General features: G+C 63.4%; 55 protein-coding genes (1 of these 55 cut by a window edge). 18 read left to right on the top strand and 37 right to left on the bottom strand.

Translation table 11 applies throughout. The annotated features are described in order from the left end of the window. The first annotated feature begins 208 nt into the window (after positions 1-208). Positions 209-955 carry an outer membrane beta-barrel protein gene (locus CKW22_RS00800; protein ID WP_033698940.1) on the top strand — a complete coding sequence of 249 codons (747 nt, stop codon included), beginning with the start codon at positions 209-211 and terminating at the stop codon, positions 953-955. Positions 956-1,024: 69 nt separating this feature from the next. On the opposite strand, the gene CKW22_RS00795 is transcribed toward CKW22_RS00800, so the two are convergent. The 3 genes from CKW22_RS00795 to lpxO form a co-directional block, all read right to left on the bottom strand. Further along, positions 1,025-1,594, bottom strand: coding sequence for a GNAT family N-acetyltransferase (locus CKW22_RS00795; RefSeq protein ID WP_033698938.1), 570 nt, complete (start codon positions 1,592-1,594; stop codon positions 1,025-1,027). A 76-nt stretch (positions 1,595-1,670) separates the two neighbouring features. Then, complete coding sequence (locus tag CKW22_RS00790) at positions 1,671-2,015, bottom strand: carboxymuconolactone decarboxylase family protein (protein WP_033698936.1); 345 nt, start codon at positions 2,013-2,015, stop codon at positions 1,671-1,673. Between the two features lie 213 nt (positions 2,016-2,228). Beyond that, the gene (lpxO, locus tag CKW22_RS00785; protein WP_033698934.1) at positions 2,229-3,128 is read right to left on the bottom strand and encodes a lipid A hydroxylase LpxO; all 900 of its coding nucleotides are present in this window, start codon (positions 3,126-3,128) and stop codon (positions 2,229-2,231) included. A gap of 157 nt (positions 3,129-3,285) precedes the next feature. Between lpxO and thpR the strand changes: the two genes are divergently transcribed. Then, complete coding sequence (gene thpR, locus CKW22_RS00780; RefSeq protein WP_033698932.1) at positions 3,286-3,831, top strand: RNA 2',3'-cyclic phosphodiesterase; 546 nt, start codon at positions 3,286-3,288, stop codon at positions 3,829-3,831. A gap of 24 nt (positions 3,832-3,855) precedes the next feature. Here thpR and CKW22_RS00775 read toward each other — a convergent pair whose 3' ends face one another. From CKW22_RS00775 to CKW22_RS00760, 4 genes are all read right to left on the bottom strand, one after another. Then, positions 3,856-6,285 (bottom strand): TonB-dependent receptor, encoded by a 2,430-nt coding sequence (locus CKW22_RS00775; protein ID WP_095063617.1) that lies wholly within the window; start codon positions 6,283-6,285, stop codon positions 3,856-3,858. Positions 6,286-6,376: 91 nt separating this feature from the next. Next, a complete protein-coding gene (locus tag CKW22_RS00770; RefSeq protein WP_047581037.1) occupies positions 6,377-7,354 on the bottom strand; it encodes a FecR domain-containing protein in 978 nt (325 codons plus the stop codon). Continuing rightward, the gene (locus CKW22_RS00765; protein ID WP_033698927.1) at positions 7,351-7,857 is read right to left on the bottom strand and encodes a sigma-70 family RNA polymerase sigma factor; all 507 of its coding nucleotides are present in this window, start codon (positions 7,855-7,857) and stop codon (positions 7,351-7,353) included. The genes CKW22_RS00770 and CKW22_RS00765 overlap by 4 nt, the downstream gene beginning before the upstream one ends. Positions 7,858-8,287: 430 nt before the next feature. Then, complete coding sequence (locus CKW22_RS00760) at positions 8,288-9,193, bottom strand: AraC family transcriptional regulator (protein WP_047581034.1); 906 nt, start codon at positions 9,191-9,193, stop codon at positions 8,288-8,290. A 180-nt stretch (positions 9,194-9,373) separates the two neighbouring features. On the opposite strand from CKW22_RS00760, the gene calA reads away from it, so the two are divergent. After that, positions 9,374-10,426, top strand: coding sequence for a vanillin reductase (calA, locus tag CKW22_RS00755; protein WP_033698923.1), 1,053 nt, complete (start codon positions 9,374-9,376; stop codon positions 10,424-10,426). A gap of 61 nt (positions 10,427-10,487) precedes the next feature. Here calA and CKW22_RS00750 read toward each other — a convergent pair whose 3' ends face one another. After that, positions 10,488-11,804, bottom strand: coding sequence for a hypothetical protein (locus CKW22_RS00750; RefSeq protein ID WP_047581032.1), 1,317 nt, complete (start codon positions 11,802-11,804; stop codon positions 10,488-10,490). Between the two features lie 201 nt (positions 11,805-12,005). Between CKW22_RS00750 and CKW22_RS00745 the strand changes: the two genes are divergently transcribed. After that, positions 12,006-13,205 (top strand): sugar transporter, encoded by a 1,200-nt coding sequence (locus CKW22_RS00745; protein ID WP_095063616.1) that lies wholly within the window; start codon positions 12,006-12,008, stop codon positions 13,203-13,205. Positions 13,206-13,267: 62 nt separating this feature from the next. Here the strand turns inward: CKW22_RS00745 and CKW22_RS00740 are convergent, their stop codons facing one another. The 3 genes from CKW22_RS00740 to CKW22_RS00730 are packed head-to-tail and all read right to left on the bottom strand — an operon-like array spanning position 13,268 to position 15,704. Further along, the gene (locus CKW22_RS00740; protein ID WP_095063615.1) at positions 13,268-13,852 is read right to left on the bottom strand and encodes a LysE family translocator; all 585 of its coding nucleotides are present in this window, start codon (positions 13,850-13,852) and stop codon (positions 13,268-13,270) included. A gap of 50 nt (positions 13,853-13,902) precedes the next feature. Then, positions 13,903-14,733 carry an AraC family transcriptional regulator gene (locus CKW22_RS00735; protein WP_095063614.1) on the bottom strand — a complete coding sequence of 277 codons (831 nt, stop codon included), beginning with the start codon at positions 14,731-14,733 and terminating at the stop codon, positions 13,903-13,905. Positions 14,734-14,780: 47 nt separating this feature from the next. Beyond that, entirely contained in the window at positions 14,781-15,704 is a 924-nt protein-coding gene (locus CKW22_RS00730) for a LysR family transcriptional regulator (protein WP_033698913.1), read from the bottom strand. Positions 15,705-15,808: 104 nt separating this feature from the next. Here CKW22_RS00730 and nfsB point away from each other — a divergent pair, with 104 nt between their 5' ends. Then, complete coding sequence (nfsB, locus tag CKW22_RS00725) at positions 15,809-16,462, top strand: oxygen-insensitive NAD(P)H nitroreductase (RefSeq protein ID WP_095063613.1); 654 nt, start codon at positions 15,809-15,811, stop codon at positions 16,460-16,462. 40 nt (positions 16,463-16,502) lie between these two features. Here the strand turns inward: nfsB and CKW22_RS00720 are convergent, their stop codons facing one another. Together CKW22_RS00720 and CKW22_RS00715 are read right to left on the bottom strand one after the other, a co-directional pair. Further along, positions 16,503-17,657, bottom strand: a complete 1,155-nt coding sequence (locus CKW22_RS00720; RefSeq protein WP_095063612.1) for a cysteine desulfurase family protein — start codon at positions 17,655-17,657, stop codon at positions 16,503-16,505. 187 nt (positions 17,658-17,844) lie between these two features. Next, a complete protein-coding gene (locus tag CKW22_RS00715) occupies positions 17,845-18,771 on the bottom strand; it encodes a LysR family transcriptional regulator (RefSeq protein WP_033698907.1) in 927 nt (308 codons plus the stop codon). Between the two features lie 140 nt (positions 18,772-18,911). On the opposite strand from CKW22_RS00715, the gene CKW22_RS00710 reads away from it, so the two are divergent. The 3 genes from CKW22_RS00710 (at position 18,912) to CKW22_RS27180 (ending at position 22,115) form a co-directional block, all read left to right on the top strand. Beyond that, entirely contained in the window at positions 18,912-20,141 is a 1,230-nt protein-coding gene (locus CKW22_RS00710) for an acyl-CoA dehydrogenase (RefSeq protein ID WP_033698905.1), read from the top strand. A 182-nt stretch (positions 20,142-20,323) separates the two neighbouring features. Beyond that, entirely contained in the window at positions 20,324-21,721 is a 1,398-nt protein-coding gene (locus tag CKW22_RS00705) for a PAAR domain-containing protein (RefSeq protein WP_095063611.1), read from the top strand. Next, positions 21,714-22,115 carry a hypothetical protein gene (locus tag CKW22_RS27180; protein ID WP_143500681.1) on the top strand — a complete coding sequence of 134 codons (402 nt, stop codon included), beginning with the start codon at positions 21,714-21,716 and terminating at the stop codon, positions 22,113-22,115. Before CKW22_RS00705 ends, CKW22_RS27180 begins: the two co-directional genes overlap by 8 nt. 72 nt (positions 22,116-22,187) lie before the next feature. Here CKW22_RS27180 and CKW22_RS00700 read toward each other — a convergent pair whose 3' ends face one another. The 7 genes from CKW22_RS00700 to ribBA form a co-directional block, all read right to left on the bottom strand. Beyond that, a complete protein-coding gene (locus CKW22_RS00700; protein WP_033698903.1) occupies positions 22,188-23,249 on the bottom strand; it encodes a TerC family protein in 1,062 nt (353 codons plus the stop codon). A gap of 163 nt (positions 23,250-23,412) precedes the next feature. After that, positions 23,413-24,720 (bottom strand): substrate-binding domain-containing protein, encoded by a 1,308-nt coding sequence (locus CKW22_RS00695; protein WP_095063610.1) that lies wholly within the window; start codon positions 24,718-24,720, stop codon positions 23,413-23,415. Positions 24,721-24,818: 98 nt separating this feature from the next. Further along, entirely contained in the window at positions 24,819-25,967 is a 1,149-nt protein-coding gene (locus CKW22_RS00690; protein WP_033698901.1) for an ABC transporter ATP-binding protein, read from the bottom strand. A gap of 18 nt (positions 25,968-25,985) precedes the next feature. Then, positions 25,986-26,795, bottom strand: a complete 810-nt coding sequence (locus tag CKW22_RS00685; RefSeq protein ID WP_033698900.1) for an ABC transporter permease — start codon at positions 26,793-26,795, stop codon at positions 25,986-25,988. Between the two features lie 6 nt (positions 26,796-26,801). Next, positions 26,802-27,719 carry an ABC transporter permease gene (locus tag CKW22_RS00680; protein WP_033698899.1) on the bottom strand — a complete coding sequence of 306 codons (918 nt, stop codon included), beginning with the start codon at positions 27,717-27,719 and terminating at the stop codon, positions 26,802-26,804. Continuing rightward, on the bottom strand, positions 27,716-28,741 hold the full coding sequence (locus CKW22_RS00675) for a polyamine ABC transporter substrate-binding protein (protein WP_033698898.1): 1,026 nt from the start codon (positions 28,739-28,741) through the stop codon (positions 27,716-27,718). The genes CKW22_RS00680 and CKW22_RS00675 overlap by 4 nt, the downstream gene beginning before the upstream one ends. Before the next feature lie 243 nt (positions 28,742-28,984). Then, a complete protein-coding gene (gene ribBA / locus CKW22_RS00670; RefSeq protein WP_033698897.1) occupies positions 28,985-30,106 on the bottom strand; it encodes a bifunctional 3,4-dihydroxy-2-butanone-4-phosphate synthase/GTP cyclohydrolase II in 1,122 nt (373 codons plus the stop codon). A gap of 78 nt (positions 30,107-30,184) precedes the next feature. Here ribBA and CKW22_RS00665 point away from each other — a divergent pair, with 78 nt between their 5' ends. From CKW22_RS00665 to CKW22_RS00650, 4 genes are all read left to right on the top strand, one after another. Further along, complete coding sequence (locus CKW22_RS00665) at positions 30,185-30,478, top strand: DUF1330 domain-containing protein (RefSeq protein WP_047581012.1); 294 nt, start codon at positions 30,185-30,187, stop codon at positions 30,476-30,478. Positions 30,479-30,586: 108 nt separating this feature from the next. Beyond that, the gene (locus tag CKW22_RS00660; RefSeq protein WP_256577274.1) at positions 30,587-31,621 is read left to right on the top strand and encodes a PAAR domain-containing protein; all 1,035 of its coding nucleotides are present in this window, start codon (positions 30,587-30,589) and stop codon (positions 31,619-31,621) included. Next, the gene (locus CKW22_RS27725; protein WP_256577273.1) at positions 31,618-31,983 is read left to right on the top strand and encodes a hypothetical protein; all 366 of its coding nucleotides are present in this window, start codon (positions 31,618-31,620) and stop codon (positions 31,981-31,983) included. Before CKW22_RS00660 ends, CKW22_RS27725 begins: the two co-directional genes overlap by 4 nt. 451 nt (positions 31,984-32,434) lie before the next feature. Further along, a complete protein-coding gene (locus CKW22_RS00650) occupies positions 32,435-33,340 on the top strand; it encodes a LysR family transcriptional regulator (RefSeq protein ID WP_047581006.1) in 906 nt (301 codons plus the stop codon). A gap of 22 nt (positions 33,341-33,362) precedes the next feature. On the opposite strand, the gene CKW22_RS00645 is transcribed toward CKW22_RS00650, so the two are convergent. The 6 genes from CKW22_RS00645 to purU are packed head-to-tail and all read right to left on the bottom strand — an operon-like array spanning position 33,363 to position 40,153. Continuing rightward, positions 33,363-33,935, bottom strand: coding sequence for a sarcosine oxidase (locus tag CKW22_RS00645; protein WP_047581004.1), 573 nt, complete (start codon positions 33,933-33,935; stop codon positions 33,363-33,365). A 3-nt stretch (positions 33,936-33,938) separates the two neighbouring features. Further along, positions 33,939-36,842: a 2Fe-2S iron-sulfur cluster-binding protein gene (locus tag CKW22_RS00640; protein ID WP_095063609.1), complete on the bottom strand. Its 2,904-nt coding sequence runs from the start codon at positions 36,840-36,842 to the stop codon at positions 33,939-33,941. Then, positions 36,839-37,144: a sarcosine oxidase subunit delta gene (locus CKW22_RS00635; RefSeq protein WP_033698890.1), complete on the bottom strand. Its 306-nt coding sequence runs from the start codon at positions 37,142-37,144 to the stop codon at positions 36,839-36,841. The genes CKW22_RS00640 and CKW22_RS00635 overlap by 4 nt, the downstream gene beginning before the upstream one ends. 11 nt (positions 37,145-37,155) lie before the next feature. Further along, the gene (locus tag CKW22_RS00630; protein WP_033698889.1) at positions 37,156-38,397 is read right to left on the bottom strand and encodes an FAD-dependent oxidoreductase; all 1,242 of its coding nucleotides are present in this window, start codon (positions 38,395-38,397) and stop codon (positions 37,156-37,158) included. Next, positions 38,379-39,290, bottom strand: coding sequence for a bifunctional methylenetetrahydrofolate dehydrogenase/methenyltetrahydrofolate cyclohydrolase FolD (gene folD, locus CKW22_RS00625; protein WP_033698888.1), 912 nt, complete (start codon positions 39,288-39,290; stop codon positions 38,379-38,381). The genes CKW22_RS00630 and folD overlap by 19 nt, the downstream gene beginning before the upstream one ends. Then, complete coding sequence (gene purU / locus CKW22_RS00620; protein ID WP_033698887.1) at positions 39,287-40,153, bottom strand: formyltetrahydrofolate deformylase; 867 nt, start codon at positions 40,151-40,153, stop codon at positions 39,287-39,289. The genes folD and purU overlap by 4 nt, the downstream gene beginning before the upstream one ends. A 240-nt stretch (positions 40,154-40,393) precedes the next feature. Between purU and CKW22_RS00615 the strand changes: the two genes are divergently transcribed. The 5 genes from CKW22_RS00615 to CKW22_RS00595 all read left to right on the top strand — a co-directional run bounded on the left by CKW22_RS00615 (position 40,394) and on the right by CKW22_RS00595 (position 43,570). Then, entirely contained in the window at positions 40,394-40,795 is a 402-nt protein-coding gene (locus CKW22_RS00615; RefSeq protein ID WP_033698885.1) for a hypothetical protein, read from the top strand. A gap of 149 nt (positions 40,796-40,944) precedes the next feature. Continuing rightward, the gene (locus tag CKW22_RS00610) at positions 40,945-41,166 is read left to right on the top strand and encodes an MbtH family protein (protein WP_033698884.1); all 222 of its coding nucleotides are present in this window, start codon (positions 40,945-40,947) and stop codon (positions 41,164-41,166) included. Then, positions 41,163-41,882, top strand: coding sequence for a thioesterase II family protein (locus CKW22_RS00605; protein ID WP_033698882.1), 720 nt, complete (start codon positions 41,163-41,165; stop codon positions 41,880-41,882). The genes CKW22_RS00610 and CKW22_RS00605 overlap by 4 nt, the downstream gene beginning before the upstream one ends. 57 nt (positions 41,883-41,939) lie before the next feature. After that, positions 41,940-42,491: a hydrolase gene (locus tag CKW22_RS00600; protein ID WP_033698881.1), complete on the top strand. Its 552-nt coding sequence runs from the start codon at positions 41,940-41,942 to the stop codon at positions 42,489-42,491. Between the two features lie 26 nt (positions 42,492-42,517). After that, a complete protein-coding gene (locus tag CKW22_RS00595) occupies positions 42,518-43,570 on the top strand; it encodes a DUF1615 domain-containing protein (RefSeq protein ID WP_095063608.1) in 1,053 nt (350 codons plus the stop codon). Between the two features lie 52 nt (positions 43,571-43,622). Here the strand turns inward: CKW22_RS00595 and CKW22_RS00590 are convergent, their stop codons facing one another. From CKW22_RS00590 to CKW22_RS00550, 9 genes are all read right to left on the bottom strand, one after another. After that, a complete protein-coding gene (locus CKW22_RS00590) occupies positions 43,623-44,492 on the bottom strand; it encodes a metal ABC transporter solute-binding protein, Zn/Mn family (protein ID WP_033698876.1) in 870 nt (289 codons plus the stop codon). Then, a complete protein-coding gene (locus tag CKW22_RS00585) occupies positions 44,489-45,388 on the bottom strand; it encodes a metal ABC transporter permease (RefSeq protein ID WP_033698874.1) in 900 nt (299 codons plus the stop codon). Before CKW22_RS00585 ends, CKW22_RS00590 begins: the two co-directional genes overlap by 4 nt. Beyond that, positions 45,388-46,134: a metal ABC transporter ATP-binding protein gene (locus tag CKW22_RS00580; RefSeq protein WP_047581000.1), complete on the bottom strand. Its 747-nt coding sequence runs from the start codon at positions 46,132-46,134 to the stop codon at positions 45,388-45,390. The genes CKW22_RS00585 and CKW22_RS00580 overlap by 1 nt, the downstream gene beginning before the upstream one ends. Beyond that, on the bottom strand, positions 46,131-47,033 hold the full coding sequence (locus CKW22_RS00575; protein ID WP_033698871.1) for a metal ABC transporter substrate-binding protein: 903 nt from the start codon (positions 47,031-47,033) through the stop codon (positions 46,131-46,133). The genes CKW22_RS00580 and CKW22_RS00575 overlap by 4 nt, the downstream gene beginning before the upstream one ends. A gap of 16 nt (positions 47,034-47,049) precedes the next feature. Continuing rightward, on the bottom strand, positions 47,050-47,619 hold the full coding sequence (locus CKW22_RS00570; protein ID WP_095063607.1) for a DUF6162 family protein: 570 nt from the start codon (positions 47,617-47,619) through the stop codon (positions 47,050-47,052). 11 nt (positions 47,620-47,630) lie between these two features. Then, positions 47,631-47,951 (bottom strand): hypothetical protein, encoded by a 321-nt coding sequence (locus tag CKW22_RS00565; protein ID WP_033698867.1) that lies wholly within the window; start codon positions 47,949-47,951, stop codon positions 47,631-47,633. Then, a complete protein-coding gene (locus tag CKW22_RS00560) occupies positions 47,948-48,487 on the bottom strand; it encodes a hypothetical protein (RefSeq protein ID WP_033698866.1) in 540 nt (179 codons plus the stop codon). Before CKW22_RS00560 ends, CKW22_RS00565 begins: the two co-directional genes overlap by 4 nt. After that, positions 48,484-49,677, bottom strand: a complete 1,194-nt coding sequence (locus CKW22_RS00555) for a PepSY domain-containing protein (RefSeq protein ID WP_047580997.1) — start codon at positions 49,675-49,677, stop codon at positions 48,484-48,486. Before CKW22_RS00555 ends, CKW22_RS00560 begins: the two co-directional genes overlap by 4 nt. A 168-nt stretch (positions 49,678-49,845) precedes the next feature. Beyond that, positions 49,846-51,180, bottom strand: coding sequence for a lysine N(6)-hydroxylase/L-ornithine N(5)-oxygenase family protein (locus tag CKW22_RS00550; RefSeq protein ID WP_033698863.1), 1,335 nt, complete (start codon positions 51,178-51,180; stop codon positions 49,846-49,848). Positions 51,181-51,354: 174 nt separating this feature from the next. Between CKW22_RS00550 and CKW22_RS00545 the strand changes: the two genes are divergently transcribed. Further along, positions 51,355-51,798, top strand: a complete 444-nt coding sequence (locus CKW22_RS00545) for a hypothetical protein (RefSeq protein ID WP_095063606.1) — start codon at positions 51,355-51,357, stop codon at positions 51,796-51,798. 29 nt (positions 51,799-51,827) lie between these two features. On the opposite strand, the gene pbpG is transcribed toward CKW22_RS00545, so the two are convergent. Both pbpG and mtlD read right to left on the bottom strand, forming a co-directional pair. Then, positions 51,828-52,754, bottom strand: coding sequence for a D-alanyl-D-alanine endopeptidase (gene pbpG / locus CKW22_RS00540; RefSeq protein ID WP_033698861.1), 927 nt, complete (start codon positions 52,752-52,754; stop codon positions 51,828-51,830). A gap of 191 nt (positions 52,755-52,945) precedes the next feature. Then, positions 52,946-55,067 carry the 3' portion of a bifunctional mannitol-1-phosphate dehydrogenase/phosphatase gene (gene mtlD / locus CKW22_RS00535; RefSeq protein WP_095063605.1) on the bottom strand. 68 nt of this gene lie beyond the right edge of the window, so only the last 2,122 of its 2,190 coding nucleotides appear in the window; its start codon lies off the right edge, out of view — the gene reads right to left on this strand; the stop codon is at positions 52,946-52,948.

The following is a 55,067-nucleotide window of genomic DNA, read 5'->3' as shown; positions in this document are numbered from 1 at the left end:
TTATTCGGGTTTCCGGCAATGACGGTTTAGGTTGAATTCAGGCATGCACCCCACCAACTACCTTGCGCGTCAATTTCTGGCGCCCCAGAAATACCTTTTAAAAACATCGCATTGCGCGTTCTAACTGATTTCTTTTCGAACTTTCTCGACAGCGTGTGTCTCGAACCGATCGTTCATCATTTATTCACAAGTCATGGAGACTCCACGCATGTCCGCTCGTCATCTGCTGCGTCACACCTGCCTGCTTGCCCTTATTGCATCGCCCCTGGCGGCCACCGCCGCGCCCAGCACCGACCCTCTGTTCACCTTCGGCCTGCTGGGTGCCTACGACAAATTCAAGTTCGAAGGGGGCAGCGAAACTGACAAGGAACACCTGGGCCAGGGCGGTGTGTTCGCTACCTTCGGCAACAAGATGACCGCCGAATCCGGCTTCATCTACCAGATCGGTGCCGAGGCCAAGTACGGCAAGAAGAACGACAACAAACTCAAGGAGGCCCAGGCCGACCTTGACCTCGGCTGGCGTGCGGCGCTGGATGCCCGCAACTTCGTCGACGTGACCGTGGGCGGTGGTTACAGCTGGTCGCGCTTCGAGCCCGAAATCAACGACCTGGACACCAAACTCACCGTCAAATCGCCCTTCGCCAAGGCAGCGCTGGGCTACAACCACCAGTTCGAAGCCTCGACCCTGCGTGTGGAAGTGGGCGCACGGCATACCCTCGATGGCCGAGCACGCCTGAAGGTGGATGATTTTGGCAGCGACAGCGTGGACCTCAAGGACCGCACCAACCCTTATGCCGAGGTAACGCTGCTGATGAACCAGCAGGGCGGCATGCCGGTGCAGGCCGGGGTCTACTACACCCGCACTGAATACAAGCTCGATGGCGACTCGCCCGTGGCGGACAACACCAAGCTCAAGCGTGACGAGTTTGGTTTCAAGGTCGGCTTGGCGTTCTAAGCTGCGATTGGCCAACGCCGTGGTACGTGTAGGAGCCGCGCAAGCGTGCTCCTATCCCGGGGTTGACGATTAACGCCCGCGCCGCCGCGACACCCGGGCCTCGATATTCTTGCGCCCGATCAGCAAGGCGGGTTTTTCCACCACGGGCTCATCCGCCAGCCACTTGTACATCACCAGGCAATCCACCAGGCCCAGGCGGGCGTGGCGGAATGCCTTGGGCAGGCGGCCGACGGTGTCGAAGCCAAGCTTGTGCCACAGCGCCACGGCCACTTCGTTGCTGGCCACGACCGAATTGAACTGCAACGCAAGAAACCCTTCCTGACGCGCCAGCTTCTGCGAATGCTCGCACATAGCACGGGCCACGCCACGGCCGCGTGCGGCCTCGCACACCATGTAGCCACAGTTGCCCACATGGGCACCGGGGCCGGTGGCATTGGCTTTGAGGTAGTACGAGCCCAGCAGCTCACCGGCGTCCTCCAGCACCCACGTATGCAGGGGTAGCTCCAGCCACAAGTGCCGGGCCTGTTCGAAGCTCAAGGCGGGGTCGAAGGCGTAGGTTTCGCGGGCCTGGACAATGGCCTGGAAGGTGGGCCAGAAGCGCTCGAAGTCCTCAAGCGTCATGGGGCGGATGTGGCTCATGGTGGATCCTGCAATGGCTGGCCGCCAAGTCTGGGTGGCGCGGCGCCATCGCGCAAGGGCGATGCGCCGCGTGGGCTCAGCCGGTGGCCTTGCCGACTGCATCCATGGCGCGTGCCGAGTAGACCAGTGCGGCCCCGGCATTCATCGCCACGGCCACACCGAGGGCCTCGGCGATCTCTTCGCGGCTGGCGCCGTGTTTCACCGCTTGCTGCGAGTGCACGGCGATACAGCCGTCGCAGCGGGTGGTCACGGCCACTGCCAGGGAGATCAGCTCACGGGTCTTGGCGTCCAGGTGGTTGGTCTTGGCGCCCGCACCGCTGGCGGTCATGTAGCCGGCCACGGTGTCGGGGGACAACTGCTTGAGGTCGCCGATGCCGGCCATCAACTGCTTACGGTAGGCGTCCCAGTCCATCATGCTCATCGTCTTCACCTTGGGAAGGGTTGCGAGTGGAGCTTTCAGGCTAGTCGATGTTAGGGATGCCTGTGTGCTGTCTGTGTAGGAGCGGCCTTGCGTCGCGAACGGGCTGCGTAGCGGCCCCTGTATTTCAACGTCACTGCAAGTACCCAGGGGCCGCTACGCAGCCCGTTCGCGACGCAAGGCCGCTCCTACAACGACAGCACCCACGCCGAAGCGTCAGATGTAGATAAACACCAGTACCAGCGCTGCCACCACCGCCCACTTCTCCAGGTAGTAGCGCATGCGGTTGCGCTTTTTCAGCGCCTTGCCGCGCTCTCGGATCTTGTAGATGCGGGTGAACAGCCGGTTGATGCCGCCGGTCTTGTCGTTGGCATCGTTGGGCGCGGCAGCGGCAGCCATGACGTTGCGGCTGAACCAACGGTTGAATGCGGTTGCCCAGCGGTACTTGAGCGGGCGCTCGACATCGCAGAACAGAATGATGCGGTTGTGCTCGGTGGTGTTGGCGGCGTAGTGGATGTAGGTTTCATCAAAGATCACCCCCTCACCGTCGCGCCACGAATACTTCTCGCCGTCCACATCGATGTAGCAGCCGTCGTCGTTCGGCGTGTCCAGGCCCAGATGGTAGCGGTAGGACCCGGCATACGGGTCGCGGTGGCGCACCAGCTTGGCGCCCGGTGGCAGGGTGGCGAACATCGCCGCCTTGACCGTGCCGATACCTTGCAGCAACTCGGTGGTACGCGGGCACAGGGCCATAGCAGACGGGTGGCTTTCGCCGTACCACTTCAGATAGAAGCGCTTCCAGCCGGTCTTGAAGAACGAGTTGAAGCCCACGTCGTCATAATTCTCGGACTTCTTGATTTCGCCCACGTGCAGCAACTGCTGAGCCTCGGCACGGATTTCCTGCCAGTGATCCTGCAGCGGTTGCAGTTCAGGGAAGGCCTCGACCGGCAGGTAAGGTTTGGCCGGGTGCTTGGAAAACAGGTAAAGGAAGCTGTTGACCGGCGCCAGGAAGCTGGAGTGGTCGCCCAGTTGGCGAGTCAGCTTGTGACGAACCCGACCGCGCAGGTGAACATAGGCGATCGAGAGAACGAAAAGGAGTACGAGTGCAATTTTCATGGACGTTTACTTGTCGAAAAATGGCCATGCGCCATGGCATAAGCTCGCCAGCATAAACAATCATGGGGGCAGTTTGTACTTATTGTTACGTGACTACCGCGCGACTTAGGTGTAATGGCCTAGCGCTTGCGCAAACGATTCACGCCAAGGAGATCACATGGTTCAGGACGCTCGCGCCAGTGGCGCCCCCTTCAAACGGCTGTTTTTCGCCTTGCCGGTCAGCGATGCCCAGCGCCGTGCCCTGGCCCAGTGGCGGCGCGGCTTGAACCTGCGCAGCGGCAAGCCGGTACCGGCCGACAACTTCCATGTGACGCTGCTGTTTTTGGGGGATGTGGACACTGCCCTGGTGCCGGCGATCTGCGCTGCGGTCGACGTGCTCAAGCGCCCGGCTGCGCCGCCGCGCCTGTTGCTTGACCGCTTGCAGGTGTGGCCGCGCGCCGGCGCCCTGGTGCTTGAGCCGCAACAAACGCCGCCGGCCTTGTTGCAGCTGGTCTATGGCTTGCAGCAGGCGCTGCTGCCCTTGGGCCTGGAGGCGGCGAGCCGCGAGTACCGCCCGCACCTGACCTTGTCCAGGGACTATCGCGGCCAGCCGCCAGAGGCCGCCAGCGCCCCGGAGTTCTTCCTGGCCGCGCGGCATTTCACCCTGTACGAGTCGCGCAAGGGCGTTTACTGGCCGCTTGCGCAATGGCCGATGGCCGACTGACGCCTGCTCGGAACGTTCTGCTGCTTAAAACTCAGGGGTGTACTTGACCGTCAGCATGAAGTTGCGCGGTTCGCCGTAGTTGTTGCTGCCATTGAGCTGGTTGAAGCCGGCGACCCAGTACTTCTTGTCGAACAGGTTGTTGGCGTTCACTGCCAAATTCACTTCCGGCGTCAGCTGGTAGGCCAGGCGCGCGCTCCATACGGTGTAGCCGGGCACGGTGTAGGTGCGCTCGTAGCCCAGGGTGTGGCTTTGGCTGGTGAAGCCCAGGCCGGTGCTCCAGCGCTGGCTGTCCAGCGGCAGGGTGTAGTCGGCCCAGGCGCGCAGCATGTGCTTGGGGGTCCACTGGCTGAATACGCGGCCTTCGTTATCTGGGTCGTCGAGGAACTTGGTGGTGTTGTAGGTATAACCTGCGAACAGTTGCAGGCCGCTGAGCACCTCGCCGCTGATCTCGGCCTCGATGCCCTGGCTGCGCACCTTGCCCGCCGCGGTGGAGCAGTACCCGCCATCACAGGCAAAGCCCGAGGCCACGTCGGTAACCGCGCGGTTTTCCTGGTCGTAGCGGAACAGCGCCAGCGAGGCGTTGACCCGGCCGTCCAGCAACTCGCCCTTCAGGCCCGTTTCGTAGTTGCTGCCGATCACCGGCTTGAGAGGGGCATTGCCGAGGGCGCGCTCGGTCTGCGGGACGAAGACATCGGTGTAGCTGGCGTACCAGGCCCATTCGCGGGTCAGGTCGTAGACAAATCCTGCATACGGTGTCACTTCCCCTGTTTCGGTCATGTGGCTGGTGGGGTTGACCTGGCCTGGGTTGAGGCCGCGGTAAGTGGTAGTGGCATAGCTGTAGTCGAACCAACTGACACGCGACCCCAGAATCAGCGTCAAACGGTCAGTCGGCTTGACCCGCCAGGCACCGTACAAGCCTTTTTGGCGGATATCATAGGCGCTGCGTTCGGAACGCCCGAAGGGGGTTGCAAGCAAGCTGTCGCGGCTGGGCTCGGGGCGATCATGGTCGATGTCGAAAATGTTGTCATTGCCACCAAAGGTGCGCCAGTAACCATCATCGGTGGTCAGCTTGGAGTAGTTGCCACCGAGGGTCACCTCGTGGGCCAGGGGGCCGGTGTCGAAGTGCCCCACCAGGTTCATGTCCAGGCCCAGTTTGGTTGAGTGGAAGTCTGTGATCCAGTCGGCATATTCGAGGCCACTGCCGTCAGGCTCCAGGCCTTCCAGCACCGTTTGCGTCCGTTGATGGGTGGACGTGTTGGTTTCGCCCATACGCAGGGCTGCAGCCTTGAAGGTCCAATCGTCGTCGAAGCGGTGCTCAAGGTCCAGGTAGTAGGTGGTGACGTCAGTCTGCGCCCGGTTCCAGCGGGCGCCGGTGAAGGTCGAGCGTGGCAGGTCAACCGGTTCACCGGTGGCATAGCGAGGGATGCCACGCAGCATCGGCCGCGACTGCTGGCGGTTGTAGCTGATGCCGGCACCCACGGTGGTGGCGTCGTTCAGGTCGATGTCCAGTGCGCCATACAGCGAGTGCGATTTGCTCCACTGGTAGTCGATGAAACTGTCGCTCTGGTCCTCGTCGGCGACAAACCGACCGCGCACACGCCCATCGGCGGTCAATGGGCCGCCTGCGTCCAGTTGCAGGCCATAGTGGTCCCAGGAGCCGGCCTTGCCGGTGACAGTGACCGTCGGGGTGGCCTGGCCACGCTTGCGCACGAGGTTGATCGCGCCGCCGGGGCTGCCGGTACCTTGCAACAGGCCCGAGGCGCCGCGCAGCACCTCCACGCGGTCGAAGAACACCAAGTCCTGGGTTGCCCAGTTGCCCAGCGAGTAGGTGTTGCGTGGAATCGGCACGCCGTCGTACTGCCAGTCGTCGATCTGGAAGCCGCGCGAAGTCACCACCACGCCAGGGCCGATGCCCTGTGCGCCGACGATCCCGGTGGTGTGGTTGAGTGCATCCTGCAGGTCGGTGATGCCTTGGTCGTCCAGCTGTTTACGGGTGATCACCGTCACCGACTGGGGAATTTCCTTGAGGCTGTGGGTGCCTTTGCCAAGGGTCACCGCACGGGCTGCGTACGAGCCACTGCCTTCGCTGGTGGCATCCAGGTAGTTGTCGGTGATGCTGGTACTGCCAAGCTCCAGCACGTCGGTCTCAGGGGTGGCCGGGGCGACGCTGAAGTGCCCGCTGCTGGTGAGCCGCAATTGCAGGCCGCTACCGGCAAGGGCGGCTTGCATGGCTTGCTCGGCGCTCATCTGGCCGACCACCGCGGGCGCTTGCTTGCCACGCACCCGTTGCGGTTCGAGGGCGATGATGTAGCCGCTCTGGCTCGCGATCCGGTTAAGGGTGGTAGCCAGGCTGGCGGGCGGCAGGTCGAACGCCAGGGTCTGCACCTGGGCATGGGCGTTGAGGCTGGTCAGGGCGACGACGAAGGGCAGGGCGCGGGGCCAGAGGTTGAGCACAGAATTCTCCCGAATGAAGTGGCTTGTCAGGAGATAGGTGGGACGAGAAACGAAAACCGGACACGTCTGCGAATGATTTTCACAAATATTTTCATTTATTGCGCTTGGGGGCGATCAACATCAGCCACGGGCCATAGCGCTCGACGCTGATCGGCAGGGCCTCGGCCAGGGCCGCCAGCGCCTGCTGTGGCTGGTCCAGCGGGAATACACCTTGCACGCGTATGTCTCGTACCGCTGGCGCTACCCGGATATAGCCCCGTTGGTACGGCCGCAGCGCATCGACCACGGCATGCAGCGGTTCGTCGAGCACTTCCAGGCGGCCCTGCAGCCAGGCTGCACGTTGTTGTTGCTCGCCATCCAGACGCTGGATGCCATCGCTGCGCAGCAGTGCTGCCTGCCCCTGTTGCAGGTCTTGCCAGCGGCCATCGGGCAGGCTGGCGCGCACGCTGTGCTCGAACACCACAACGCGGGTGGCGTTGGCTTCCTGGCTCACCAGGAAACGGGTGCCCAGCGCCTGCACCTGCCCTTGCGCCGTGCGCACCCGCAGCGGCCGTCGCGGGTCTGCCGCGACCTGGATCAACAGGTCTCCGCGGCGCAGTATCAGCAGCCGTTGGTTGGCATCGAAGTCCAGGTCGACGGCACTGCCACTGTTGAGGCTCAGGCGGCTGCCATCGGCCAAGGTGAAGCTGCGCCGTTCGCCACTGGCGGTGTGCAGGTCGGCCAACCAGTTTTGCGCCCCGTCGCTGCGCCAGCCGCCCCAGGCTGCGGCAGCAGCGACGCTCAGGCCAGCCAGGGCCCCCAGCACTTCGCGCCGGGAGTGGGTGGGGGCGAGCAAGACCTGGCGCGCATCGGCGGCATGCCCGGGGGCGCGCCGGTCCAGCGCGCGCAACGCAGCAAACGGGCTGCCGACGCGCTGTTGCAAGCGGTCCCAGGCCCGTTGGTGCGCGGGGTCCTGGCGCAACCAGTGGGCCAGGCGTTGCAGCAATGCCTCGTCTGGCGTGCCGGCTTTCAGCGCGACCATCCAGTCGATGGCCTGCTCGCTTATCGGGTCCAGGCCGGCTGCGCTCATGCTTGCACCTCGCACAGGTAGCACTGGCGCAGGGCCTGCTTCATGTAGCGGCTGACGGTGCGTTCACTGATCTGCAGCCGGGCGGCGATGTCGACATAGCTCATGCCGTCGAGCTGGCTGAACAGGAAGGTGGCCTTGACCACGGCGGGCAAACCGTCCAGCACCTTATCGATGGCCACCAGTGCCTCGATCAGCAGCAGTTGCTCTTCGGCCGAAGGGGCGACTGGCTCGGGCAGCAGTGCCAAGCGTTCGAGGTAGGCCTCTTCGAGTTGGCGGCGGCGATGCCGGTCGAAGATCAGCCGCCGGGCGATGGTCGAGAGGTAGGCGCGCGGCTGCTGGATGCTGTCCGGGTCGACACGCGCGCCGAGCATCTGGCAGAACGCTTCGGCCGCAGTGTCTTCGGCGTCGGCGCGATTGCGCAGGCGTTTGAAGATGTGTTGGAGCAGCCAGCGGTGATGGTCGCTGAAGAAGAAGCCCAGCTTGCGGGTCGAGGTGCTGTCCAACGCCTGGCATCCAGTTGTGAGTGTGAATCGTTCTCAATGGTAACTGGGGAGTCTGGTGGGTAGCAATGGGGGCGTGGGTCTTCGGGGTGTACGGCTGGGTTTGGCGGTGGGGCGGATATCGAGCGCCGCCCGCGCGGCGCTTCGCGGGGCAAGCCCGCTCCCACTGTCTACCTCCGGCCAGTGCTGTCAGTTACATTTCCACTGCCAGCCTTGGTGCATGGCATGAGGTTGAGGTGAAGCAAACAGCACCCGCCTCAATATCGAGTCGGGCACACAAGGCGGACAGTGAAGATGCCACAGGCATAATTGGCCGAAGGTAGACAGTGGGAGCGGGCTTGCCCCGCGAAGCGCCGCGCGGGCGGCGCTCGATATCCGCTCCCCCACACATCCCCAGCCAGGCACCTGAACACCCCACACATTCCCCCCGCAACTAAACCGGCAAGCTCTGATAAGCCGTCTCATCCCCAGGGCTGCGGTCAAACTGGCGCTTGTACTCGCGGCTGAACTGCGAGGTGCTCTGGTACCCCACCCGGTGCGCCGCCTGCGCCACGCCAAGGCCCTCACCAATCAGGATCTGCTGCGCCTTGAGCAGCCGCAGGCGCTTGAGGTACTGCATCGGCGCCATGTCGGTGCAGCGCTTGAAGTGTTCGTGGAAGGTCGACACGCTCATGTTGGCACGCGCAGCCAGTGCCTCGACACTCAGTGGCTCGGTGTAGTGTTCGCGCAGGTGGGCGAGGGCGGCGCCGATGCGGGCGAAATGCCCCTGCTGCTCGACCAGTGCCCGCAGCACCCCGGCCTGCGGGCCGCGCAGCGCGGTATACAGCACTTCGCGCACCCGTGCCGGGCCGAGCACCTTGGCATCCAGCGGGTCCTGCAGGCACTGCAGCAGCCGCTCGACACTGTCGCGCATGGGCGCATCCAGGGCCGCCGACGTCATCGACTGCGGGGTCTGCGCCTGTACGGCGGCATCCGGGGCCAGGTCCATGCTTTGCACCAGTTCACCGAGCACGCCACGGTCAATGTCCACCGCCACGCCCAGCAGAGGCGCATCACCGGTGGCAAAGGTTTCACACATGAACGGCACCGACAGCGCCTGGACCAGGTAGTGGCCGGCGCCGTACTCCAGGGTGCGTGGCCCCAGGCGCGCGAGTTTGCTGCCCTGGGCCAGGATCATCAGGCTCGGCTCGTAGATCTGCGGGCTGCTGGCCACATAGTGGTCCCAGCTCAGCACCTGAACCTGGGGCAGGTGGGTGGGGACGAAGCCCGGACGCGTGGCGAGGCGGCGGATCAGCGCGCAAAGGGGGGCATTGGCGTCGACGTGACGAGTGAGCTGCATGGTTAACCTGGGCAGAGAATCAGACAGTTGCATCATCGCAGATTGACGGTCTAGCGTCAGATGCTGGCAGGCAACTCCGGAGAATCGGGCATGGATGCCGGAGAATCTGCGGTGGGCGAGGCGGGGCATGACGCGCAGAATGCGCCGCCTGAATCGTTTCACTTTTTTGCGAGGTCCCGCATGTACACCGCCATCGGTTATGCCGCCCAAACTTCGACCAGCCCACTGGCCCCCATGACCTTCGAACGCCGCAGCCCGCGCCCGGACGACGTCGCTATCGACATCCTGTATTGCGGCGTGTGCCACTCCGACATCCACCAGGCACGCAACGAGTGGGGCATCGCCGTGTACCCGCTGATGCCGGGCCACGAGATCATCGGCCGCGTCACCGCCGTGGGCGACAAGGTGTCTGCACACAAGGTCGGCGACCTGGTAGGCGTCGGCTGCATGGTCGACTCGTGCCGCCACTGCGAGGCATGCGCCAAGGACCTGGAGCAATACTGCCTGGAAGGCCCGACCATGACCTATGCCACCCCGGACCGGGTCGATGGCAGCAACACCATGGGCGGCTACTCCAGCAGCATCGTGGTCAGCGAGCACTTTGTGGTGCGTATCCCCGCCGGCATGGACCTGCCCAGCGCCGCGCCTATCCTGTGCGCCGGCATCACCACTTATTCGCCGCTCAAGCACCACGGTGTAGGGCCGGGCCACAAGGTCGGCATCCTGGGCATGGGCGGCCTCGGCCACATGGGCATCAAGCTGGCCAAGGCCCTGGGCGCGGAAGTGACCTTGTTCACCCGCTCCCAGGCCAAGGCCGAAGAAGCCCGCCGCCAGGGTGCCGACCATGTGATCGTGTCCACCGATGACGAGCAGATGCGTGCTGCGGCCGGCCATTTTGACTTCCTGCTCGACACCATCCCGGTGCAGCACGACCTCAACCCGTACCTGGAAACCCTCAAGTTCGATGGCGTGCACATCCTGGTCGGTCTGATCGAACCGATCGACCCGGCGGTGCACGCGGCCAACCTGGTGCTCAAGCGCCGGGTACTGGCTGGGTCGTTGATCGGCGGTATCGCCGAGACCCAGGAAGTGCTGGATTTCTGTGCCGAGCACGACATCCGTTGCGACATCGAAATGCTCGATATCCGCAATATCAACCAGGCTTACGAGCGGATGATTGCCGGCGATGTGAAGTATCGCTTCGTGATCGACATGGCCACGCTTCAGGGCTGATCCACGGGTTGGCCTGCACTGGCCCTTTCGCGGCGTTGCACGCGAAAGGGCCAGTGCAGATTTACCAGACCAGCGCCTTGTCCCACCCCTTCCAGAACAACCACCGCCGTACTTCGCCATGCTCCCCGGTGCCGATCTGCCATTCAGGCCGCCCGCTGCCCAGGGCAATCACCGAAATGAAGCCGGCATGGCTCGCCGCAACCAGCGTGCGCCCGTCAGCGCTGATGTCCATGGCACTGATGGTCGAACCCAGGTAGTGCTGCCAGTGTTCCGCGCCATCCTCGCCAAAGGCCCGCAAGTAGCCGTAGGCGTCACCGACGATATACTCGCCATCGCCTGCGACCCCAGCGTAAACCCGCGCCCCATCCTGCAGCAGCGGTGTGCGTGGGTCTTCACTGTAGTAGTCGGTATCCAGCCCCGGCAGGTCGGCCACGCGTACGCCGAGCGTGCCGCCGTTGTAGAAGTGGCAGGCATTGACGATCAACTGGTCGCCGCGGCGGTTGAACAGGGCGAAATGTGGGTACTCACCACCTGGGCCTACCTGCGCCACCAGCGCCAACTGATCGTCCAACACCAGATGGCGGCTGCTCTGCTCGCCGACCACGATCAGGCGCCCATCCGGCGACACCGCACCATGCTCCATGGCCAGGCCCAAGGCGATATCGTCCGGGTCGGTGCCTTCGGCTAGCTCTTCGAGTATTTGCGATTGGCGCGGCAGCAACCGGGTGGCGCCTTCGGCCGCCAGCAGGAAGATGCCCTCGGCGCTCACCAGCAGTACCCGTTGGCCTTGCGCGAAGGGCACCAGCGTGGTGGGGGTCGGTGGCAGGTCGAAGGGGTCGAAGGGGTAACCGGCTGGCAGCCCCTCCAACCCGCTAGGCCAAGGGAGCCGGGCGACCTGCGGGCCGCCCCAGCCATCGGTCACGCGCACGCCCTCGGCGTTGGCCAGGGCAAAGTAGCGGCGTTGCGGGCAACGGCCGAAATGCTCGATACCGATGACCGGCGTCACGCCCTGCTGATCGATGCGTACTACCTGGCCCTTCTCATAGGGCATGCCAATGCGTGCGAGCAGGCTGCCGTCGTCCAGCAGCAAGACATTGCTGATACCTTGCCCATGCGTGTCGAGCAATGGCACCAGCGGCAGGTGTGCAGGCGGCCAGGCCGTGCGGAAGGCCTGGCGTTGCTGTTCGTCTACCCCCGGCTGGTTGATCGCTTGCAGGGCGGCCTGCCAGGCGTCGAGCAAGTGCTCGGTGGCAGCGTGCTGGGGTTCTTCGAGGTCATCCCAGCCCTGCTCGCAGCCTTGCGCGACGTAGCGGTTGATGGCCTGGGCGTAGGCGGTGACCGCCTGCTGCCACTGCTGCTGGGGTTGTTGCTTGTCCATGGGCGGATCGGGCTCCTTGTTCCGCTTGCAGTTCACACAAAGCGCGCATGTTACGCGCAATGTGCGCGGGTTGTGAGGCCTGGTATTGACGCGTACCATGCCGGCATTCCTTCCAATAACAAACCCGTGCCTCAGCGCGGCCGATACTTGGCCCCTGACGCGCGTCTTTTCGCCATGCCTGCGGAGCATAGAATTCCACCCATGAACGGACCCATACCCACCAACCTGCCGCCGACCACCGGTGGCGGCAGCTGGCTGAGCGTCATTGCCCTGGCCTTGGCGGCCTTCATCTTCAACACCACCGAATTCGTCCCGGTGGCGCTGCTCAGCGACATTGGCCGCAGCTTCGACATGAGCACCGCCCAGGTCGGCCTGATGCTGACCATCTATGCCTGGGTGGTCGCCCTGGCGTCGCTGCCGATGATGCTGCTGACCCGCAACATCGAGCGACGGCGCCTGCTGTTGTTCGTGTTTCTGGTGTTCATCGTCAGCCACCTGTTGTCGTGGCTGTCGCAGAGCTTTGCCATGCTGCTGGTAAGCCGCATCGGCATCGCCCTGGCCCATGCCGTGTTCTGGGCCATCACTGCGTCGCTGGCGGTGCGCGTGGCGCCGCCTGGCCAGCAGGCCAAGGCACTCGGCCTGCTGGCCACCGGCACCACCCTGGCGATGGTGTTGGGTATTCCACTGGGCCGCGTGGTAGGGGAAGCCTTGGGCTGGCGGGTAACGTTCCTCAGCATTGCCGGGGTGGCATTGGCCACCATGCTTTGCCTGATGAAGTCGTTGCCGCTGCTGCCAAGCCAGAACTCCGGTTCGCTACGCAGCCTGCCGATTCTGTTCAAGCGCCCGGCCCTGGTCGTCACCTACCTGCTGGTGACGCTGGTGATCACCGCACAGTTCACTGCCTACAGCTACATCGAACCCTTCGCCCTGAACGTGGCGCAGATCAGTGGCGAGCGCACTACGTTGTTGCTGCTGTTGTTCGGTGGCGCCGGGGTGTTCGGTTCGGTGCTGTTCAGCCGCTACAGTGAGCGTTTCCCCCAAGGCTTTCTGGTGGGTTCGATCGGCCTGCTGGCGGCCTGCCTGTTGTTGCTGTTGCCGCTGTCGGGCAACTTCTACGTGTTTTGTGCGTTGAGCATGTTCTGGGGTGTGGCGATCCTGAGTTTCAGCCTGTCGTTGCAGTCCAAGACCTTGAAGCTGGCGTCCGATGCCACCGACGTGGCCATGGCCTTGTTCTCGGGTATCTACAACATCGGGATTGGCGGTGGGGCACTGCTGGGCAGTATCGTCAGCAGCCAGATGGATGTGGCCTATATTGGCCTGGTCGGAGGCTGTGTGGCGGTGGTGGGGTTGGCCCTGGCCTTCGCCAGCACTCGGCGCTTTCGCGAAGCCTTGGGCACCTGATTGACCGTGCCGGCCGCTTCGTGGGTTTGCCCGAGAAGCGGCCGGTGCAGCCACCATCAAATTCAACCAAGCAGCGTCGCCCAGGCCGACACCAGCAACATCCCCGCCAACCCTCGGTTGAACCACCGCAACCGCTCGGGTGCCTGCAACCAGCGCGCACTGCCCACCCCCAGCAGCGCCCAGGCCGTCATGCACGGCAGGGCAATCAGCAGAAACACCAGCGCCAACTGCCACACCGGCAGCGCCGGCGCGGCAAACACCCCGATCACCGCCACTGCCATCATCCACACTTTCGGGTTGACCACTTGCAGCGCAGCTGCGCTGAACGCATCGAAAGGTTTGTGTGCGCTGAGGTCCAAGGGCTGCCCGGCGCTGCGCAGCATGCGCCAGGCCAGCCAGCTCAACCACAGCACGCCCGCCCAGCTCATCAGTTGCTGGGCCAGGGGGTGACGCAGTAACAGCTCGCCCAGCCCCAGCCCGACCAGCAGCACCACCGCCGCCGCTGCGCCACAGCCGGCCAGGATGGGGGCCACGCTTGCGCGCAGGCCCTGCCGTGCACCGTGCGCCAGAATCAACAAGTTGGTCGGCCCCGGGCTGATACTGGCAACCAGGGCGAAGAGGATGAAGGGCAACAACGACTGCGACATGACACAAAGCTCCGAGGGGTCGAAGCACCATGTTCGCCGTCAGGCCGCCGTCAGTCTGGAAGGTTTGAGCAGCGCCTGCGGTAGTCGGCCGGGGTCAACCGATAGGCCCGGCGGAACCAGCGACCCAGGTGGCTCTGGTCGGCAAAGCCCAGCGCCATGGCCACTTCAGCGGGCGTCTGGCCTTGGGCGAGCAGGCGCCGGGCGCGGGCCAGGCGCAACTGTATCAGGTAGGCGTGCGGTGCCAGGCCGAACGCGGCCTTGAAGGCGCGGGTCAGGCGAAAACGGTCGAAGCCACAGGCCTGGGCCAGGTCTTGCAGGCCGATGTCACGGTCCAGGTGAGCATGCAGGTAGTCACGTGCGCGCTGAGCGGTCAGCGGCAGGCGAGGGTCTGGGTTGAGGCGTTTGCGCCAGTGCAGGTGGCGGGTCAGGCAGGCAAGCAGGTCGTCCATGGCCGTCTGGCGAACGATGCGAAAATCCTGGTTGTGCACGGTGTGAAAGGCCAGCGCGGTGGCCCGTGCCAGGCGCGCGTCGTGGCACAGGGTATCGGCAAAGCTGGGCAGGCTGGCACTGGGTGCATGCTCGAACAGCGTTCGTAGCTGGTCTTCGAGCCATGCAGGCTCCAAGTACAACGTCGAGTAGGTAAAGCCTTCGGCGGTCGGCGCGAGGCCGTCGTGGAGGTCGCCGGGCTCCAGCAGAAACACCTGCCCCGGCGTGCTGCGATGGCGCACCCGCCGGCAGTTGAACTGCTGCACGCCTTGCTCGGTGATACCGACCAGAAAACTGTCATGCCAGTGGGGGTCGTAGGCATGCCCGGTGAAATGCGCGCGGACCGACTCGATGCCGGTGTCGGCGTCTTGCTTGAGGACGATCCAGTTGCTCATGGGGGCAGCCCGTGGGGGAAATGGCTACCTTAACGCACGTACCCGTATCAGTCTGGAACGATTGTGCAGCCCTTGTTCAGCAGCCGGGGCCGCAGGGCTTCGAAGCGCTCGCGCAGCCACAGGTGCAACTGCGTCACTGCCGGGGTCAGTTGCTTGCGGTGTGGGCAGACCAAGGTGACCGGCGTCGGCTCGCCCAGGTACTCGGGCAAGAGGATCTCCAGCTCGCCCGCCTCGATGTCGGCGCTCACATCCAGCCACGATTTATAGACGATACCTTCACCTAGCAGGGCCAGTCGGCGAATCACGTCGGCGTCGTCGCTGACCAGCGGCCCCCGTACCTGCACGGTGCGGTTGCCCACCCGCCATTTGTCATAGACGCGGTTCTGTTGCAGGTACAACAGGCAGGCATGTTGCTGCAGTGCCTCCGGTGTCTGCGGGCGGCCGTGGCGCGCCAGGTAGTCCGGGGAGGCAACCAGCACCCGACGGTTCCAGTTGGCCAGGGGCAGGGCGATGTAGTTGGCGTCCTGGTTGAGGCCATAGCGGATGGCGATGTCCACCGGGTCGCGATTGAGGTCGGCCATCTGGTCGGACAGAAAGAAGCGCAGGTGCAGCGCCGGGTGCTCGCGACGGAACGCGCTCAGCCAAGGCAGCAGCATGTTGCGGCCCATGTCCGAAGGTGCCGAAACCTGCAGGGTCCCGCGCAAGGTACTGGCGTTGCCGTGCAGGTCCTCGCGGCCTTGGCGCAGGCTTTCCAGCACGTTCTGCGCCGTTGGCAGGTACAGCTCGCCCTCGGCGGTCAGGCGCAGGCTGCGGGTAGTGCGCGCGAACAGGCGCACGTCCAGCTCACGCTCCAGGCGCTTGATGGCGGCGGCCACCTGGCCCGGCAGCAGTTCGGCCTCGTGGGCGGCGGCTGTGAAGCTGCCCAGCACGCTGCTGCGCACGAACAGTTCGAGGTCGGCGATGCGTAGCATTTTCACTCCTGGGATGAAAGTGTTGCTGCATTGTGCCGGTTTTTCTTTTCTACAGGAAAGATAACATGCGCGACACATCCCATTTTCACCGCAGGAGTTGTTGCATGGATACCGTTTCCCTGGCCAAGCGCCGCTACACCACCAAGGCTTACGACGCCTCGCGCCGCATTCCTCAGGCCACGATCGACGCGTTGCTCGAGCAACTGCGCCACAGCCCGTCCTCGGTCAACTCCCAGCCTTGGCACTTCGTCGTCGCTGACAGCGCCGAAGGCAAGGCACGGTTGGCCAAGAGCACCCAGGACCGTTTCGCCTACAACTCGCCGAAGATCCTCGATGCGTCCCATGTAATCGTGTTCTGCGCCCGTACCGAAATGCCCGAGGCTCATCTGCAGGCGCTGCTAGACCAGGAAGCCGCCGATGGTCGTTTTCGTGACGAGCAGGCCCGCGCCGCGCAGAACCAGAGCCGTCGCCATTACGTCGACCTGCACCGTTTCGACCAGAAAGACGTGCAGCACTGGATGGAAAAGCAGACCTACCTGGCCCTTGGCACCGCGCTGCTCGGTGCGGCGGCGCATGGCCTGGATGCCACGCCCATCGAAGGCTTCGACAGCAAGGTACTGGATGCCGAACTGGGCTTGCGTGAGCAGGGCTTTACCAGTGTGGTGATCTTGAGCCTGGGCTACCGTAGCGAGGGTGATTTCAATGCGGGGCTGAACAAGTCGCGGTTGCCGGCTGCGAAGGTGTTCACCTTCCTCTGATAGCGCCAGGGGCCGCCCGCCGGCCCCTGCTGTTTGCGCCTTACCAGAGCGCCAGCGAAGCCGCCGCTGTGACCCTGGCGAACACCTCGAGTGCTTTATCTACTTCGGCCTCGGTGCTGAAGCGTCCGATACTCAAGCGCACGCTGTTGCGCGCCCGGCTTTCATCCAGCCCCAGGGCCAGCAGCACATGCGAGGGTGCATTGCTCGCCGAGTTGCAGGCCGACGTGGTCGACAACGCCAACTCACTGGCCAACGCGGCACTGTTGAAGCCTTGGCTATCGATACACAGGTTCAAGGTATGCGGGATGCGCTGCGTGGCACAGCCATTGAGGCTTACCGCCGGCAAGGCCAGCAACCCGTCGCGCAGGCGCTGGGCCAGTTGTTCGATGCGCTGGTGTTCACTGTCGCCCGGCTGGCCAGCCAGGGCGAAGGCGCTACCCATACCGACGATCTGGTGGGTTGCCAGGGTGCCGGAACGCAGCCCCTGCTCATGCCCACCGCCGTGCATCTGCGCGCGCATCAGTTCGCGGGCACGCGGGCCGACGTAGAGCGCGCCGATGCCTTTGGGGCCATAGGCTTTGTGGGCCGAGAACGACATCAAGTCCACCGCCATTGCCGCAAGGTCGATGGCCAGCTTGCCCACTGCCTGGGCCGCGTCCACATGCAACAGCGCCCCATGGGCACGCACACGCTCACCAATGGCGGCGAAATCGGTCACGGTACCCAATTCGTTGTTGACCGCCATCAGCGAGACCAGGCGGGTATCGGCGCGCAATGCCGCCTGCACGGCATCGGGCTGAATCAGCCCGGCCGCATCCGCAGCCAGGCGCGTGATGGACCAGCCTTGGCGCTCCAGTTCAGCGACCGTGTCGAGCACGGCCTTGTGTTCCAGCTGGCTAGTGATCAGGTGGCCCGGTTGGCTGATGCCTTGGGCGATGCCTTTGAGTGCGAGGTTGTTGGATTCGGTCGCGCCTGACGTCCACACCAGCTGATCAGCACGGGCGCCAACGCGTTCGGCCACCTGCAGGCGTGCCTGTTCCACCGCGTTGCGGGCAGCCTGACCATAGGCATGGCCACTGGAGGCGGGGTTGCCGAAGTTGGCGTGGCGGCCAAGGCAGGCGAGCATCGTTTCGATGACGCGGTCGTCAACGGGGGTGGTGGCGGCGTAGTCGAAGTAGAGCGGGGCGCTGGGCATGGGGGCGGGTCCGTGTCTGTCACGTTGGATTCGATGATCGTTGGTGCAAGCGTACCCGCCCGTGGGCTGATGGTTTTTGTCTTATGCCTGGCTGATTGTGCCCAGGCTTGGAAAATAATTCTCGCTTTGCCCGTTTCTGGAGAAATTAATTTTCAATACTCGGCGTAAACGACCTTTGGCAATCGCCTCAGGCCGGCGCCAGCGCGCGTTCTTCCTCGGCCACCACCTGTTCGCACAACTCGATGATCTGCTCGCGCATCCAGCGGTTGGCAGGGTCTTGGTCAGTGCTCTCGTGCCAGTACAAGTGCGTTTCCAGCGCCGGTACGTCTACCGGCAATGGCTGGTAGCGCAATTGATGACGGCGGGCGAAACGCTCGGGCACGGTCATGGCCATGTCGGTCTGCTGCAACACCTGCGAAGCCATCAGGTAATGCTGTGAGCGCAAGGCAACCTTGCGCTGTACGCCCATCTTGCCCAAGGCCAGGTCAACATAGCCCAGGCCATTGCGGCGGCTGGAAATATGGATATGGGTCATGCCCAGGTAGCTGTCCAGGGTCAGTTTGCTGTCGGCCAGCGGGTGGCCTTGGCGCAGGGCGCAGACGTAGCGGTCTTGCATCAGTTTGACGTGGCGCACCTGCGGGTCGGTGTTCAGCGGGGCATCGACCGCGAAATCCAGGCGCCCGGCTGCCAGTTCCTTGGTGGTTTCGCGCCGTTTGCACAGAAAGCTTTCAATCAGCACTGCAGGTGCCAGGCGGCGCAGCCGCTGGAACAACGGCGGCAGGATCACCGCTTCGGTCAGGTCGGTCATGCTGATGCGAAAGGTCTTGTTGGCCTGCTGCGGGTTGAAGATACGGCTTTCCTGCACCGACGTGCGCAGCAGGGCCAGGGCGTTGCGCACCGGGCCAATGATGTTCTGGGCCATGGGCGTGGGCACCATGCCTTGCGCGGTACGCACGAACAGCGGGTCGTTGAAGGTTTCGCGCAGTCGCGACAGGGCATTGGACACCGCCGGCTGAGTGATGCCGACAATCTGCCCGGCGCGGGTCAGGTTGGCTTCGGTGTAGATGGCATCGAAGACGATGAACAGGTTGAGGTCGACCTTGCTGAGGTTCATGTGCGCCGCTCATTGTTGGAATTATTGCCCGATCATATATCGGTTATGAATGTTTATACACGCGGAAAATAGACTAGGTGGATGGGCGCTTGCTGCTCTAGGCTCTGGCCCATGTACTCCGAACCGTGAAGGTAGCCCCGATGGATTTCGCCTATTCGCCCAAGGTCCAGGCACTGCGCGAGCGCGTCACTGCGTTCATGGATGCCTACGTCTATCCCGCAGAAGCGGTGTTCGAGCGCCAGGTCGCCGAGGGTGATCGCTGGCAGCCCACCGCGATCATGGAAGAGCTCAAGGCCAAGGCCCGCGCCGAGGGGTTGTGGAACCTGTTCTTGCCCGAGTCGGAGTACGGCGCCGGGCTGAGCAACCTGGAATACGCCCCACTGGCCGAAATCATGGGCCGCTCGCTGCTCGGGCCAGAGCCGTTCAACTGCTCGGCACCGGATACCGGCAACATGGAAGTGCTGGTGCGGTATGGCAGCGAGGCGCAGAAACGCCAGTGGCTGGAGCCACTGCTGCGCGGCGAGATCCGCTCGGCGTTCGCCATGACCGAGCCGGACGTGGCCTCATCAGACGCCACCAACATGGCTGCCACCGCCGTGCGTGATGGCGATGAATGGGTGATCAACGGCCGCAAGTGGTGGACATCCGGCGCGTGTGACCCGCGTTGCAAGGTCATGATCTTCATGGGCCTGTCCGACCCTGAGGGGCCGCGCCACCAGCAGCACTCGATGGTGCTGGTGCCGACCGATACGCCGGGCGTGAAGATAGTGCGGCCGTTGCCGGTGTTCGGCTACGACGACGCGCCACATGGCCATGCCGAGGTGCTGTTCGAGAATGTGCGGGTGCCTTATGAAAACGTGATCCTCGGCGAGGGCCGCGGCTTCGAGATCGCCCAGGGGCGCCTAGGCCCAGGCCGTATTCACCACTGCATGCGTTCGGTCGGCATGGCCGAGCGGGCGCTGGAGTTGATGTGCAAACGCTCGGTCGAGCGCACTGCCTTCGGCCGGCCTCTGGCCCGGCTGGGCGGCAACGTCGACAAGATCGCCGACTCGCGCATGGAAATCGACATGGCACGCCTGCTGACGCTCAAGGCGGCGTACATGATGGACACCGTGGGCAACAAGGTCGCACGCAGTGAAATCGCCCAGATCAAGGTGGTGGCGCCGAATGTGGCCTTGAAGGTGATCGACCGGGCGATCCAGATGCATGGCGGCGCGGGCGTGAGCGGTGACTTCCCCTTGGCCTACATGTACGCCATGCAGCGCACCTTACGCCTGGCCGACGGGCCGGACGAAGTGCACCGGGCGGCGATTGGCAAATATGAGATCGGCAAGTATGTGCCGGTGGAGATGCTGCGCAGTTCAAGATGAAGAATCGGAAGTTCTTGCACGGGAATTCCTTGTCCAATTAACGCGCATGCTGGCTACGGATGAGCTGGCTGAACAAGTATGTATTTGGTGTAGGAAGTGTCTGGTTTTCACGTTCAGGCACTAAAAGCCCTTTTGCAGCTGTTAGGTTTCGACACCTTACTTTTTGCACAAGGTACTTGCCGATGCGTGTCAATCTGGGTGGTAAAGGCCAGGCGGTTGATGGCGATGTCACCACGACAGGTGCTATTTGCATCGCTGCCGGCCTCGGTTATTTGAGCAATGGCCGCAGGGTGCTTCGGGAGGGGGACAAAACGACGCCTTGTCCGCGCTGTGGCGAGCAAGGGACTGTCGTTGAGGGCGTTCGGTACTTCATCTCCAACGGTCAAGCCGTGGCCATGGACGGTGCACTGGTGGCGTGTGGTTGCCCGTCCGGCAGCAATCGGGTCGTAGCACCACTGGGTGCGGCCCCGCTATCCAGGCAGGCACTTGCGAACAGTCGCGCAATGCCTACCGAGGCAGCGGCCGGCGCCCATCCGAAAAGCCTCGTGCAGGGCGCGGTGACTGCGATGCCAGGCACGTTGGAGCCGGGTTTCTACGTGGTGCCCAAAAGCATGTCGTTCTCTCAGGTTCTGCTGCAATTATCCGAGCACGACGCCACCTTGCCGATTTCCCGTTTGCAGCGGCTCAACCCCACGTTCGAGCAAGGTTTCAAGGCTGGGGAAATCTTCGTCATCGGTGACCCGGACAATGGTGATGCCTGTACCCTCGAGGAGGCCAAGCTGATGGCTGCCGCTCAGGATGCACGGCGCGCGTTGGCGGTGCTCGATTTCGCAGAATCCGACTTCATGGTGCAGCACCAGGCTGAGATTGCCGGTTTGCTGAGCAGTGCCAGCCAGTCGATGGGCGTGGGCAAGGACATGCTCGATCAAGGGTTGAAACAGGTCAAGAGCACACTGAACCAGATCGAGCAGTTGCATCAGCGTGAGTTCTTGCGGCACGGGCATTTGAACAGTCGTGAGTTTTTCGCCTCGCGGCGCCAGCTGTTGCAGCAACTGGATGTTCAGTTGAAAGCGGCGCTGCTCAATAAACAGCTTAACCTCGGCAACTATGAACGTTTAAAGAAGAGTCTGAATATTTCTACCAAGAGTCTTGTGCACCATTGGTCGAAAGCGGGTGGGGCAGGGCAGATACCGGGGTATGCGACGCATCTTGATAAAGTGGCGAAGCTATCCAAGTACCTTAAGTATGGTGGTCATGCTGCTATTGGACTCAGTGGGACATCGTCGTATCTCAATGTGAAAGAGGTTTGCCAGGCAGGGAACACGGAGGCTTGTAGAAGCGCCCGTTTTGTAGAGGCCGGAAAATTCAGCGGCAGCGTTAGCGGTGGAATAGCAGGCTCTGCACTTGCGAGTTTAGCTGCGGGAACAGCATGTGCTTTTTTCGCCGTAGGTACTGGGGGAGTTGCGACACCATTGTGCGGTATTTTAGTAGTTGGGGGCGGAGGATTCGTAGGCGGCAAGGGGGGTGAAGTTCTCGGGGAATGGACAGGCGAATACATCTATGGGGCAACAAGTGATTGATATTGATGCTTGGCCTGCTGCGCTAAAGCTATCATTTGTATTGATGCCATTTGTAATTTCTCTGTCAGGTGTGTCGATAAGTGCCTATATAGCTTTGACGCGAAATTATGAGATAGTTTGCTCTTCGATTGAAAGTAATTCGTATATTGAGAGCTTGAAGATTGCATGGGGTGGCTCTAGCTTTAAGTGGCGGCTCATGTTGGTTTGTGCAATTGGGGGGGTTGTCACATTCCCTGGGTTTGTGCTTCGTCGAGGCCAGCTCGATGCTGACGAGCTAAAAGTTTTCCCACCAAAATTGAAGCGATGGCTGGCTGTGTCTGCATGGCTTATCATCATTGGTTTTGGGTGGCTGATGCTCGCAGCTTGTGTTATAGAAATTTCCAAAGTGAAGTAATTTTTGTTTCTTGATAATTGACTTATGCCTGCTGCGACAATGGTCCATTAGAACGTATGAGATGCGCGTCAGTCAGACCCGCAATTGCGGGTCTTTCTCCTTCTGCTCATCGTCACTTTTCTCAGGCGGAAGATGCTGCAATTTTGCCTCCACCGTCGCTTTGTCCCCCCGCGTCTTGACCAGTGATACCACCACCCCACCCAACAACAACCCAAACGTCACCCCCAACGACAGCAACGCCGGCACCTTGCCCACCATGCCGTGGTAGAAGATCTTGCAGCCGATGAAGATCAGCACCATCGCCAGCGCATACTTGAGGTACACGAACCGGTGCATCAATGCCGAAAGTGCGAAGTACAGCGAACGCAAACCCAGGATGGCAAAGATGTTCGAGGTGTAGACGATGAACGGGTCCTGGGTAATAGCAAAGATCGCTGGCACGCTGTCGACGGCAAATACCAGGTCGGCCAGTTCGATCAGCACCAGCGCCAGGAACAGCGGCGTGGCATAGCGCAGCGCCTTGCTGTGCCCGGGCGGGGTCAGGCGCACGAAGAAATGCGAGCCGTGGATCTGGTCGGTAACGCGCATGTGCCGGCGCACGAATTTCAGGACCGGATTGTTGGCCAGGTCCAGATGGCTGTCTTCTTTCGACAGCGCCATCTTCACCCCGGTGAACAGCAGGAAAGCGCCGAAGATGTACAACACCCATTCAAAGTTCTGCACCAGTGTCGCACCCACGCCGATCATGATCGCGCGCAGGAACACCACACCCAGAATGCCCCAGAACAATACCCGGTGCTGGTAGCGGCGGGGGATGGCGAAGAAGCCGAAGATCATCGCCATGACGAACACGTTGTCCATCGACAGCGACTGCTCGACCAGGAACCCGGTGTAGAACTCCAGCGCCGACTGCGCGCCCAGCTCGAACCAGACCCAGGCCCCGAACAGCACGCCGACGCTGAAATAACCCGAGTACAGCAGCAGGCTCTCGCGCATTTCGATCTCGCGGTCCTGGCGGTGCAGCACGCCCAGGTCGAGCACTAGCAAACCGATGACGATGGCCATGAACACCAGCCACAACCAGGTGCTGGTACCGAGAAACGGGGTGGTGAGGAATGTGTGCAGAGCTGTCATGAGCCCCTCCTTGATTGTCGACGTTGCATGGCAACAGTGATCCGACATGGCGGCTTGGCAGCCGTCAGAGGGGCCCGGTATCACATAGGCTTGAGCCTAGCCGCGTTTCCCCGGGATGCCGAACGCCGACCTGTTACATTTCTTTGCCTGGTGCGCGGGCGCTTCAATAGACCCACACTTCCACCCGCCGATTGCGCAAGCGACCTTGTTCCTGGTCATTCCCGGCCACCGGCAGCTCATCGCCCATGCCGGTCACTTCCAGCACGTCCACACCATCGCGTGCCAGCTCGCGGCGCACCGCCAGCGCCCGCAAGCGTGAAAGCAGCGCCGCACGCCCCGGTGTTTCCTTGGGGTCGCCAAACCCCACCAGCACCGCCTTGCTCTGCAGCTTGCCCACCTGGCGCAGGTAGTCGGCCACCCGCTGCACATCGCGCAAGGCCTTGTTGTCGAGGCTGGCGCTGCCTTCCTGAAAGCGAAAGTTCACACTCAGCCGCTGCGCTTGCTGGGCCAGCGATCGGTAGCGCGGCGGCATGTCGGCCTGGGGCTGCACAGCCTGGGCCTTGACTTGCTGCGAGACGAAGCCCAGCTGGGCGACGATGGCCTGGCCCGCCGGGCTCTGGGTGAAGTCGGCCAGGGCTTTGGCCTGAGGTTTGGCATTGGCTGGCAGGTAGAAATACAAGCGCCGCGACAGTGGGTAATCTTCGCTGGCCACCTGCGCGCGCTGCGGCAGCATGGCCGGCGCATCGCCCTCGGCTACTGCCAGCACCTTGGCCCCGTGCACTGCGGCCAGGCTGCTGAAACCGATGGCCTGGCGGTCGCTGCTGACCCGCTCGGCCAGCTCATCACTGGACTCAAAGCGCTGGGCCTGGGCCGACAGCGCGCCTTGATGAGGGTCGAGCACCAGTGCCTTGAACGTTTCGTAGGTGCCGGAACGGTCGTCGCGGGCGTAAAGGTGAATCGACCCTCCGGTGATGCCCAGCTGGTCCCAGCGCTGGACTTGCCCAGAGAAGATCTGCGCCAGTTGCCGGGTGGTCAGTTGTGGCAGCGGGTTGTTGGGGTGCACGATCACCGCCACGCCATCCAGGCCGATGACCTGCTCGGCGCTGGCCGCGCGCAAATTGCCCAGGGCCTGCAGTTGGCGCACTTCTGCGTCGTTGATTGGCCGTGAGGCAGCAGCCAGGTCGGCCTCGCCACGGCCCAGGGCAGCGAAGCCAGTGCTGGAACCATGCGCGGCGATATCGATACGCAACGGTTGCCCGCGCACGTCGCGGGCAGTGATGACGGTTTCGTTGGCCTGCGCGCCGGGGGCTTGTTCGATGGCGGTTGCCTGTTGCGAGCGCAATTGTCCCTGGACCAAGGCCGGCAGCAGCGCAGCACCGATGGTGTTGGAGCCCTGCACGCGCAAATGGGCAGAATCGGCCAGGGCCGATAGCGGTAGCAGGGCGAGTAGAGCGAGCAGCAGGCGGGGCATGCCGGGCTACCTATGGCATAGAGTTGCCCGGCAGATTACGACGGTTGCGTGATGGAAATATGACAGTCACCTGGGGCCGCTTTGCGGCCCCAGCACCCTCAGTGCGCGCCTGCCGACTTGCTCAGGTCACTCTCTGCCCACTCGGTATAGATGCAGGCATCGGCCACCGCCCAGCGCACGTTCACGGTGTCGCCCGGCTGCATCGGCATGCCTGCCGCAGACAGCGCCTTCACGGTCATCTCGGTACCGCCTGCGGTGACCACATGGCAGGTCTGGCTTTCACCCAGGAACAGCACCTCGGCGACCTTGGCAGCCACCTCGTTCCAGCCGGGCGGCAGGGGTTGCGCCGCAGCCTGGGCGGTGGTCAGCGCCAAGGCTTTTTCCGGGCGCACCATGATCAGCGCCTCCTGCCCGGCAGCCAAACCGGCGGTCAGGCGGATCGCCACAGGCTGGCCCTCGAAACTGCCCGCGCCGTTGCTGCTGGCCTTGATCCGCAGGAAGTTGGAGTTGCCCAGGAACGAGGCGACAAACGCATTTGGCGGGTTCTGGTAAAGGTCGTAACCACTGCCCAGCCCGACGATCTTGCCGTGGCTGAAGATAGCGATGCGCTGGGACAGGCGCATGGCCTCTTCCTGGTCATGGGTCACATAGACGATGGTGATGCCCAAGCGCCGGTGCAACTGGCGCAGTTCGTCCTGCAGGTCTTCACGCAGCTTCTTGTCGAGCGCGCCCAGCGGTTCGTCCATCAGCAGGATGCGGGGCTCGTAGACCAGCGCCCGGGCAATCGCCACGCGCTGCTGCTGGCCGCCGGACATCTGCGAAGGCTTGCGGTGGGCGAACTTCTCCAGTTGCACCAGCTTGAGCATGGCGTCGACCCGCTTGTTGATTTCGGCGCTGCCAAGCTTGCGGATGGCCAGGGGGAAGGCGATGTTGTCGCGCACGTTCAAGTGCGGGAACAGCGAGTAGCGCTGGAACACCATGCCGATATCACGCTTGTGCGGCGGCACGTTCACCAGTGATTGGCCCTCGACCAGAATCTCGCCGCTGCTCGGGGTCTCGAAACCGGCCAGCATCGACAGGGTCGTGGACTTGCCCGAACCGCTGGAGCCGAGAAAGGTCAGGAACTCGCCGTCCTGGATTTCCAGGTCGAGGTTGTCCACGGCGGTGAAGTCGCCGTAGTGCTTGTTCAGGCCGCGCAGGCTGACCAGGGTCTTGGTGTGCGCGTTGTCTTTGATCACTGCACTCATTGTTGTTCTCTCCGGCACTCAGGCGTTGACTTCGGTGCGCCGGCGCAGGGCGGCGGCAATAATCATCACAAGCAGGGACAGGCCGATCAGCAGCGTCGAGGCCACGGCGATCACGGGGCTCAGGTCCTGGCGCAGGGTGGTCCACATCTTCACGGGCAGGGTCTGCAGGTCGGGGCTCGCCATCATCACGCTGAGCACCACTTCGTCCCACGAGACGAGGAAGGCGAACAGGCCGCCGGCGATCATCCCCGGGCGAATGGCCGGGAAGGTCACCTTGAAGATCGCCTGCAGGCGCGAGGCCCCGCAAATGACTGCAGCGTCCTCGATCGACTGGTCGAACAGCTTGAGCGAGTTGATGATCGAGATGATGGTGAAGGGCAGGGCGACGATCACGTGGCTGACCACGAACGCGAACAGCGTGCCGGTGTAGCCCAATTTGAGGAACAGCGCATACACCGCTACGGCGATGATCACCAGCGGCACGATCATCGGCATGGTGAACAGGCCGTAGAGCATCTCGCGGCCGGGGAAGCGGCCACGTACCAGGGCAAACGCGGTGGGCAGGCCCAGCAGTACTGCGGCGACCGTGGTCAGCACGGCGACCTTGAGGCTGGCCAGGGCTGCGTCTATCCACTCAGGGTTGGAGAAGAACTGGCCATACCATTTGAAGGTCCAGCCCGGTGGCGGGAATACCAGCCACTGGGACGAGCCGAACGACAGCAGCACGATGAACACCACCGGCAGCAACAGGAAGGCGGCGATGACCCCGGTGGTCAGGTACAAGCCCGTACGCAGCGGGCGGCCCATGGCATTGGGTGACAGGAGCATGGCGGATTACCTCGCGTTGCCGACCGGGGATTCCGGCTGCAGCTTCAGGTACAGGTAGAAGAGCACCAGGGTGATGACCACCAGCAGTGCGGCGGCGGCGCTGGCCAGGCCCCAGTTGAGGAACGACTGCACCTGCTGGATGATGAATTCGGGCAGCATCATGTTCTGCGCACCGCCGAGCAGGGCTGGGGTGACGTAGTAACCGAGCGACATCACGAACACCATCAACGCCCCCGAGAACAGCCCCGAGCGGCACAGCGGCAGGAACACCTTCCAGAAGTTGGTCCATGGGCTGGCGCCGCAGATCGAGCCTGCTTGCAGCACCATTGGGTCGATGGCATGCATGGTCGCCTGCAGCGGCAGCACGATGAACGGGATCATGATGTAGCTCATGCCGATTACCACGCCGGTGAGGTTGTGCACCATTTCCAGCGGGGTATCGATGATCCCCATGGCCATCAACGCCTTGTTGATCACCCCCGAACTCTGCAGCAACACCAGCCACGAGTAGGTGCGCGCCAGCAGGCTGGTCCACATCGACAGCAGCACGATGTTCAGCAGCCAGCGGCCCCAGCCATTGGGTACCAGGGTGATCGCCCAGGCCAGCGGGAAGCCCAGCAGCACGCTGATCAGCGTTACCACCCCAGCCACCGAGAAGGTGTTGAACAGCACCCGGGCGTAGGCTGAGTTGGCGAACAACTGCTCGTAGTTACCCAGGCCCGGCACCGGCTCCAGCACACCGCGCAGCAACAGGCCGATCAGCGGGGCGAAGAAGAACAGGCCAAGAAACAGCAAGGCAGGCAGCAGGTTGCGGCTGCCTTTCCAGCGCTGGCCCAGGCTCACGCGGCGGGGGGCCGTTCCCGGGGCGCCGGTGCCCGTGGGGGCACCTTGCGCATTGTGCAGGGCGTTGATGGCGACTTTCATTTGACCAGCCACTCATTCCAGCGCGCGGCGATGGCCTGGCCGTTCTTCGCCCAGTAGGCGAAGTCCAGGGTTACCTGGTCCTGGGCGTAGGCGGTCGGCAGGTTTGGCGCGAGGTCGGCTTTGAGCTTGGGCACGCTGTCCAGGTTGACCGGTGCGTACGCCGTGAGGTTGGCAAAATCGGCCTGGCCTTCGGGGCTGCTGGCGTTGGCCAGGAACTTCATGGCCGCGTCCTTGTTCTTGGCGCCTTTGGGGATGACCAGGAAGTCGGCCATGACCAGGTTCTGCTTCCAGCTCACGCCAACCGGTGCACCGTCTTGCTGCAAGGCGTAGACGCGGCCGTTCCAGAACTGGCCAAGCGAGGCTTCACCGGAGGCCAGCAATTGCTGCGACTGGGCGCCACCGCCCCACCAGACGATGTCTTTCTTGATGGTGTCGAGTTTCTTGAAGGCGCGGTCCAGGTCCAGCGGGTAGAGCTTGTCGGGCGCGACGCCGTCGGCCAGCAAGGCCAGCTCCAGCACGCCGGGGCTCGGCCACTTGTACAGGGCGCGCTTGCCGGGGTAGGTCTTGGTGTCGAACAGCGAGGTCCAGTCCACTGGCTTGTTGGCACCGAGCTTGCCTTCGTTGTAGCCGAGCACGAACGAGAAGAAGAACGAGCCGACGCCATGATCGGAGACGAAGCGCGGGTCGATGCGGTCTTTCTTGACCGTGTTGAAATCCAGGGGTTCGAGCAGGCCTTCGCTGGCGGCGCGCAGGGCGAAGTCGGCTTCGACGTCGACCACGTCCCACTGCACGTTGCCGCTCTCGACCATGGCCTTTAGCTTGCCGTAGTCGGTCGGGCCGTCCTGGACGACTTTGATATTGGTCGATTTGGAGAAGGGTACGGCCCATGCTTCTTTCTGGGCGTCCTGGGTGGTACCGCCCCAGCTGACGAAGTTCAGGCTGTCAGCGGCCTGCGTGGCCTGACAGGCCAGGGTCAGCAGGCTGGCGGACAGCACTGCGGTTACACGTTTGCTCAACAGCATGGTTACGCCCTCGTTGCTTTTGTTATTCGAGGCGGGGCTTTTTGGTGCGCCCGCCAACAGTATTCGGGGAGCAGCTAAAACAAAGTGTCGTGTGGCCGATTGTGATTCTAGGTGCTGGCCTGCACATTCAAGGTCTACGGGATATCATATTATGGTATTCCAAACTTTTGGCAAGAGGCGAAGGCGACCGGCCATCACTCCACCTCTGCAAACATCCCAACGCTGTTGGGTGTAGGGGCGGTATCAGCCTTCCACACCGGGTTCGAAGGGAATGCTCTGCACCACTTCCAGCTCATACCCCGCCAGCCCCGCGTACTTCAGCGGCGGCCCCAGATGGCGCAGCTTGCCCACGCCCAGATCCTGCAGAATCTGCGCCCCGGTACCGACCTCCGAATACACCTTGGACTGCCCGCGTTGGTAAGGCCGCACCGGCTGGGTCAGTTGCGGCACGCGTTCGAGCAACGCCTGCGAGGATTCATGGTTGGCCAGGATCACCACCACGCCGGTGCCTTCCTCGGCCACCTTCTGCAGCGCCGCCCACAGCGTCCAGTTGGCCGGGCCTGCATATTCGGCGCCCACCAGGTCGCGCAGCGGGTCGATCACATGCACGCGCACCAGGGTGGGCTGTTCGCGGCGGATATCACCCATCACCATGGCCATGTGCACACCGCCTTCGATGCGGTCTTCATAGGTGACCAGGCGGAAGGTGCCGTGCACCGTGGGCAGTTCGCGTTCGCCGATGCGCTTGATGGTCTGTTCGGTGCTCAGGCGGTAGTGGATCAGGTCGGCGATGGTGCCGATCTTGATGCCGTGCCGTGCTGCGAACACTTCCAGGTCCGGGCGGCGGGCCATGGTGCCGTCGTCGTTGAGCACTTCGACGATTACCGAAGCGGCGCTGAAACCGGCCAGGCGGGCCAGGTCGCAGCCGGCTTCGGTGTGGCCGGCGCGGGTCAGCACACCGCCTTCGCGGGCACGCAAGGGGAAGATATGCCCAGGCTGTACCAGGTCTTCGGGGCGTGCGCTCGGCGCCATGGCCGCCGCCACGGTGCGTGCCCGGTCAGCCGCGGAAATACCGGTGGTAACGCCCGTGGCGGCTTCGATCGACACCGTGAAGGCGGTGCTGAACACGCTGCCGTTGGCCGGCACCATCTGCTCCAGGCCCAGGCGCTGGCAGTGATCGTCGGTCAAGGTCAGGCAGATCAGGCCACGGGCTTCGCGGGCCATGAAGTTGATGGCCTGGGCGTCACAGCGCTCGGCGGCGATCAGCAGGTCGCCTTCGTTTTCTCGATCCTCGTCGTCCACCAGCAGTACCATTTTGCCTTGCCGGTAGTCTTCGAGGAGTTCTTCGATGCTGTTGAAAGCCATGTTGCACGCTCGCTGTGATGGGGTGATTATTATGGTATACCATCATACACAAATAGATTTGCAACAGGAGATCAGCGGATGAAAGCGTATTGGATCGCCCACGTGGACGTGACCGACCCTGAGCAGTACCAGCAGTACACCCAGCGTGCGCCTGCCGCCTTTGCGGCTTTCGGCGGGCGGTTCCTGGCCCGGGGTGGGCGCAGCGAGGCGATGGAAGGCAGGCAGACGCCGCAGCGCAGTGTGGTGATCGAGTTCGAATCGTATGAGCAGGCGCTGGCCTGTTACCGGTCCGAGCTGTACCAGGACGCCTGCGGCCATCGCCAAGGCGTGGCGAAGGCTGAGGTCATCATCGTCGAGGGGTTCGAGCCCTGAGCGGATGAGCGCTGGCGTTCTTGTAAGGGAATTCTGATTTTCCTCGAACCAGGTCTGTACATGTTTTTCCAGTGCTAGCTTCCAGCTTTCTACGGCCGGAGGCTATTCATGACGCGCATATCGATACATGGAAAAGGGCAAGCGCTGGATGGCGATATCACCACCACAGGCGCGGTTTGCATTGCCAGCAGTACGAACTTCCGGGGGGACAACCGACGTGCTCTGCGCCTGGGCGATGCCACGACCGAGTGCCCGAACTGCAAGAAGGTCGGTGTCATTGTAGAAGGGGTGAATGCTTTCGTCATCGCAGGTAAACCGGCTGTTGTCGATGGGGCGCTGGTCAAGTGTGATTGCCCAAACGGCAGCAACCGGGTCATCGCGCAGTCAGCCATACACAGAGCAGGCAGCCATTCTGCTCAGGCTACATCGCCTGCCTCTGCCGCCCGTCACTCGGCTTCTATAGCAGGGCAAAGCCCTGCACAGGCGTACCCCGCATTTCCCGTCGGCTCATCGTCTGTACTTGAGCCTGGCTTCCATATTGTGCAACGCAGCATGTCGTTCGAGCAGGTGCTTCAGAGCCTTGGCGCGACGCACAGCCCTTTGCCAGTGGCGTTTTTGCAGCGCTTGAATCCTACGTACCCAGAGGGTTTCAAGGCGGGTGAAATTTTTGTGCTCGGCAGCCCCCACAGCGGGTTTTCCTGCAGTGCAGCGGAGGCCGAATTGATTATGGTGGCGGAGGAGGCAAGAGCGTCGCTGGCGATCCTTTCCGAGGAGGAGGCAAACTTCATGATGAAGCACATCGGTGAGATTGCCGGGGTGCTCAATGGGGCAAGTCAGTCAATGGGGGTGGGTAAGGACATGCTGGAGCGGGGGCTGTCGCAGGTGAAGGATACGTTGAAAGGCATCGAAGCCTTACACCAACGCCAATTTGCGCTCCATGGTCATCTAAATAGCCCTGAATTTTTTGCGTTGCGCAAGGAGCTCCACAAGCAACTGGATGGCCAATTGCGCACGGCGTTTTTGAACAAATCGCTAGGTTTGGGAAGCTACGATAATTTACGACGTGATCTCGGGATCTCTACCAAGAGTGTGGGCATCACTGGAAGAAAGCGGGTGTACCAGGGCAGATCCCGGGTTACGTGACGCATCTGGACGAAGTGGCAAAGGTCTCAAAGTATCTGAAGTATGGCGGTTGGGTTGGGATCGGACTTGGCGCCGGTGCTTCCTACCTGAAAGTACATGAAGCTTGCCGTGCAGGTGAGACCGATGAGTGTAAGAAAGTACGTTTTACGGAGACCGGCAGTTTCTCAGGTGGGCTTGCCGGTGGGGCGTTGGGCGCGGGGGCTGGAAGAGCAGCTGCTGTAGCCGTGTGCCAATTTGGAGTTTGGGGTAAAGCTGCCTGCGGCATAGTCACAGTTGGCGCCACAGCCTTTGGCGTATCTCAAGGTGTAGAGGTAATCGGCGAAAAGGCGGGGGAGCAAATTTATGAGTTTATATATAACTAGGTTGGAGGATTGGTCGATTTATGCTCGTTTGGCCTTCTTGTGCTCCCCTCTGGTTATGATTTTTATAGGGTTAGCGATTGATTTCTACATTGCAGGTTCGCGGCATTTCATGGTGATGTGTCACGCGTTCAGGCGCAGTTCGTTACTGGTAGAGGAGACTCAGTTTTCAGGAACACTGAGCCTACGTGCGAGGTTCATGGTTGTAGCAGGGATGAGCAGTGCAGTTCTTTGGCCTAACCTCTTCATCCGCCGTGGCCAGTTACATCCTGAGGATAATGACCAATTCCCCGAATATTTGCGGCGGCGAATGAGCGTAGCAATGGCACTGATGGTTGCTGGTGCAATATGGTCAGTGCTTGGTGTTATTTTCGTAGAAATGTAAAGCATTATGCAGCTGCACTGAGGGTAGAAAACCGCTATAAAGCGGCGGACTGTCATCAAGAGCGAGACAATGAACCCCTACGAAGACATGCGTATCTTTGCCCAGGTCATGGAAGCCGGCAGCTTCACCGCTGCCGCCGACCGCCTGGGCATGTCCAAGCAATCGGTCAGCCGGCGCCTGATGCAGCTCGAAGAACGCCTGGGCGTGCGCCTGCTCAACCGCTCCACCCGGCGCCTGGACGCCACGCCGCTCGGCCAGCACTACTACCAATCGGCGCTGCGCCTGCTGGGCGAAGTGCAACAGGTGGAGCACGACATCAGCGGCCAGGCACAGGCCCTGCGCGGTACCTTGCGTCTGAGTGCGCCGCTGTCGTTTGCCATGTCGCACCTGGGCTGCCTGCTGACCGAGTTTCTGCGCTTGCACCCGCAGCTGGATGTGGAGGTGGACCTCAGCGACCGTGCGGTGGACCTGATCGGCGAAGGCTACGACCTGGCCCTGCGCATCGGCGCGCTGGAGGACTCCAGCCTGATCGCGCGGCGGATTGCCAGCGTCGAGCGGGTGTATTGCGCCAGCCCGGCGTATCTGGACGCGCGAGGCGTGCCGCAGCGGCCCGAAGCGCTGGCCGAGCATGACTGCCTGCCCTATGGGCATTCACGACAGGTGCAATGGCAGTTCACCCAAGGTGGCAAGGCTCAGGCCATCGCGGTGACCGGTCGGATGCGGGCCAACAATGGCGAGCTGCTGAGGGACGCGGCGATTGCCGGGATGGGGGTGACGTACCTGCCGACCTTCATTGTCGGGCAGGCGTTGGCCGATGGGCGGTTGGTAAGTCTGCTGCAAGGCTGGACACCGCCGGCGTTGCAGTTGTCGGCGGTGTATCCGCAGCACCGGCAGGTGGCCAGGCCGGTGCAGGGGTTTGTCGAGTTTCTACGGGAGCGATTGGCGCAACTTCAAGTGCTGAACGGCCTGTATTGATCGTGTGGGCTTGTTTGGGGATTCACCCGACAAGCCGCCCATCGAACTCCGCCATGGCATCCAGCATCGCCTCGCGGAAATACGCCAGCGAAGGCCGATCAAACAGGATCTGCAACCTCGGCACCCCCTCACTGGCCACATTCACCACCATCACGTTGATCCGCGCCGCCGATGTCTGCGCCACGGCACCGACCGGAAACGCCTGTGCACGCAGGTCAACGCCACACAGCTTGGCCATCACCGCGCTGCAATGCTGCCCCGACACCTGCAGCCAGGCATGGCTGTCCTGGCGCGGCAGCAGGTAGTTGCGCTGGGCATCCTGCACCCAGTCGGCCTCTTGCGCGGCCACCCTCGCGCCCTGGTCGCTGAGGCTGCCCAACAGCAGGTACTCACTGGCCGACAGGCGCGCCACCCAGCCACCGTCGTCCTGGCGCAGCGCCTGGTTAGGCAGCGATGGCAAATGGTAACCGTGCGCTTGCAGGTAGCCCGCGCTGTCGCTGCCCCTAAAACCGACCCGCGGCAAATCGGTGAGGTCGGTCAACGCGCAGGTCTGCGGGCCGTTTGAGAGGAATGCTTGCGTGTTCAAGTTGGTCATGGCTCAGCGTTCCTGGCGCAGGTTGTCGGGGTCGTGGAAGGGCAGTTGCACCACCTTGGCATTGACCATCACCCCGCCCTCGACGCGGATCGGGATGTGCATGCCAGGCGTGGCCTGATGGGCGCCGGCGTAGGCCAGGCCGATGATCTGCCCGAGGGTTTGCGAGTACTCGCAGGAGGTGACGTTGCCGCTGATGTCCGGGCCGTCCAGCACCAGGTGGCCTTCCAGCGGCTGCGGGCTGCCCTTGGGCAGGGTGAAGCCGACCAGCTTGCGCTTGAGCGGCTGCGCTTCAAGGATCTCGATCGAACGTTTGCCGACGAAAAACGGCTTCTTGCGGCCGATTGCCCATTGCATGTCGATCTCGGCCGGGTGGGTCATGCCGTCGGTGTCCTGGCTGATGATCACATGGCCCTTTTCCAGGCGCAGCAGGCGCTGAGCCTCGACGCCGAAGGGGCGGATACCCAGCCCGGCGCCGGCCTGCATCAACGCGTCCCACAGGCGTTCGGCATGGCGCGCCGGCACATGCACCTCATAGCCCAGCTCGCCAACGAAACCGACCCGCAAGATGCGCGCCGCGATGCCGGCCACCTTGCCCAGGCGCACGCCCAGGTAAGGGAAGGCCTCGGCCGAAAGATCCACACCCTCGCACACCGTTGCCAGCACCTGGCGCGACAGCGGGCCTGCCAGGTTGACGGCGGCCAGGGCGGCGGTGACGTTGGTGATGTCCACGTCCAGCCGCCACTGCGCGTTCCACTTGAGCATCTGCTGGTAGATGCGGTCGACGCCACTGGTGGTGGCGGTGACGTAGAAATGCTGCTCGCTCAGGCGGGCGCACACGCCATCATCGATCACCACGCCATGCTCGTTGGTCATCAGCGCATAGCGAGTGCGGCCGATGGCCAGCTTGGCAAAGCCGAAGGTGTACAGGCGTTCGAGCAGTTCGGCGGCGTCGGGGCCGCGCACGTCGAGGCCGCCCAAGGTGGAGACGTCGATCAGGCCGACCTTTTCGCGCACATGGCGGGCTTCTTCCTGCATGCAGCGTTCGCGCTCGTCGGGTTTGCCGTAGTAGGCAGGGCGCTGCCAGATGCCGGCGGGCATCATCTTCGCGCCCGCCGCCACATGGCGGCGGTGCATCGGCGTCTGCCGGTACGGGTCGAAGGCACGGCCGGCGACATGCGCCAGCTTCTCGGCCTGAAAGGGTGGCCGGGCGGTGGTCACGCCGGTTTCGCTGATGCTGCGCCCGGTGGCCTGGGCCACCAGGCGCGCGGTGGGCAGCGCCGAATGCCGGCCCTGGGACGGGCCCATGCCTACCGTGGAGAAACGCTTGACCAGTTGCACGTCGCGGTAGCCACTGCGGGTGGCGTTGACGATATCGCGCACCTGCAAGTCTTCATCGAAATCGACGAAGTCCTTGCCCTTGGGGTGCGGGAAGATCGGCCAGGGGAAGTTGACCTTGGCCTCGGGGCCGAAAGCCTTCAGCGCGGGCGCTGGCAGGCCCAGCGCCGCGACCGCCTCGGCAGCGGTGCGGGTCGCGTCGGCGAGCACGTTGTCCAGGTGATGCCGGCCATTCACCGACCCTGCGATAGCCAGACCGACTGGCAAGTTGCTGAGGCTGAACGCATCACGGTCGACGTCGTATGCCAGCTTGCCGCCTGCCTGGCACAGCAGTTGATACACCGGCATGTAGCCGGCCGACATGCACAGCAGGTCGCAGGCCAGGCGCAGGCCTTGCGTACCCACCTTGCCTTGGCCGGTGATGGGGCGGATGTCGACGCCGCTGACATGGCGCATGCCCTTGCCGTGCAGGGCTTCATAAACGGTGCTGCCCAGGTGCAGAGGGATGCCGCGGCGCTTGAGCTCGCTGGCCAATGCGGCGTCTGCCGGCGCCGCGCGCATGTCCACCAGGGCGGCGACGGCCACGCCTTGATCTTGCAGGTCGAGGGCCGCCAGGTAGCCGTCGTCGTGGCCGGTGAGGACCACCGCACGCTGCCCCGGCTTGACCGCGTACAACTTCATCAGCCGTTGCGCGGCGCTGGTCAGCATGATCCCAGGCAGGTCGTTGTTGCGGAACACCACCGGCTGGTCGAACGCACCGGCCGTGACCAGGCAGCGAGTGGCACGCACCTTGTACAGGCGTGTGTGCTGGATCACCGGCAGGTAGTTGTCGGTGAACCAGCCATTACAGGTGGCTTGCAGCAGCACCTGGATGTTCGGGTGGGCCTCGACGGCATCGAGCAATGCCTGGCGCAGGTGGCTGGCGCGGGTGCCGGCAATGTCGAAGCGGGCGTAGGTGAGCGAACCGCCCAGCACGGGCTGCTGCTCGATCAGCAGCACCTTGGCCCCGGCAGTGGCTGCGTCCAGCGCCGCGCGCAGGCCAGCAGGGCCGCCGCCGATCACGGCCACGTCGACAAACAGGTAAGCCTTGTCGTGGTACTGCGGCTTGAAGCCCAGGTCGAGCACGCCAAGGCCGGCTTTCTTGCGGATCAGCGGCTCCCAGACCTTCCACATGCCTTTGGGCTTGTAGAACGACCGGTAATAGAAGCCAACCGGCATGAACCGCGAAAACTTGCCCAGGTAGGCGTCACGGTCGTGCTCCAGGCTACCGTTGAAGTTCTGGCCTTCGACCACCTGGCCATCACGGGCCGCCTCCATATCGGCCAGCACGTTGGGTTCGTCGGGCAGTTGCACCAAGGTGTTGGCATCTTGCCCGGCCAGGCTCAGCGGGCCACGCGGGCGGTGGTACTTGAACGAGCGCGACAGCAGCCAGCGGCCACTGCCGAGCAGTGCGCTGGCGATGCTGTCGCCCGCAAAGCCCTGGCAGGCCTGGCCATCGAAGACAAAGCGCAGCGGCCGCTCGCGGTCGATCAAAAGGCCCATGGGGGCGGGGAGGCGAGTGAGGCTGTTCATCCGGCAATCTCCGGGTTGGCGGCTGGGGTGAACTCGACACGGCGGTCGAAGATTTCGTTTGGGTCGAAGGTGCGCAGCACCTGGTCGCTGACCGTGTGGCGCTCGGCCAGGAACCAGTAGCTGGAAGCGTTGTGCAGCCACCATTCGGTGACCACACCGGCAAGGTTGTCGCTGTTGAACACGTAGTCGGCCCATTCGACGTCGCTGCAACGGGCCGGGTCGGGCATTAGCTTGAACTCGCCGCCGTAGGTGAATTCGCTGATGTTGCGCGGGCCGTTCAAGGGGCAGGTGAGGATCTTCATCGTGCGTTCCTCTAGTGGCTGGCCGCAGTCGCGCCCATCTCGTTGACTTGCTGGAAGCGGCTGAAGCGCTCCAGGGCGAACGGCGCGATCATCTCTGGCACCTTGCCGCCACTGGCGACCAGCTCGGCCATGGTCTTGCCGCAGATGGGCGTGGCCTTGAAGCCCCAGGTACCCCAGCCGGCGTCCAGGTAGTAGTTGTCGACCGGCGACAGGCCCATGATCGGGCTGTAGTCCGGGGTCATGTCGGTGCTCCCGGCCCATTGGCGCATCAGCTTGGCGTTGGCCATGAACGGGAACATCTCGATGGCGTGGGCCAGCAGGCTTTCCTTGAGGTCGAGGGTGGAGCGGGTGTTGTACAGCGGGTACGGGTCGGAGCCGCCGCCGAAGACGATTTCGCCACGGCTGGTCTGCTGCACGTAGCAGTGCAGCGCCGACGAGCTGACCAGCGGATCGAGAAACGGCTTGAACGGCTGAGTGACCATGGCCTGCAGCGGGTAGGTGTGGATCGGCGCGCGGATGCCGGCCTTGGCCATCAATAGCGAACTGGCCCCGGCCACCGCCTGCACCACGCAACCGCACTGCACGGTGCCGCGGTTGGTCTTGACCGCCTCGATGCGCCCGTTGCGGATCAGCAGCTCCTGCACTTCGGTCAGCTGGTGGATCTGCACACCGCGCTTGGCCGCCTGCTTGGCATAGCCCCAGGCCACGGCGTCGTGGCGCGCGGTGGCGCCGTCGATATGCCACAGCCCAGCCAGCACCGGCAGGTGGCCGGGGTCGAGGTTGAGGCTCGGCACCAGCTCGCGAATCTGCTGGCGGTCGATCATCTCGGTGCGCCCGCCGAAGTGCTTGTTGACCTCGGCCCGCTGGCGGAAGGCCCGCACGGTGGCGTCGGTGTGCGCCAGGGTGAGCTGGCCGCGCTCGGAGTACATGATGTTGAAGTCGAACTCGTTGGACAGGTTCTGGAACATCCGCACGGATTCTGCGTAGAAGCGCACGCCCTCGCTGGTGAGGTAGTTGGAGCGGATCACCGCCGTGTTGCGTGCGGTGTTGCCGCCGCCTAGGTAGGCCTTTTCCAGCACCGCGACGTTGGTGATGCCGTGGTACTTGGCCAGGTAATAGGCGATGGCCAGCCCGTGGCCGCCGCCACCGATGATCACCACGTCGTAGTGCGGCTTGAGGTCGCAAGGGGGTGGCAGGTCGACTTCTACCGGGTAGTCGGCACTCAGGCCGTATTTCAGCAGGGCGAAAGGCATGCGGTGCGCTCCTGTTGGGCGGCCTGTTGTTGCAGGTCGAGGGCGAGCAGGGTGTTTTTCATCAGGTAGGCGATGGTCATCGGGCCGACGCCGCCGGGCACCGGGGTGATGCCGGCGACCTGGGGCAAGGCGGCGGCAAAGTCGACATCGCCGACCAGGCGGCTGCGGCCGTGTTCATCGATGCGGTTGATGCCCACGTCGATCACCACCGCGCCGGGCTTGAGCCAGTCGGCACCGATCAACCGTGGCTTGCCGACCGCCGCAACGAGGATGTCGGCCTGGCGGCACAACGTTGGCAGGTCGTGGCTGCGCGAGTGCACCACGGTCACCGTGCAGTCGGCCTGCAACAGCAACGCCGCCATGGGTTTGCCGACGATGTTCGAGCGGCCGACCACCACCGCATGCTTGCCGCGCAACTCACCGCAGGCATCGCGCAGCAGGCGCATGCAGCCACTGGGCGTGCAAGGGGTGAGCACATCGCGGCCCTGGGCCAGGCCGCCGACGTTTTCACTGTGAAAGCCATCCACGTCCTTGAGCGGGCTGATGGCCTGCAGCACGCGGTGTGCGTCGATATGCGCCGGCAGTGGCAACTGCACGAGGATGCCGTTGACCGCGCTGTCGCGGTTGAGCCGGCCTATAAGGGTCAGCAGGTGCGCCTGGGAGGTGTCGGCGGGCAGGCGATGTTCCAGCGAGTGGATGCCCACTTCCTCGGCACGCAGCACCTTGTTGCGCACATACACCTGGCTGGCGGCATCTGCCCCCACCAGCACAACGGCCAGGCCCGGTTGCACGCCGCCCTGGCGCAAGGTCTGCACCTGCTCTCGGACTTCAGCCAATACCCGCGCGGCGGTGGCCTTGCCGTCGATCAGTTTGACGCTGAGGGTGGCGTTCATTTGAAGATCACCGTGCGGTCGTGGTTGAGGAACACCCGGTGCTCCAGGTGGTACTTCACCGCACGGGACAACGCGATGGTCTCGGTGTCACGACCGATCGCCACCAGGTTTTCGGGGGCGTAGGCGTGGTCCACGCGCTGCACTTCCTGCTCGATGATCGGGCCTTCGTCGAGGTCGCTGGTGACGTAGTGGGCGGTGGCACCGATCAGCTTGACGCCCCGCTGATAGGCCTGGTGATAGGGCTTGGCACCCTTGAAGCCGGGCAGGAACGAGTGGTGGATGTTGATTGCCCGGCCGGACAGCTGGCGGCACAGGTCGTCGGAGAGGATTTGCATGTAACGCGCCAGTACCACCAGCTCGGTGCCGCTGTCCTCGACGATGCGCATCAGCGCGGCCTCCTGCTCGGCCTTGGTCTCCCTGGTCACCGGCAGGTAGACGAAACGGATGCCCTGGCGCTCGGCCATGGGGCGCAGGTCGAGGTGGTTGGAGACCACCGCGGTGATGTGCATGTCCAGCTCGCCCTTGGCGTGGCGGTAGAGCAGGTCGGACAGGCAGTGGTCGAACTTGCTGACCATCAGCAGCACGCGCATCGGGCGGGCGCTGCTGTGCAGGCTCCAGTCCATGTCGAAGCGCTGGGCAACGTCGGTGAAGCCCGCTTCCAGTTGCGCTGTGTCGCCGCTCACGCCGGTGTTGTAGCGGAACACGGCGCGCATGAAGAAGCGGCCATTGTCCTCGTCGTCGAACTGCGCCATTTCGCTGATGTAGCAACCGTGCTCGGCCAGGTAGGTGGTCACTGCGGCGACGATGCCGGACACGGCCGGGCAGCTGACGCGCAGGATGAAATGATCGGGAGCGGGGTGCATGTCGGGGCCTCGTGGTGGAGTGGGGCAGGTCGGCACAAGGGCAAAGGGGGTCGCGGGGTGGTGAAAAGTGTTTCTTCGTAGGAATATTAATTTCCTTTAGGCGATTTATAGGCGAAGAGGTGGGTTGCGGTCTAGGGGTTTGTGAAACTTTTTATCCTGGCAGGAAAGTTTTTAAGGCTGCGCCCTCCCTGTCAGGGTGGGTGTACCTGCGAAGAGGCCGGCACGCGCTATGCTTGGCCCATGAGCACAGCACCCAGCCTTCGCCAACCTTGCCCCCCTGGTGCCTGTAACTGCGGCCGCGAGCACCTGGCCGAGCACCCGCCGGCGGCGCAGCGCATCCTCCTGCTTACCCGGCAGGAAGAAAAACGCCTGATCGAGCGGTTGGAAAACCTCAAGGACCTGGATGACCTGCAGCGGCTGCAGCAACGGATGTACGAGAACCTGGGTATTCGTGTGCGCATTGCGCCTGGGTTCAACGAAGTGCGGACCATGCGCGGGATCGTGATCGAGCTGGATGAGCAACCGGGGTTGTGCCGCAAGACCCGGCAGTTGATACCGGCAGCGATTCGGCGGGGGTTGGAGCGTAATCCGCAGGTGGCTTATCGGTTGCTTGATGACCATGACCTGCTGCGGGGGGCTTGAAGCGGGATCGGTGAATTGGCTCACAGGCGCTGCAAGGCCCCCGTCATGCACCCCAAATCCCCTCTAATTTTTCCGCATCGCCCTACGTCTACCTAAGAGCCGCCCTACGCCATACGCGTATCGGCATCTATCACTCAAGGAGACAGGCAATGACTTCCGTTTTCGACCGCGACGATATCCAGTTCCAGGTAGTGGTCAACCACGAAGAGCAATACTCGATCTGGCCCGACTACAAGGCCATCCCCACTGGCTGGCGTGCAGTGGGCAAGAGCGGCCTGAAAAAAGACTGCCTGGCCTACATCGACGAAGTCTGGACCGACATGCGCCCGCTGAGCCTGCGCCAGAAGATGGCCGAAGCCGCAGCGCAGTGACCACGCTGAACCTGCTGTGCCTGCCGTACTCGGGGGCCAGCGCCATGGTCTACAGCCGCTGGCGGCGCAAGCTGCCAGCCTGGCTTCAGGTGCGGCCGGTGGAGCTGCCTGGGCGCGGCGCGCGCATGGGGGAAGCGCTGCAAACCGACATGCAGGCGCTTGCCCGGCAACTGGCAGCCGAACAGCGTTTGGCGGCCAGCGCGCCCTACGCACTGCTTGGCCATAGCCTGGGCGCGTTGCTGGCATTCGAGCTGGCCCACGAGCTGCAGGCGCTGGGTTGTCCGCCGCCGTTGGCGTTGTTTGCCTGCGGCACTGCCGCCCCTACTCGGCGTGAAGACTATGACGGCAAGAACTGGCGCGACCCTAAAAGCGACGATGAGCTGATCAGCGAGTTGCGCGCACTCAACGGTACGCCAGAGGAAGTACTGGGCAACGCCGAGTTAATGAGCCTGACCTTGCCGATTCTGCGTGCCGATTTCTTGCTCTGCGGCCGTTATGCCTATCGTCAGCGGCCTGCGTTGCAGTGCCCGCTGCACGTGCTGGGTGGCGAGGATGACCGAGCCAGCGAGGAGCAACTGCTGGCCTGGCGCAAGGAAACCTTGGGGCACTTTTCGTTGGAGGTGTTCCCCGGCAGCCACTTCTTCATCCACGAACACGAGGACCGCGTACTCGGCCTGCTGGCCGCGTCGCTTGAGCCGCATCGGCTTTCTGCCTGATTGACGTCACCGCTTGCCTGGGGGAGGCTAGGCCTTTTCCCAGGCAAGGGGCAGACAATGCTGATCGATCCACACAAGGCCACGCTGCTGGTCGTCGACATCCAGGATAAACTCATCGGCGCCATGAGCGACCCTGAAGGCACCCGCGCGCGGGCGCGCTGGTTGTTGGCGGCGACTGCCGAGCTGGAGCTGCCCACCGTGGTTTCCGAGCAGTACCCCAAAGGGCTTGGCCATACGTTGGCAGAGCTGATTGCTGCGTCGCCCGCTGCCGAGGTAGTGGAAAAAAGCCATTTTTCCTGTGTGGCCGCCGAGTGCCTGCCGGCCAGCCTGATGGCGCGTGAGCAGGTGATCGTCTGCGGCATGGAAACCCACGTTTGCGTGTTGCAGACCGTGCTCGGCCTGTTGGCGTTGGGCAAGCAGGTGTTCGTGGTCGAGGATGCCTGTGACAGCCGCACGGCCGCCAGCAAGGCTGCAGGCCTGGCGCGCATGCGCGCAGCCGGGGCGCACATCGTGACCCGCGAGATGGTGCTGTTCGAGCTGATGGGCAGTGCCAGCCATCCGCTGTTCCGCCATATCAGCAAGACCTACCTGGTCGGTGAGCAGCCCTGAACGCGCGGTTACTGGCGGCGGGGCTGATGGCCCTGGCGCTGCTGCAAGGCTGTGCCGGGCGCCGTGAAGAAGAACCAGAAGCGGACCCGGCCAAGGTGCGTGCGCAGTTGCTGCGGCTTTTACCCGCTCAGGCCAAGGACCGTGAGGGCTGGGCCAAGGACATTCAGCAGGCCTTCGAAGCCCAGCGGATTGCCCCCAGCAAGAGCAACTTGTGCGCGGTACTGGCGGTGACCGAGCAAGAGTCGACCTTCAATGCCGACCCGCAGGTGCCCAACCTGGGGCGTATCGCCCGTGACGAGATCGACCGCCGCGCCGCGCGCCTGCACATCCCGCGCTTGCTGGTCGATGGTGCACTGAAAACGCCGTCCGGCAACGGCCAAACCTATCAGCAGCGGCTACTTGCGGTACGCAGCGAGAAGCAGCTGAGTGCACTGTTCGATGAAGTCATTGCCCGCCTGCCATTGGGCAAGACCTTGCTGGGCGGGCTCAACCCGGTGCACACCGGCGGGCCGATGCAGGTGAGCATCGAATTTGCCGAACAGCATGCCAAGGGTTACCCCTACACCTACGACGGCACGGTACGCCAGGAAGTGTTCAGCCGGCGTGGGGGCATGTATTTCGGGATTGCCCACCTACTCGGCTACCCGGTGCATTACGACCGCCAGCTGTACCGTTTCGCAGATTTCAACGCAGGCTGGTACGCCAGCCGCAATGCGGCGTTTCAGGCTGCGCTGAGCAAGGTGGCGGGTGCCAACCTGGCCTTGGACGGGGACTTGATTGCCCCAGGCGCGATCATGCCAGGGACCACCGAGCAGGCGGCGCGCAAGCTGGGGGTGAAGCTGGGGTTGCGCAACCCGCAGATTCGCAGCCAGCTGGAATTGGGCGACAGCCTGGCCTTTGAAGGCAGCAAGCTGTACAGCGGGGTATTCGCCTTGGCGGATGCAGCGGCGGGCAAGCCGGTGCCGCGTGCGGTACTGCCTGGGATTCAGCTGAAGAGCCCGAAAATTACCCGCAAACTGACCACCGCGTGGTTCGCCGGCAGGGTGGATGAGCGTTATCAGCGGTGCATGAAGCGCTAGCGCTAAAACCTTGTGTAGGAGCGCCCGGCAAGGGCGCTCCTAGCACCAGGCGTCAGCTTTCGGTCAATGCTCCAACCACCTGCTCGACACTGGCCTTCAACCCTGCCACAGCATCATCGGCATCACTCTCCACCACCAACAGCGTCGCCCCAGAGGCCTTGATCACCTCGGCCACTGCGGCATCCGGCTGGCGGTGGTCGAGCACCAGCGCCACATCCTGATTCTTCAGGTTGTCCCCCAGCGCCTTGAGCGCCGCTTCATCCCACTTGCCCTCGGCCGGTAGCGCCTGCTCCACCACATCCAGGTTCAACCCGCTGGCCAGGTACCCCAAGCGCTCGGACAGGCTCACCACCGTAAGGTTGTCGACCTCGGCCAGCTGGGTCTGGCTGTTGGCCGTCAACTCCAGCAACTGGCGCTTGAGGCCTGCCAGGTTGCCTTGGATCTTCGCCTTGTCAGCCGGCGACAAGCGCTCAAGGTCATTGGCCACCACATCGGCCATGCGCCCGAGGTTGGTCGGGTTGAGCCACGGGTACGCGCCGTAGGCATCGTCACCGGTCACTGCAATCCCCGGCAAGGCACCGTCCACCGGCCGCGCCGCATCGATTTCGACGATGCGGATGTTGCTGCGCCGCGCCATCGGGTACAGCGGGTCGTCACGCCAGATCGAGCGTACGCCAATGACGGCGTCTGCCTGTTGCGCGGCCTTCTCCAGGGTGGCGCCGCCGCGGCCACTGAAGTAGGACGGCTGGCGGCTGGCCGGCAGGTTGGCAGGTGCGGCGCGCTTGAGTTGCACCGAGGTACCGTCGAGCAACGCCGTGGCCAGGCTGTGGGTGACGGGCAGGGTGGTCAGCACTTGCGTGGCGAAAGAGAGCGAGGGCAGGCCCGCCAGGGCCAGTGCCAAGGTCAGCTGTTTCAGGTTCATGCCGGGTTTCCTTGCAGGCGTGGAACGAGGGCGCGGGCCAGCGCGGCCAAGGCGAAGCAGATACCGGCCACCAGGATGATTGCCGCGCCCGAGGGCACCGGCAGGTCGTAGACGATTGGCAGCAGAATGCCGAGCAGGGTGCTCAGCGTGGCGATCAGCACCGAAATGAAGAAAAAGCCCTTCAGTGACTGGCTGACCAGGCGTGCGGCCGCCGCCGGTATCACCAGCAGCGCGCCGACCAGAATCGCCCCGATCACCTTCACCGAAGCCACGGTGACCAGCGTTACCAGCACCACGAACAGGTAGTCCAGGGTCTTTACCGCTACCCCGCGCACCGCCGCCAGTTGCGGGTTGAAACTGGCCAGCATGATGCGGTTGTACAGGGGCAAGGCCAGGGCCAGTACCAGCACCGCGACGATACCCAGCACCATAAGGTCCTGGGCACTGACGGTCAGTACCGAGCCGAACAGCACGTTCTCAAGGATATGCACGTTGATCTTGCCCGCCAGCATCAGCAGCAGGCTGGCGCCCAGGGCCAGGGACACCGACAGGAACACGCCGATCAGCGTATCCGGCGACAGCCCGGTGCGGTTGCGCAGGAAGTTGAGCAGGATGCCGAACAGCAGGCAGTAGCCGAACAGGCTGCCGTAGGGGCCGGTATAGGGCTCGCCCAGCAGGATGCCGATGGCCACGCCGGTGAGCGCGGCATGGCCGACCGCTTCGGAGAAGAAGGCAAAGCGCTTGACCACCACCAGGGTGCCCAGGCCGCCCAGCACCGGGCCGATCATCAGGCCGGCCAGCAGGGCATTGACCACGAAGCCGTAGGCCAGTGCCTCGGGCAGGTAGCCGGCGTTGGCCCATTCCTGGACCAGTTGGCGAAATGCTTCAAAACTCATCAGGCAAGGCTCTCGCTGCGCGGGTGAACGGAGAACAGGCTGAGCAGGCGCTCCGGGGTCAGGGCCTGTGCCGGTGGGGCGTCGAACAGTACCTGGCGGCTCAGCCCGGTGACCCGGTCGGCCAGGCGCAGCACGGCTTGCAGGTCGTGCTCGATCCATAGCACGGTGGTGCCGGACTGGCGCCAACTGTGCAGCAGTTGTTCGAAGACCTGGATGCCCGCTTCATCGAGGGCCGACATGGGTTCATCCAGCACCAGCAGTTGCGGCTCGGGGATCAGGCCCTGGGCCAGTAGCACCCGCTGACGCTCACCGCCAGACAACGCGCCCATGCGCCGTTTGCGCTTGTCGAGCATGCCGACTCGCGCCAAGGCGGCATCGATAGCCGGTTGCACGCGGCGCGACAGCCCCAGAAAGGCCGGCCGGCGCTGGCACATCGCGGCCATGAAATCGTCCACGGTCATCGGCAGGCCCCGGTCGAACTCCAACGCCTGGGGTACATAGCCGATCACCTCAAGGGCGCTGGGCCAGTGCAAAGTCAACTGGCCTTGGTGGGGCATCTGCCCGAGCAGGGTCTTGATCAGCGAACTCTTGCCGCCGCCGTTGGGGCCGACGATCGCATGCACGCTGCCGGCCGCCACGTTGAAGCTGACCTGCTCAAGAATGCGGGTACGCCCGAGGGTCAGGTCGATGCCGGCGAATTCGATGCGCGGGCCACTGGGCGCGTCGAGGTGGGCGGCGGCGGTCATGCGCGGTTCTCCTGGATGGCGCGGACCACGGTATCGAGGTTGCGCTTCATCTCTACCTCGTACTTCTCCTTGGTGTAGTCGCCGTAGGAAATGTGCGTCAGCGGGTACAGGCGCACGCCCGACTCGCGCTGGATGGTTTCGACATAGGCGGACGGGAAGTCCATTTCCGAGAAGATCACCTTGACGTCCAGCGCCTTGAGCTGGTCGATGGTTTTTTTCAGCTGGGCCGGGCTGGGTTCGATGCCATGGGCCGGCTCGACCACCGCTGTGACCTCCAGGCCGAAGTCACGCACCAGGTAGTCGTAGGCCGCATGGATGGTCGCTACGCGGAAGGTGGCGCTGGGTGCTTCGGTGACCTTGGCCAGGGCTTCGGCACGCAGGGCACGCAGGCGCTTGGCATAGGCGCGGGCATTCTGCGTGTAGAGCTTGGCGTTGTCGGGGTCGAGCTTGCCCAGCTCCCGGGCAATGTTGTTGACCTGGGCGATGGTGGTGCTGATCGACAGGAACGTGTGCGGGTTGACCACCTTGCCGGCACCCCGGGCGGCGATACCGGTGGCGGCCAGCAAAGGCACGTTCTGGTTGGCTTCAATGGTGGCGATGCCGGGCTTTTCGCTGGCAGCGATCATGCGGTCGGCGAAATCATCATGGCCGACACCGTTGAGTACCACCACATCCAGCGTACCGATGCGTTTGATGTCTTCGGCCCGCGGTTCGTAGGCATGCGGGTTGAACCCCGCCGGAATCAGCGGCACCACTTCGGCCTTGTCGCCGACAATGTTGCTTACGTAGCTGTAATACGGGTGCAAGGTAATGCCGATGCGCAACGGCTTGCCGTTATCGGCCAGGGCCATTGCCGGCAGGGCAAGGGCCAGAAGCAGGGCGAGGGCGGAGCGGAACATGGGGAAGTCCTTGGGTTCAGTGACGGTGTTCGCGGGTGACCCCGGCGTCGTAGTGGCTGACCACCTGTTGCCAGCCGGCGGCGATCAGGGCGGCGTGGCCCAGGTCATCCGGCGTGACGACAGCGCTGTCGCGGCGTAGCCAGACATCTGCCTGGCCGTTGCTGTCGCCCGGCAGGATCAGCAGCAGGCTGCCCGCTACCTGCGGGGCCTGGCTGCGGCCCAGGTAGGCGCCGGTTTCCAGCCATGACCACTGGTGGCTACCGCGGCTCTGGCTGCCTGCGTCGACCACGAAGGGTGGCAGGCCTTCGTCGGCCAGGGCTTGCACACTGGGCACGGCGGCGGTTTCTTCACGCAGCAGCTGGATCTCGTCGAAGGCCACGCGCAGGTCGGTGTAAAGCCCCTGTTCAGCGGCGGTGAGGTCGCGGCGGGCGTCGATCTGGTGGCTGGCGATGGCCTGCTCGTCCTCGCGTTCGCCGCGCAGCATCACCACGGTAGCGGCAAGAATCACGATCAGCAGGCTGACCAGCAGCACGTACAGGGTTTCGTGCCCAGCGCCAGCCGGGCGTACGACCTCGGCACGGCTCATGGTAGGCGTGCTCATGGTTGGCCAATGTCGGCGTAGTCGACTTCGACAACGTGCCCAGGGCCGGCATCGAACAGCACGTAGAACTCACCGTCGGGGCGCTTGAAGGTGAGGGTCGAGTCGTCGCCGAGCTTGCCGCCAACCAGCACCTGCTCGTCGTAGCCGATCACATCCAGGGTCACCCCAGGGGCGCCGCTGCCATCCGAGAAGCCGCCGGTGCATTTGACCTGGCCGCTGGCGACCTCTTCGCATTCGCACATCGGGTTGTGTGCCAGGGCGGGGCCGGCGGCCAGCACCAGCAAGGGCAGGGCGAGCTTGCGCATCAGGTGTTTCATTTCTTGCCTCCTTGTTTTTCGAGCCACGCCACGGTGGCGGGCGAAGCCTTGGCCAGTGGCACTGAAGCTTGGTGCATGCTGCCGTCCCAGCCTTCGAGGGTGATCCAGATTTGTGCATCAGGCTGAGTGCGTGGCGGTATCGGCAGGTTGGTGCCCATGCGATACGGTGCGCCGAAGAAGATGGTGCCAGCGGCGCGCAGGCTGCGCGGTTTGCCAATGCGCAGGTAGACCGCCTTGACGTCATTGATGCACGCCTTGCACAGCGAGGCATTGAACGACTTGAAGTGGCCCGCCGGGCCGTCGGCGCGTGGTGCCTCGTCGCGCATTTCGGCCAGGTCCAGGCTGTAGGGGCCGACCTGGATGTCGCTGATCACGTTCACCCCAAGCCCCGCGTCGCCGCGAAACAGCTTGGCGTCGGCGAAGTACTTGGGCATGAACCCCAGCGGGATGAGGATCAGCAGGATGTTCAGGTGAAAGCGCCACTTCAGCCACCACTGTTTGAGCGGGCTGGCGGGCAGGGTCTGGGCCTGGCTCATGGGCGGATCTCCACGGTGGTTTCACGGCTTGCCACGCGTGGCGCACGCTCGCTGCGCTTGAGGGCAGCGGCGGTCGCCTGGGCGGTGCGTTTGGTCCAGATCAGCAGGCCGCTGAATACCATCAGGGTGAGGACCAGGCCGAAGAAGAACCAGATCAGCTTGATCGGTAGGCCGCCAAAGTCGCCGGTGTGCAGGGGGCGCATGGACTCGGTGACAAACTCCAGGGCAGAGCGGTCGCTGATCAAGAACTGGCTGTCGACGGTGCGGGTGTAGGGGTTGACGGCGGCGGACTGGAACATCAGCGGGTACCAGCCGCGGCCACCCAGGGTGACATGGCTGTAGGCAGTAGCAGGCAGTGAGACGGAGCTGATCTCCAGGCCCGGGATCGCCAAGCCGGCGATGCGCGCCGCTTCATCCACATCAATGCGCGGCGCCTGGCTACCATCGGCTGTTTGCGGCACATCCTCACGGGCGATGACCGGCACGATAGGTCGGCTGGAGATGCTGATGTTGTTGTCGAACAGGATCGCCTGGATCAGGAACCAGGTACCGGTAATGGAAATGACCGCAATGAACCAGATCGACCAGACCCCGGCCAGCCGGTGCAGGTCGCCCCAGAAGATACGCGAACCATGGCCGGTGCGGACTGGCTTGAAGAAGCCCTTCCAGAATTTCTTGTAGACCACCAGGCCCGTGACCAGCGAGGCCAGCATCGGCAGGCCGAGGATCGAGACGAGGTACCAACCCCAACTGAAACCATTGGTGAAGGGCACCAGCCACCAGCCATGCAAGGCGCGGGTGAAGCCTTCGAAGTTGAAGTCCGGGCTCTTGCCCTGGATGGCCCCGGTGTAGGGGTTGACGTAGAGCGTTGGGCTGGTGCCGTCAGGGAAGGTCACATCGGCGGTCAGCGCGAAGTGCGAGCCATCCGGCTGCCTGAGCGACTCCACGGCCATGTCCGGCTCGGCCTTGTGCAAAGCGTCGAGCACCTGCTGATAACTCAAGCGTTCGGCATCGCCGTCAGGCTTGCTGGCGCGCACGTCCGGGTTGGCCAGCCAGACGATCTCCTGGCTGACCACGGCGAGCATGCCGGTAAAACAGACGATCAGCACAAAGAACCAGATCGGTAGGGCGAGCCAACTGTGGACTAGGAACCACAGCTTGGATTTGGATTTTTTCGGTGATTTGGCCATCTGATCGTCTTCTGAAATGTGTAGTCGAGCTTATGCCCAACCTAGAGGGCTGCACCTATAAAGACGAATGAGAATGGAAATCCTGCCGTTTTAAATGCAAGCAAATGTTTCAGAAGGCGTAAGCCGGCCTTCGCGCGAGGCGTCAGGCCGGCTTGAAGAGGCGGGCAATCAGGCGCGGGTCAAGGCGACAGCCGGCTGCGAACGGCCGTTCAGGCGCGACAGGTCCTGGTACAGCGACTGGCCGATTTCGGCAGCGCGGGAGGGCAGCACCGAGAGCAAGGTATCGCTCAGGCCGTGGCTGTTTTCGCAGAAGCCTTGCAGGTAAACCGAGGCCTGCAGGTCTGGGCTGGCCAGGACCCGATAGTTGCGGTCGACGCTGAAGTCGTCCAGGAAGCCCGCCAGCGGCGCCAGCAGGTCGCGGTGCGAGCGACGCTCGTAGCCGGTGGCCAGGATCACCGCGTCATAGCGGTGGGTCTGCTGCTGGCCGGTGGCCAGGTCGCGCAGGGTCAGTTCCAGGCCTTCACGGGTGGCCACCACCGCTTCTACCTGGCGTCGGCACAGCACGTTGTGGCGGAACTGGTGCGCGACCTTCTGGCGATAGAGGATGCCGTAGATGCGCTCGATCAAGTTCAGGTCGACCACCGAGTAGTTGGTGTTGTGGTACTCGCCCAACAGCTTGCTGCGTTGATCGGCCGGCTCGTTGTAGACCAGGTCGGTGTAGCCCGGCGAGAAGATCTCGTTGACGAACGGGCTGTCGTCGGCAGGCTTGAGGGCCGAGCCACGCAGAATCATGTCTACCTTGACCGACGGGTAGCTGTCGTTGAGGTCGATGAACGCCTCGGCGGCGCTCTGGCCGGAGCCGATCACCGCGATGCGCATCGGCTTGCCTTCGGTGCACGGCAGCTTGTTCAGGCTGCTCAGGTATTGGGAGTGGTGGAAGACGCGCGGGTCGTCCTTGAACGCGCCGAATTTTTCCGGGATTTTCGGCGTGCCGCCGCTGCCGACCACCACCGAGCGGGTGCGGCGGCTGTATTCGCGGCCCTGCTGGTCACGCGATACCAGGCGCAGGTGTTCGACCCGGCCGGCATTCACCTCGGGTTCGATGCGCACCACTTCCTCGCCATACACCGCCTGGGTGGCGAAGTGCTCTGCGGCCCAGCGCAGGTAGTCGTTGTACTCCAGGCGGCAGGGGTAGAAGGTGCCGAGGTTGATGAAGTCGGCCAGGCGCTGCTTCTGGTGCAGGTAGTTGACGAAGCTGTAGGGGCTGGTCGGGTTGCGCAGGGAAACCAAGTCCTTGAGGAACGAAATCTGCAGCTCGCTCTGGGTGGCCAGGGTTTCGCCGTGCCAGCGGTAGTCTTTCTGCTTGTCGATGAACAGCGCGTCCAGGGCGTGGCCCTGGGACTGAGCGAGTTCTTCCAGGGCGATGGCCAAGGCCAGGTTGGAAGGGCCGAAGCCCACGCCGATCAGATCTTTGATTGTTTCCTGGTGTGAGGACTGGCTCATGGCTGCGATTCCCTGAATGGTCGAATGTGGACGCCCGCCGGGGCTCCGGCTCCTGCGCAAGTACATTTCTTGGAACGAGCCAGGCAGGGGGGAATTTAAGCGGGCTAAAGAACTGCATGGGGCGGCCGATAGGGGGGTTACGGTAAGGACCTATCTTTCAGGCAGGGAATCGACATGAGCGGGATAACGGCAAGCAACCTGATGATCAACGGCGTCTCGGCGCAGACGCTGAGTGCCAACGCAGCCACCGAACGCGCGCAGGCACAAGAGGCCGGTGAGGCACTGGGGCCCTTGAGCATCAGTAGCGACAGCATGAAGATTGCCGGGGCTGGGCAGGCGCAATCCACGGAGGCTGACAACGGCGACTCGGACACCGTGAAGGAGCTGCGTCAGCTGATCAAGGACCTGCAAAAGCAACTGGTCGAGGAGCAGAAGCAGCTGGCCGCGCTGCAGAACAGCAAGATGGACGAGGCTGCCAAGGCGGCTGCTGTGGGCGCCAAGCAGGCAAGCATTGCCACCCTCAACGGGCAGATCATGGCTGCCACGGCGCAGTTGCTGGAGCTGCTGCAGCAAGAGGGTGGCAGCAGCGCGGGCGGCATGGTCAGCGGCATGGCCTAGCAGGCCGTGCAGCCTTGGGTTATGGCTGGTTACTCGGACGCCAGGCGGCCCTTGACCTGCCGATCGGCCTTGTACTGCATGGCCACTGCTGGCGCTGGCTTGGCTGCCCCGGTTTCCAGCCACTGACGCATGCGGCTGGCATCGGCGAAGTGGGTGTATTTGCCGAACGCATCGAGGATCACCATGGCTACCGGGCGGTTGTCCATTCGGGTCAGCAGCACCAGGCAATGGCCGGCTTCATTGGTGAAGCCGGTCTTGGTCAGCTTGATGTCCCAGTTGCTCTTGTTCACCAGGTGGTCGGTGTTACGGAAGCCCAGGGTGTAATTGGGCTTGCGGAACGCCACAGTCTTCTCGCGGGTGGTCGACAGCTCGCTCAGCATCGGATACTTGCGCGACGCCATCAGCAGCTTGGACAGGTCGCGGGCAGTGGACACGTTCAGCGTCGACAGGCCAGTCGGCTCGACATAGCGAGTATGCGCCATGCCCAGGCTACGCGCCTTGGCATTCATGGCCTTGATGAACGCCGGGTAACCGCCCGGGTAATGGTTGGCCAGGGTGTTGGCGGCGCGGTTCTCCGAAGACATCAACGTGATCAGCAACGTTTCATGGCGGTCGAGCTGGCTGCCCAGGCGCACGCGTGAATACACGCCCTTCATCTCCGGGTTGTTGGCGATGGTCATGGTGAGCATTTCGTTCATCGGCAGCTTGGCGTCCAGCACCACCATCGCCGTCATCAGTTTGGTGACCGAAGCGATAGGGACCACGCGATCGGCATGGCTCGAATACAGTTCCCGATTGGTATTCAGGTCGATCAGCAGCGCGCTGCCAGAGGCCAGGTGCAATTTGGCCGGGTCGCGTTGCACCTGGGTCGGGGGTTGTGCAGCAGCAGTCGACGGGAGGGTCGCGGTACCTGTGAGCAACAGCAGCAGGCTGAGGATAGACAGGGATGTTTTCACGTTGAGGCTCACTAAAGGTTGGTATGTCGTTGGCTGTGCAAGGGTTTTCCCCCAAAAACCGCTGCATTCTGGAGTATGGCTGAATTGCTGTCGAATGCCTTATGACTAAAGGGCGCAACGTGAACGAAATTTAATCCTGTACCCATCCTGTACCCATTACCCTCGTTTCAAGCGTGGCCAACTCGTGGCCATCACCGGTCGCATTCCGTCACTTCGCAGAGGTGGGATGGAGATGATCCGCGCGTCAACGCAGAGGGTAGGGTCCAGTCAGCCCTGTCCCGTTGCTGCAACAGCCGGAAGTTGGCCGAAATGCTTTCGACCAGGTCCGCATCACTGACCGGGTCCAGTCCCAGGTAAGGCTTGCCGTGATAGTCCCCGTCATGGGTCAACACCGCCTCGACACGTTCGTCACTGGCCTTGTACAGCGCCTTCATCAATTGGGCTTCCCGGTCCTTGCTGGCGTTGCCGTGCAGCGCATAGTGAATGGCCAACGCCGCCCCAAACGCCAGCGCAGGCGTCTGAATGCCATGCTTGCGCGCCAGGTCGATGCTGCTGAGGATGCGCTCGTTACGCTGCAATTTACGCATCGGATCGCGCCCGACCCGCACGCAAGAGTCCTTGAACGACGTTTTGCACCGTTCGAGAAAGGCATTGGCAAAGCTGCTGACAACCTCTGACATCTGCGGGTACTCGGCCATCAATGCCGGCGCCACTTCCTGGTGAATGAGACGCTCTGCCAGCGCACTGACACGGGCGTCCCCCATCCCCTGGCCAACCCAGGTATGCCCCAGCAGGCTGGCATACCAGGCGATGATTGCATGCGGCCCATTCCACAAACGGTTCTTGATGATCTGGATCTGAGTAATGTCCGCGACCGTTTTCACCTGGCGCAGCCGCTCCAGCAAATCACTGCCACGCTCCACGTACAGCGGCATGTCGGGCTCGCTGTTGAACAGGATCAGGTGCAACTGGCTCATGGCGCTGCTGGACTGCGCAAAAGGCCTGAAGTGCCCAATCAGCCGTTCGTACTCAGGGGCCGGCGTGGCGGGTTTGCGGGTGACCGTGGGTTCGTCCTCCAGGCTGTTCCTGAAGATCTGCGACTTGATGCGCAACTGCCGAACCAGCGCGTCATTGCTGATCTTGGAAACGATGCGGCTGACTACCGTTTCGGCGAAGTGGGTCTTTTCCAGCACCTGCTTGCACACCTGTGGCGTGCACAGCAATGCCAACTGCGCTTGCACCTGGCGCCGGACGAACGCCGCACCGCCGATCTTGTTCAACACGATCAGGAGCGTCAGCTCGCGCCCCCTGCGTTCGAAGCGTCGCAGCAAGCCCTTGGCAATGACCCTGGCCTGATGATGGATTGCCTGTTCGGGCAGACTCATGCCGACCACTTCGGCGGCGTTGTACATCTCGATCACCGCCTCCTCGTCGTCCATGTCGATCATGCGCACATTGTCGATGGTCTGGTCGAACGCGCTGGCGCCGTAGCGCACACTGTAGCGGCCGAACGCAGCGACTGATTCCCGGAGCATGCGTGAACGGGTCGCGGCAATGATTTCACAGGGACGCGTGTAGCCGTCCCAATGGGACAACACCTGGGTCAGGTAGCCTCCACCGATAGCGCCGAAGCCGTGGATGCCGACACGGAACTGGTTCAGTGAAGCAGGGAACGAATCGTCGAGCGCCGGCATGCCCAGGTCGGGCACGCACTCGCTCAAGTCGGCGAGGAAGGCGTGCATGCCAGGGTAGGCTTTAAGCGCGCCGGCCTTGACCTCGGGCGCGGGCGGCTTGATGTCTTCGATCAGGATTGCCTGGCCCTCGGCGCGGATCGCCGAGAGCAAGCCGTTTTCCGAGTCCTCGACCATGAAGCACTGGCCGGGTTGGCAATTGAGCGCGCGGGCGGCGCGCAGGAAGATTTCCGGGTGGGGTTTGCCTTGGCTGACTTCGTCGCCGCAGACGGTGATGTCGAAGTACTTGAGCACGTTGGCATTGATCAGGTACTCCTCGGCGATGGCACGGCGGCTGGAAGTGGCGACCGCCAGGGTCAGGCCGGACTTGCGCAGGCGCTCCAGCACCTCGAGCAGGCCGGCCTTGATCGGCACGCCATGGTTGCGCACGTGCTCCAGCTCGAGCTCGTCGGCGCGCTGGCGGATCTGCGCATAAGGGAAGTCATCGCCGTTGTGGGCTTTGGCGAGGGCCTCGGCCCTTTTCGCGCTCAGGCCCAGCGAGCCGATCAGCGTCTGCTCACTCAAGGCTTTGCCGAAGATTTCCAGCGAGGCCTGTTTTAGCGTCCTGAAACGCAGGCGCTCG

Origin of the sequence: Pseudomonas sp. Irchel s3f19, assembly GCF_900187555.1 — a bacterium.
Lineage (GTDB): Bacteria > Pseudomonadota > Gammaproteobacteria > Pseudomonadales > Pseudomonadaceae > Aquipseudomonas > Aquipseudomonas capeferrum.
This window is presented reverse-complemented; position numbering and strand designations above follow the sequence as displayed.

Bases quoted from the DNA above. Each gene is read 5' to 3' on its own strand.
- CKW22_RS00705 (WP_095063611.1), top strand. From the start codon at position 20,324: ATGCGTGTCAATCTGGGTGGTAAAGGCCAGGCGGTTGATGGCGATGTC.
- CKW22_RS00600 (WP_033698881.1), top strand. From the start codon at position 41,940: ATGCTGATCGATCCACACAAGGCCACGCTGCTGGTCGTCGACATCCAG.
- CKW22_RS00650 (WP_047581006.1), top strand. From the start codon at position 32,435: ATGAACCCCTACGAAGACATGCGTATCTTTGCCCAGGTCATGGAAGCC.
- lpxO (WP_033698934.1), bottom strand. From the start codon at position 3,128: ATGAAAATTGCACTCGTACTCCTTTTCGTTCTCTCGATCGCCTATGTT.
- CKW22_RS00680 (WP_033698899.1), bottom strand. From the start codon at position 27,719: ATGAAAGTCGCCATCAACGCCCTGCACAATGCGCAAGGTGCCCCCACG.
- CKW22_RS00715 (WP_033698907.1), bottom strand. From the start codon at position 18,771: ATGAACCTCAGCAAGGTCGACCTCAACCTGTTCATCGTCTTCGATGCC.
- CKW22_RS00795 (WP_033698938.1), bottom strand. From the start codon at position 1,594: ATGAGCCACATCCGCCCCATGACGCTTGAGGACTTCGAGCGCTTCTGG.
- calA (WP_033698923.1), top strand. From the start codon at position 9,374: ATGTACACCGCCATCGGTTATGCCGCCCAAACTTCGACCAGCCCACTG.
- CKW22_RS00615 (WP_033698885.1), top strand. From the start codon at position 40,394: ATGAGCACAGCACCCAGCCTTCGCCAACCTTGCCCCCCTGGTGCCTGT.
- CKW22_RS00800 (WP_033698940.1), top strand. From the start codon at position 209: ATGTCCGCTCGTCATCTGCTGCGTCACACCTGCCTGCTTGCCCTTATT.
- CKW22_RS00555 (WP_047580997.1), bottom strand. From the start codon at position 49,677: ATGGCCAAATCACCGAAAAAATCCAAATCCAAGCTGTGGTTCCTAGTC.
- CKW22_RS00730 (WP_033698913.1), bottom strand. From the start codon at position 15,704: ATGCTACGCATCGCCGACCTCGAACTGTTCGTGCGCAGCAGCGTGCTG.
- CKW22_RS00635 (WP_033698890.1), bottom strand. From the start codon at position 37,144: ATGAAGATCCTCACCTGCCCCTTGAACGGCCCGCGCAACATCAGCGAA.
- CKW22_RS00645 (WP_047581004.1), bottom strand. From the start codon at position 33,935: ATGACCAACTTGAACACGCAAGCATTCCTCTCAAACGGCCCGCAGACC.
- CKW22_RS00640 (WP_095063609.1), bottom strand. From the start codon at position 36,842: ATGAACAGCCTCACTCGCCTCCCCGCCCCCATGGGCCTTTTGATCGAC.
- ribBA (WP_033698897.1), bottom strand. From the start codon at position 30,106: ATGGCTTTCAACAGCATCGAAGAACTCCTCGAAGACTACCGGCAAGGC.
- CKW22_RS00585 (WP_033698874.1), bottom strand. From the start codon at position 45,388: ATGAGTTTTGAAGCATTTCGCCAACTGGTCCAGGAATGGGCCAACGCC.
- CKW22_RS00790 (WP_033698936.1), bottom strand. From the start codon at position 2,015: ATGAGCATGATGGACTGGGACGCCTACCGTAAGCAGTTGATGGCCGGC.
- CKW22_RS00595 (WP_095063608.1), top strand. From the start codon at position 42,518: ATGGCCCTGGCGCTGCTGCAAGGCTGTGCCGGGCGCCGTGAAGAAGAA.
- folD (WP_033698888.1), bottom strand. From the start codon at position 39,290: ATGAACGCCACCCTCAGCGTCAAACTGATCGACGGCAAGGCCACCGCC.
- CKW22_RS00750 (WP_047581032.1), bottom strand. From the start codon at position 11,804: ATGGACAAGCAACAACCCCAGCAGCAGTGGCAGCAGGCGGTCACCGCC.
- CKW22_RS00700 (WP_033698903.1), bottom strand. From the start codon at position 23,249: ATGACAGCTCTGCACACATTCCTCACCACCCCGTTTCTCGGTACCAGC.
- CKW22_RS00560 (WP_033698866.1), bottom strand. From the start codon at position 48,487: ATGAGCCAGGCCCAGACCCTGCCCGCCAGCCCGCTCAAACAGTGGTGG.
- CKW22_RS00710 (WP_033698905.1), top strand. From the start codon at position 18,912: ATGGATTTCGCCTATTCGCCCAAGGTCCAGGCACTGCGCGAGCGCGTC.
- CKW22_RS00745 (WP_095063616.1), top strand. From the start codon at position 12,006: ATGAACGGACCCATACCCACCAACCTGCCGCCGACCACCGGTGGCGGC.
- CKW22_RS00760 (WP_047581034.1), bottom strand. From the start codon at position 9,193: ATGCAGCTCACTCGTCACGTCGACGCCAATGCCCCCCTTTGCGCGCTG.
- CKW22_RS00545 (WP_095063606.1), top strand. From the start codon at position 51,355: ATGAGCGGGATAACGGCAAGCAACCTGATGATCAACGGCGTCTCGGCG.
- CKW22_RS00570 (WP_095063607.1), bottom strand. From the start codon at position 47,619: ATGAGCCGTGCCGAGGTCGTACGCCCGGCTGGCGCTGGGCACGAAACC.
- CKW22_RS00590 (WP_033698876.1), bottom strand. From the start codon at position 44,492: ATGAACCTGAAACAGCTGACCTTGGCACTGGCCCTGGCGGGCCTGCCC.
- CKW22_RS00685 (WP_033698900.1), bottom strand. From the start codon at position 26,795: ATGCTCCTGTCACCCAATGCCATGGGCCGCCCGCTGCGTACGGGCTTG.
- CKW22_RS00675 (WP_033698898.1), bottom strand. From the start codon at position 28,741: ATGCTGTTGAGCAAACGTGTAACCGCAGTGCTGTCCGCCAGCCTGCTG.
- CKW22_RS00720 (WP_095063612.1), bottom strand. From the start codon at position 17,657: ATGCCCAGCGCCCCGCTCTACTTCGACTACGCCGCCACCACCCCCGTT.
- CKW22_RS00695 (WP_095063610.1), bottom strand. From the start codon at position 24,720: ATGCCCCGCCTGCTGCTCGCTCTACTCGCCCTGCTACCGCTATCGGCC.
- CKW22_RS00660 (WP_256577274.1), top strand. From the start codon at position 30,587: ATGACGCGCATATCGATACATGGAAAAGGGCAAGCGCTGGATGGCGAT.
- CKW22_RS00565 (WP_033698867.1), bottom strand. From the start codon at position 47,951: ATGAAACACCTGATGCGCAAGCTCGCCCTGCCCTTGCTGGTGCTGGCC.
- CKW22_RS00690 (WP_033698901.1), bottom strand. From the start codon at position 25,967: ATGAGTGCAGTGATCAAAGACAACGCGCACACCAAGACCCTGGTCAGC.
- CKW22_RS00630 (WP_033698889.1), bottom strand. From the start codon at position 38,397: ATGCCTTTCGCCCTGCTGAAATACGGCCTGAGTGCCGACTACCCGGTA.
- nfsB (WP_095063613.1), top strand. From the start codon at position 15,809: ATGGATACCGTTTCCCTGGCCAAGCGCCGCTACACCACCAAGGCTTAC.
- CKW22_RS00610 (WP_033698884.1), top strand. From the start codon at position 40,945: ATGACTTCCGTTTTCGACCGCGACGATATCCAGTTCCAGGTAGTGGTC.
- thpR (WP_033698932.1), top strand. From the start codon at position 3,286: ATGGTTCAGGACGCTCGCGCCAGTGGCGCCCCCTTCAAACGGCTGTTT.
- purU (WP_033698887.1), bottom strand. From the start codon at position 40,153: ATGCACCCCGCTCCCGATCATTTCATCCTGCGCGTCAGCTGCCCGGCC.
- CKW22_RS00740 (WP_095063615.1), bottom strand. From the start codon at position 13,852: ATGTCGCAGTCGTTGTTGCCCTTCATCCTCTTCGCCCTGGTTGCCAGT.
- CKW22_RS00575 (WP_033698871.1), bottom strand. From the start codon at position 47,033: ATGTTCCGCTCCGCCCTCGCCCTGCTTCTGGCCCTTGCCCTGCCGGCA.
- CKW22_RS00550 (WP_033698863.1), bottom strand. From the start codon at position 51,180: ATGAGCCAGTCCTCACACCAGGAAACAATCAAAGATCTGATCGGCGTG.
- CKW22_RS00770 (WP_047581037.1), bottom strand. From the start codon at position 7,354: ATGAGCGCAGCCGGCCTGGACCCGATAAGCGAGCAGGCCATCGACTGG.
- CKW22_RS00665 (WP_047581012.1), top strand. From the start codon at position 30,185: ATGAAAGCGTATTGGATCGCCCACGTGGACGTGACCGACCCTGAGCAG.
- CKW22_RS00735 (WP_095063614.1), bottom strand. From the start codon at position 14,733: ATGAGCAACTGGATCGTCCTCAAGCAAGACGCCGACACCGGCATCGAG.
- CKW22_RS00580 (WP_047581000.1), bottom strand. From the start codon at position 46,134: ATGACCGCCGCCGCCCACCTCGACGCGCCCAGTGGCCCGCGCATCGAA.